This window comes from Cupriavidus sp. (assembly GCF_057315035.1).
Genome location: NZ_DBHKYV010000047.1, coordinates 10,468 through 60,005, shown reverse-complemented (window position 1 = coordinate 60,005; position 49,538 = coordinate 10,468). Strand labels below are relative to the sequence as shown.

Annotated in this window: 39 protein-coding genes, 1 other RNA gene and 1 pseudogene; 29 read left to right on the top strand and 12 right to left on the bottom strand. The window is 64.6% G+C overall.

What is annotated here, in order from left to right:
* Positions 1 to 537: 537 nt before the first annotated feature.
* The 6 genes from ACO550_RS34490 to trxA form a co-directional block, all read right to left on the bottom strand.
* Positions 538 to 1,899 carry an MATE family efflux transporter gene (locus ACO550_RS34490; protein WP_315596657.1) on the bottom strand — a complete coding sequence of 454 codons (1,362 nt, stop codon included), beginning with the start codon at positions 1,897 to 1,899 and terminating at the stop codon, positions 538 to 540.
* Between the two features lie 91 nt (positions 1,900 to 1,990).
* A complete protein-coding gene (locus tag ACO550_RS34485; RefSeq protein WP_315596654.1) occupies positions 1,991 to 3,772 on the bottom strand; it encodes a glycosyltransferase family 39 protein in 1,782 nt (593 codons plus the stop codon).
* 155 nt (positions 3,773 to 3,927) lie between these two features.
* Complete coding sequence (locus tag ACO550_RS34480) at positions 3,928 to 4,185, bottom strand: type B 50S ribosomal protein L31 (RefSeq protein WP_315596653.1); 258 nt, start codon at positions 4,183 to 4,185, stop codon at positions 3,928 to 3,930.
* A 160-nt stretch (positions 4,186 to 4,345) separates the two neighbouring features.
* Positions 4,346 to 5,215 carry a zinc-dependent peptidase gene (locus tag ACO550_RS34475; protein ID WP_315596652.1) on the bottom strand — a complete coding sequence of 290 codons (870 nt, stop codon included), beginning with the start codon at positions 5,213 to 5,215 and terminating at the stop codon, positions 4,346 to 4,348.
* A gap of 75 nt (positions 5,216 to 5,290) precedes the next feature.
* Complete coding sequence (rho, locus tag ACO550_RS34470; protein WP_315596651.1) at positions 5,291 to 6,553, bottom strand: transcription termination factor Rho; 1,263 nt, start codon at positions 6,551 to 6,553, stop codon at positions 5,291 to 5,293.
* 180 nt (positions 6,554 to 6,733) lie between these two features.
* On the bottom strand, positions 6,734 to 7,060 hold the full coding sequence (gene trxA / locus ACO550_RS34465; protein ID WP_315596650.1) for a thioredoxin TrxA: 327 nt from the start codon (positions 7,058 to 7,060) through the stop codon (positions 6,734 to 6,736).
* Between the two features lie 493 nt (positions 7,061 to 7,553).
* On the opposite strand from trxA, the gene ACO550_RS34460 reads away from it, so the two are divergent.
* From ACO550_RS34460 to ACO550_RS34450, 3 genes are all read left to right on the top strand, one after another.
* On the top strand, positions 7,554 to 7,844 hold the full coding sequence (locus ACO550_RS34460) for a hypothetical protein (protein ID WP_315596649.1): 291 nt from the start codon (positions 7,554 to 7,556) through the stop codon (positions 7,842 to 7,844).
* Positions 7,845 to 7,908: 64 nt separating this feature from the next.
* Positions 7,909 to 10,860 (top strand): PD-(D/E)XK nuclease family protein, encoded by a 2,952-nt coding sequence (locus ACO550_RS34455; protein ID WP_315596648.1) that lies wholly within the window; start codon positions 7,909 to 7,911, stop codon positions 10,858 to 10,860.
* A 7-nt stretch (positions 10,861 to 10,867) separates the two neighbouring features.
* Complete coding sequence (locus ACO550_RS34450; RefSeq protein ID WP_315596647.1) at positions 10,868 to 14,458, top strand: UvrD-helicase domain-containing protein; 3,591 nt, start codon at positions 10,868 to 10,870, stop codon at positions 14,456 to 14,458.
* Between the two features lie 295 nt (positions 14,459 to 14,753).
* On the opposite strand, the gene ffs is transcribed toward ACO550_RS34450, so the two are convergent.
* An RNA gene (ffs, locus tag ACO550_RS34445) (signal recognition particle sRNA small type) lies at positions 14,754 to 14,852 on the bottom strand.
* Positions 14,853 to 15,017: 165 nt separating this feature from the next.
* Here ffs and ACO550_RS34440 point away from each other — a divergent pair.
* The 6 genes from ACO550_RS34440 to ACO550_RS34415 all read left to right on the top strand — a co-directional run bounded on the left by ACO550_RS34440 (position 15,018) and on the right by ACO550_RS34415 (position 24,078).
* A complete protein-coding gene (locus tag ACO550_RS34440; RefSeq protein ID WP_315596646.1) occupies positions 15,018 to 17,519 on the top strand; it encodes an adenosylcobalamin-dependent ribonucleoside-diphosphate reductase in 2,502 nt (833 codons plus the stop codon).
* A gap of 395 nt (positions 17,520 to 17,914) precedes the next feature.
* Entirely contained in the window at positions 17,915 to 19,591 is a 1,677-nt protein-coding gene (locus ACO550_RS34435) for a lactate permease LctP family transporter (RefSeq protein WP_315596645.1), read from the top strand.
* Between the two features lie 120 nt (positions 19,592 to 19,711).
* Positions 19,712 to 22,102, top strand: a complete 2,391-nt coding sequence (locus ACO550_RS34430) for a DNA polymerase III subunit gamma/tau (protein ID WP_315596644.1) — start codon at positions 19,712 to 19,714, stop codon at positions 22,100 to 22,102.
* A 67-nt stretch (positions 22,103 to 22,169) separates the two neighbouring features.
* Positions 22,170 to 22,496: a YbaB/EbfC family nucleoid-associated protein gene (locus ACO550_RS34425; protein ID WP_092594129.1), complete on the top strand. Its 327-nt coding sequence runs from the start codon at positions 22,170 to 22,172 to the stop codon at positions 22,494 to 22,496.
* Positions 22,497 to 22,548: 52 nt separating this feature from the next.
* Complete coding sequence (gene recR, locus ACO550_RS34420; RefSeq protein ID WP_315596643.1) at positions 22,549 to 23,163, top strand: recombination mediator RecR; 615 nt, start codon at positions 22,549 to 22,551, stop codon at positions 23,161 to 23,163.
* A gap of 9 nt (positions 23,164 to 23,172) precedes the next feature.
* On the top strand, positions 23,173 to 24,078 hold the full coding sequence (locus ACO550_RS34415; RefSeq protein ID WP_315596642.1) for a LysR family transcriptional regulator: 906 nt from the start codon (positions 23,173 to 23,175) through the stop codon (positions 24,076 to 24,078).
* Positions 24,079 to 24,098: 20 nt separating this feature from the next.
* On the opposite strand, the gene ACO550_RS34410 is transcribed toward ACO550_RS34415, so the two are convergent.
* On the bottom strand, positions 24,099 to 25,433 hold the full coding sequence (locus tag ACO550_RS34410) for a diguanylate cyclase (RefSeq protein WP_315596641.1): 1,335 nt from the start codon (positions 25,431 to 25,433) through the stop codon (positions 24,099 to 24,101).
* A 33-nt stretch (positions 25,434 to 25,466) separates the two neighbouring features.
* Positions 25,467 to 26,219: a transporter substrate-binding domain-containing protein gene (locus ACO550_RS34405; protein ID WP_315596640.1), complete on the bottom strand. Its 753-nt coding sequence runs from the start codon at positions 26,217 to 26,219 to the stop codon at positions 25,467 to 25,469.
* A gap of 287 nt (positions 26,220 to 26,506) precedes the next feature.
* Here ACO550_RS34405 and ACO550_RS34400 point away from each other — a divergent pair, with 287 nt between their 5' ends.
* The 6 genes from ACO550_RS34400 (at position 26,507) to ACO550_RS34375 (ending at position 32,699) form a co-directional block, all read left to right on the top strand.
* The gene (locus tag ACO550_RS34400; protein ID WP_315596639.1) at positions 26,507 to 27,703 is read left to right on the top strand and encodes a CaiB/BaiF CoA-transferase family protein; all 1,197 of its coding nucleotides are present in this window, start codon (positions 26,507 to 26,509) and stop codon (positions 27,701 to 27,703) included.
* Complete coding sequence (locus tag ACO550_RS34395) at positions 27,700 to 28,668, top strand: hydroxymethylglutaryl-CoA lyase (RefSeq protein ID WP_315596638.1); 969 nt, start codon at positions 27,700 to 27,702, stop codon at positions 28,666 to 28,668. The genes ACO550_RS34400 and ACO550_RS34395 overlap by 4 nt, the downstream gene beginning before the upstream one ends.
* A gap of 109 nt (positions 28,669 to 28,777) precedes the next feature.
* Positions 28,778 to 29,749: a Bug family tripartite tricarboxylate transporter substrate binding protein gene (locus tag ACO550_RS34390; RefSeq protein WP_485995102.1), complete on the top strand. Its 972-nt coding sequence runs from the start codon at positions 28,778 to 28,780 to the stop codon at positions 29,747 to 29,749.
* A 193-nt stretch (positions 29,750 to 29,942) separates the two neighbouring features.
* Complete coding sequence (locus ACO550_RS34385) at positions 29,943 to 30,986, top strand: ABC transporter substrate-binding protein (protein WP_315596637.1); 1,044 nt, start codon at positions 29,943 to 29,945, stop codon at positions 30,984 to 30,986.
* 82 nt (positions 30,987 to 31,068) lie between these two features.
* Positions 31,069 to 31,881, top strand: a complete 813-nt coding sequence (locus ACO550_RS34380; protein ID WP_315596636.1) for an ATP-binding cassette domain-containing protein — start codon at positions 31,069 to 31,071, stop codon at positions 31,879 to 31,881.
* A gap of 26 nt (positions 31,882 to 31,907) precedes the next feature.
* On the top strand, positions 31,908 to 32,699 hold the full coding sequence (locus ACO550_RS34375; protein ID WP_315596635.1) for an ABC transporter permease subunit: 792 nt from the start codon (positions 31,908 to 31,910) through the stop codon (positions 32,697 to 32,699).
* 151 nt (positions 32,700 to 32,850) lie between these two features.
* Here the strand turns inward: ACO550_RS34375 and ACO550_RS34370 are convergent, their stop codons facing one another.
* Positions 32,851 to 33,825, bottom strand: a complete 975-nt coding sequence (locus ACO550_RS34370; RefSeq protein WP_315596634.1) for a zinc-binding dehydrogenase — start codon at positions 33,823 to 33,825, stop codon at positions 32,851 to 32,853.
* Positions 33,826 to 34,023: 198 nt separating this feature from the next.
* Here ACO550_RS34370 and surE point away from each other — a divergent pair, with 198 nt between their 5' ends.
* The 5 genes from surE (at position 34,024) to ACO550_RS34345 (ending at position 38,696) form a co-directional block, all read left to right on the top strand.
* Positions 34,024 to 34,776 carry a 5'/3'-nucleotidase SurE gene (surE, locus tag ACO550_RS34365; RefSeq protein WP_315596633.1) on the top strand — a complete coding sequence of 251 codons (753 nt, stop codon included), beginning with the start codon at positions 34,024 to 34,026 and terminating at the stop codon, positions 34,774 to 34,776.
* Between the two features lie 121 nt (positions 34,777 to 34,897).
* A complete protein-coding gene (locus ACO550_RS34360; RefSeq protein WP_315596632.1) occupies positions 34,898 to 35,800 on the top strand; it encodes a protein-L-isoaspartate(D-aspartate) O-methyltransferase in 903 nt (300 codons plus the stop codon).
* Between the two features lie 8 nt (positions 35,801 to 35,808).
* A complete protein-coding gene (locus tag ACO550_RS34355; RefSeq protein WP_315596631.1) occupies positions 35,809 to 36,690 on the top strand; it encodes a peptidoglycan DD-metalloendopeptidase family protein in 882 nt (293 codons plus the stop codon).
* 6 nt (positions 36,691 to 36,696) lie between these two features.
* The gene (rpoS, locus tag ACO550_RS34350) at positions 36,697 to 37,863 is read left to right on the top strand and encodes an RNA polymerase sigma factor RpoS (RefSeq protein ID WP_315596630.1); all 1,167 of its coding nucleotides are present in this window, start codon (positions 36,697 to 36,699) and stop codon (positions 37,861 to 37,863) included.
* Positions 37,860 to 38,696 (top strand): ribonuclease H-like domain-containing protein, encoded by an 837-nt coding sequence (locus ACO550_RS34345; RefSeq protein WP_315596629.1) that lies wholly within the window; start codon positions 37,860 to 37,862, stop codon positions 38,694 to 38,696. The genes rpoS and ACO550_RS34345 overlap by 4 nt, the downstream gene beginning before the upstream one ends.
* Before the next feature lie 34 nt (positions 38,697 to 38,730).
* Here the strand turns inward: ACO550_RS34345 and ACO550_RS34340 are convergent, their stop codons facing one another.
* Complete coding sequence (locus ACO550_RS34340) at positions 38,731 to 39,585, bottom strand: endonuclease/exonuclease/phosphatase family protein (RefSeq protein ID WP_315596628.1); 855 nt, start codon at positions 39,583 to 39,585, stop codon at positions 38,731 to 38,733.
* Positions 39,586 to 39,684: 99 nt separating this feature from the next.
* On the opposite strand from ACO550_RS34340, the gene rlmD reads away from it, so the two are divergent.
* Entirely contained in the window at positions 39,685 to 41,112 is a 1,428-nt protein-coding gene (gene rlmD / locus ACO550_RS34335) for a 23S rRNA (uracil(1939)-C(5))-methyltransferase RlmD (RefSeq protein ID WP_485995101.1), read from the top strand.
* Positions 41,113 to 41,218: 106 nt separating this feature from the next.
* Here the strand turns inward: rlmD and ACO550_RS34330 are convergent, their stop codons facing one another.
* Entirely contained in the window at positions 41,219 to 41,923 is a 705-nt protein-coding gene (locus ACO550_RS34330) for a Bax inhibitor-1/YccA family protein (protein WP_315596626.1), read from the bottom strand.
* A gap of 338 nt (positions 41,924 to 42,261) precedes the next feature.
* On the opposite strand from ACO550_RS34330, the gene ndk reads away from it, so the two are divergent.
* From ndk to ACO550_RS34290, 8 genes and pseudogenes are all read left to right on the top strand, one after another.
* Positions 42,262 to 42,687: a nucleoside-diphosphate kinase gene (ndk, locus tag ACO550_RS34325; RefSeq protein ID WP_238263868.1), complete on the top strand. Its 426-nt coding sequence runs from the start codon at positions 42,262 to 42,264 to the stop codon at positions 42,685 to 42,687.
* A 52-nt stretch (positions 42,688 to 42,739) separates the two neighbouring features.
* Positions 42,740 to 43,891 (top strand): dual-specificity RNA methyltransferase RlmN, encoded by a 1,152-nt coding sequence (gene rlmN / locus ACO550_RS34320; RefSeq protein ID WP_315596625.1) that lies wholly within the window; start codon positions 42,740 to 42,742, stop codon positions 43,889 to 43,891.
* Positions 43,888 to 44,667: a type IV pilus biogenesis/stability protein PilW gene (pilW, locus tag ACO550_RS34315; RefSeq protein ID WP_315596624.1), complete on the top strand. Its 780-nt coding sequence runs from the start codon at positions 43,888 to 43,890 to the stop codon at positions 44,665 to 44,667. Before rlmN ends, pilW begins: the two co-directional genes overlap by 4 nt.
* Positions 44,660 to 45,730 carry a RodZ domain-containing protein gene (locus ACO550_RS34310; protein WP_315596623.1) on the top strand — a complete coding sequence of 357 codons (1,071 nt, stop codon included), beginning with the start codon at positions 44,660 to 44,662 and terminating at the stop codon, positions 45,728 to 45,730. The genes pilW and ACO550_RS34310 overlap by 8 nt, the downstream gene beginning before the upstream one ends.
* 49 nt (positions 45,731 to 45,779) lie before the next feature.
* Positions 45,780 to 47,078 carry a flavodoxin-dependent (E)-4-hydroxy-3-methylbut-2-enyl-diphosphate synthase gene (gene ispG, locus ACO550_RS34305; protein ID WP_315596622.1) on the top strand — a complete coding sequence of 433 codons (1,299 nt, stop codon included), beginning with the start codon at positions 45,780 to 45,782 and terminating at the stop codon, positions 47,076 to 47,078.
* Between the two features lie 53 nt (positions 47,079 to 47,131).
* Entirely contained in the window at positions 47,132 to 48,487 is a 1,356-nt protein-coding gene (gene hisS, locus ACO550_RS34300; protein WP_315596621.1) for a histidine--tRNA ligase, read from the top strand.
* Positions 48,488 to 48,574: 87 nt separating this feature from the next.
* The gene (locus tag ACO550_RS34295) at positions 48,575 to 49,204 is read left to right on the top strand and encodes a tetratricopeptide repeat protein (RefSeq protein WP_315596655.1); all 630 of its coding nucleotides are present in this window, start codon (positions 48,575 to 48,577) and stop codon (positions 49,202 to 49,204) included.
* Between the two features lie 41 nt (positions 49,205 to 49,245).
* Positions 49,246 to 49,538, top strand: a pseudogene (locus ACO550_RS34290) (outer membrane protein assembly factor BamB); the annotation flags it as partial.

Below are 49,538 nucleotides of genomic sequence, written 5' to 3'. Positions count from 1 at the left end.
GAATACCGGCCTGTCACGCCGGGGGTCGCGGGTTCGAGCCCCGTCCGCTCCGCCAACTTTTAAAAAAGCCTGCAACGCAGGCTTTTTTTTCGTCTGTACGGAGCGGAGGGAGCTGCCTGCGCAGCTCCCGGCGGGGCGAGAAGGGATTTGCTTACAAGCAAATCCGCGGCCTGCGGAATGTAGGCGAGCCCCGTCCGCTCCGCCAACCTTTAAAAAAGCCTGCATCGCAGGCTTTTTTTTCGTCTGTACGGAGCGGATTTTCTTGCTCCCCTCTCCCGCGCTGCGGGAGAGGGGTTGGGGGAGAGGGCATGAGGTTCAAAATGCGACCTGTCTCAGCTTGAGCCGCCAATCCTCTCCCCCGGCCCCTCTCCCGCCATGCGGGAGAGGGGAGACCACCAAGGGGTTGGGTGAGGGCGTCGCGGCTCAAATTGCGACTTATCTCAGCTTGAGCCGCCAACCCTCTCCCCCGGCCCCTCTCCCGCCATGCGGGAGAGGGGAGACCACCAAGGGCGTGGCATGCGTTCCTTGCGACTTGCCTCAATTCGTACCGCTTGGAACCCTGCTCACCCGCCTGAAATACCGCACCAGCAAGGTCCCGGCAATCGCCAGGCTGACGCTGTTGGCCAACCAGAAGCCAGCCGCGCCGCGCGTAAAGGCCGGCAGCGATTCGATCAGGCCGAAGCCCATCACATACCCGCCGCCAAGTCCCACGCCCCACAGCGAACCCGCGTAGATCAGCGTGGGAATCAGTGCAATCTTGTAGGCGCGCAGGATAAACGCGCTCATGACCTGCACGGAGTCGAATGCCTGGTAAAACGCCACGAATAGCATCAGCGGCAGTGCCTTGGCCACGACGCCGGGATCCTTGGCATAGGCATGGAGCAGGGGTTCGCGCAGCAACCAGAGCAGTGCGCCCGTGATCAAGGCCAGCCCTGCGCCAAAACGGATGCCCCGCCAGCCAATGCGTCGCGCACCGGCCATGTCGCGCGCGCCAATCGACTGCGCCACCAGCGTCGAGGTGGCGATCGACAGCGATAGCGGCACCATGTATGCCACGGCACTGAGGTTGGCAATGATCTGGTGTCCCGCCAGCGTCTCGGTACCGAGTCGCGTAATGAAGATCGACATCAGCGTGAACGACGTGATCTCGATCAGGTAGGTCAGGCCCATCGGCACGCCTAACCGCAGCAGGGGGCGAATTCGGTCCCAGCGCGGCCATTCCCAGCGAGTGAAGATCGCCAGCGGCTGGTAGGCCGCGCCCAGGCGCAGGATGCCCAGTCCGGCAAGGCACCAGGTCCAGCTGATGATCGTCGAGGCCAGCGCGCAGCCCGGTCCGCCCATTGGCGCAATGCCATAGCCACCATGGATGAACCACGCATTGAGCGGTACCTTCAGCGCCAAGCCGGCAATCTGCAGCACCGTGACCATGATCGGTCGCGACAGCGCATTGTTGAGTGCCATGTAGATGCGGAAGGCCAGCGCTGCGGGCAAGCCAAACGCCACGATATGAAGGTAGCGCGACGCCTTTTCCACCAGTTCGGGCGGTGCCTTGGCAAACATCAGCAGCGGCGAAGGAAACAGCAACAGCAACATGCCGGGGATGGCCAGTGCCACGCCAAGCCAGGCGGCCTGCCGCACTTCGATGCCGATTTCCGAGGTGCGTCCTGCCCCATAGAGCTGGCCGGCGACCGGCGCGAGTGCCTGCAACACCCCCATCAGGCTGATATAGACCGTGATGTAGATCGAGCCGCCGAGGCCCACGGCTGCCAGGTCGGTGGCCGAGGCGCGGCCGGCCATGATGGTGTCGATGACACCGAAGGCGATCACGGCCAGTTGTCCCACCAGCACTGGCGCGGCCAGTTGAACGATGCGACGGATATCCTGCAGCGCGCTGCTCATCTTGATATGGGTAGGGGGCACGCCCCGCTTGTGGCGGCGGGGCTGGCTCGGGCCGACGGATTGGACTGATCGCGGCCCGCGGAAGGGGAGGCTACTGCCGCGGCAGCCGGCGCTGTTGCGCAGGTCGTGCCGGTACCGGATGCGAGGTATCGACCAGCCGGTACATGCGGAATCGTTCGTCACGATCCGCCGGACGGCGGCCTTCCCAGATCAGGCGCCATTCGAAATGGGAAATACTGCCCGGCGCACCATAGTCGACCGCATCGTGCCGCAACAGCACATCGCAGCCATCGTCCGGGCCGCCAAAGCGGATATGGCCAAAGTAGGCGAACGAGGCCAGTTGCGCATCGCCCATGCGGATCGGCTGCACGCACTGGTATGTCGAAGGCAATGCCAGCGAAGCGGCCATGGCCACATCGCGATAGGTCTTGCCGTAATTGATCGAAGGCAACCACAAGGTCATCGCGATCACCCACATCAGCGTCGTGCCGGCCGCTGAAATCACCACCGGCCGCCAGATCTGCTTGGGCGCGCGCGAGAGGCGCCAGCGCACGACCAGCACCCAGGCCACCGTCACGGCCAGCGCAATCAACACGGCGCTGATCGTGAAGGTGTGTTCGAAGCCGGGGATCTGCCGGAACACGTTGTTGGCAATCTTCGGCGGCCAGCCGGTGGTCTTGGCCAGCCACATGAACCAGACGAAGCCGCCAAAGATCGTGAAGAACAGCAGTGCGAACCAGTCGATCGCGTTGATCGCTGCGCGCGGCAGCGTGGGCAAGGCAAATGCCGCCAGGATTGCCATGGGCGGCAGCAGCAGAATGAACTGGACGTCGCCGGGGCTGCGCTGCAGCAACAGCAGCAGGAACAGCATGGCCAGGATCGCCAGCGGCAAGGTCACATGGGCCGCGCGCCGCATGCCGCGCCACGACAGCCAGGCAAACGCCGCGATGGGCCACACCGGCCAGGTGAACAGCAGGAAGTTGCGCGCGATAAAGCCGCCGGTAAGCAGCGATGGCGGGCCATACGAGCGGCGATCGTAGCGCGCCCAGTCGCGGATATACGCTACGGCGTCGTCAGTCAGCGTTGCGCCAAAGTACACAGTTGCCATCCATACGGCGATGATCGCCAGCGCGATCGGCAGGCCAACCGCCAGCAGCCGCTTCGAGGGCACCGGCTTGCATACTGCGCCGGCAATCACGGCCGCGCCAAGCAGGGCCGCCGCCAGGATCGGCCCGCTGGCCAGGCAGAGCGCCGCCAGTCCCACGCCAAACCAGAGGCTGCCCTGGATCGGCTTGTCCAGGCTACGCACCATGCCATACAGCATGAAGGCGACCAGGCAGACCTGGCCCACCTGGGCCGTGGTTTCGTGCCCGCGCACGGCCAGGCCCACGCAGGCCAGGAAGATCAGCAGTGCGCCATCGGCCAGCGCGCGGCCATAGGAGCGGGCATCGGGTTGCCCGCCAAACGCAAAGGCAAACGGCTGGACTTCGTCGCGGCGGCCCAGCAGGTAGGTCGAGTACCAGATGAATGCGCAGGTGGCGAAGTAGAACAGCGCCGTGGCCAGGCGTGACGCGTCGGGGGCGCCAAGCCAGCCGCCGAACAGCCGGATCATGAGCCCGCCCACCCAGTACACCAGCGGGCCATCCTCGCTGAACGGGCGACCCACGATATTGGGCATCAGCCAGTCCTGCAGGTTGCCCGTGCCCAGTTGCCACATCACGCCAAAGCCGGCGGCATCCTCGTTCTTCCACGGATCGCGGCCAAACAGACCGGTGAGGCCGTAGATGATGCAGATTGCCAGCAGCAGATAGCGCGGCAGCGCACCGGTGGCGGCGGCGGTCAGGTGAACGGGAGAGGTCTTGGCTTGGGACATCGGCAGAGGTGTCGGGCGGCACCCGCAAGCGTAAGTAATCCGCTATTGTGGGCCACAAATGCAAAGAGGCAGCCGATGCTGCCTCTTTGTCAGGTTGCGCGCTGCAGGAGCATCGTCCCGTTGCGCGCCGCAGTTGCTCGCTGGAGCGCTGGCGATTACTTCTTGGCGGCCAGCTTGCTGCCGAACTTCTGGCGGAACTTCTCGACGCGGCCGGCCGTGTCCATGATCTTCTGCGTACCAGTGTAGAACGGGTGCGATTCCGACGACACTTCGATCTTGGCCAGCGGGTAGGTCTTGCCTTCGTGTTCGATCGTGTCCTTGGTCTGGATCGTCGAGCGGGTCACGAACTTGAAGTCGTTCGACACGTCGTGGAACAGGACTTCGCGATAATTCGGGTGAATGCCTTCTTTCATGGTGCTTCCTTTCAGGTTGGGTAGCCAGTCCGCTCCGTGGTGTCGCAGGATCCTTGCGACGAGCGAACCACTTGCCGATAACGGGCAAACCGGGATTATGGCAGAAAAACAAGTGCTTGGGCAATACACATGGCGATTTTGCGAATCCGCCGCAGCCCGATCATGGTGTGCTCAATGCGTCATCTTTTACGGGGTCCTGCCGATAGAACTGCGCCAGTATCTGATACAGCACCGGCCAATGGTCTTGCAGGGCGACTGGCTCCACGAAAAACGTCTCGGACGCCACCGCAAAGAATTCGCTCGGTGCTTCGCTGCCGTATGGATCGATCACACGCAACCTTGGCGGCAAGCGTTCGGGATGGTCCCAGGCCGAGTCGGGCAGCGCTTCGCATGCGCCGGCGAATGCGTCGTATTCGGTAAGCAAGGTTTCCGCCCATTGCTCCGCGTCAATGCCCGGGTGCAGCACGCGCGAAAACGGCGGTACACCATCGGGCTCGCCGTCGAGCATGTCGAGCTTGTGGGCGAACTCGTGGATCACCACGTTGTAGGTGTCCAGCGGCAATGCATGGTCGCTGTCGAGTCCGGCGCCCGGCATGTTGACGTCCTGCCAGGACAGGATCACCGGCCCATTCTCCCAGGCTTCGCCGCTGGCTTCTTCCTCGACGCCGTGCACCAGTCCGATATCGTCCTCCACGGTCTTGCGGATCAGGAACTCGCCCGGGTACAGCACGATGCCATGCCAGCCGCGATACCACTCGATGCCAAGCCTGAGGATCGGCACGCAGGCCTGTACCGCTACGCTGACCACCATCTCGTCGGTCAACTCCAGTTCATGCGCGGTGGAGTATTCCTTGTTGGCAATAAACAGCGTGGCCAGTTCGCGCAAAGTGGCCAGGTCCCGGGTGCCATAGCGCTGCACGAACGGCAGGGCGGCGACGGTGCGCGTCCACAGCTCATCGGGAATCGCGTAGTGGGCGAGCTTGCGTTCCCTCGAACGCGCGCGCAGGAAGCTGGACAGTTTGCCGAACATGGGTCGCGGAGTCGGAAATGAAAAAGGCGCACCCGCAGGGTACGCCTTTTCTTGCGCGATACAACCAGAGGATGGTCAGCCGCCGCGACGCATCATGTCGAAGAACTCAGCATTGTTCTTCGTCGGCTTCATCTTGTCGAGGATGAACTCCATTGCCTGGACTTCGTCCATGTCCGAGATGAACTTGCGCAGGATCCAGATCTTCTGGAGGATCTCGGGCTTGATCAGCAGTTCCTCGCGGCGCGTGCCGGACTTGTTCAGGTTGATGGCCGGATAGACGCGCTTTTCCGCAAGGCGGCGTTCCAGGTGCACTTCCATGTTGCCGGTGCCCTTGAACTCTTCGTAGATCACGTCGTCCATGCGGCTGCCGGTTTCGATCAGCGCCGTGGCGATGATGGTCAGCGAACCGCCTTCTTCCAGGTTACGCGCGGCACCGAAGAATCGCTTCGGGCGCTGCAGCGCGTTGGCATCCACACCACCGGTCAGCACCTTGCCCGAGGCCGGCACGACGGTGTTGTAGGCGCGCGCCAGACGCGTGATCGAGTCCAGCAGGATCACCACGTCGCGCTTCAGTTCAACCAGGCGCTTGGCCTTCTCGATGACCATTTCGGCCACCTGCACGTGGCGGATCGCGGGTTCGTCGAACGTCGACGCCACCACTTCGCCGCGCACGGAGCGCTGCATCTCGGTCACTTCTTCCGGACGTTCGTCGATCAGCAGCACGAACAGGTCGGCTTCCGGATGGTTGTTGGCAATCGCGTGGGCGATGTGCTGCAGCATCACGGTCTTGCCGGACTTCGGCGATGCCACCAGCAGCGCGCGCTGGCCGCGGCCGATCGGCGCGATCATGTCGACGATACGGCCGGTGATGTTTTCCTCGGCGCGGATATCGCGTTCGAGCACGAGCGGCCGGTTCGGATGCAGCGGCGTCAGGTTCTCGAACATGATGCGGTTCTTGACCGCTTCGGGCGGCTGCCCGTTGACCTTGTCGACCTTCACCAGCGCAAAGTAACGCTCGCCGTCCTTCGGCGTACGCACTTCGCCTTCGATGGAGTCACCGGTGTGCAGGTTGAAACGGCGGATCTGCGAGGGGCTGATGTAGATGTCGTCCGTGCTGGCCAGGTACGACGTTTCCGGCGAGCGCAGGAAGCCGAAGCCATCGGGCAGAACTTCCAGTGTGCCGTCTCCGTAGATGGTTTCGCCCATCTTGGCGCGCTTCTTCAGGATCGCAAACATCAGTTCCTGTTTGCGCATCCGTTGTGCGTTGTCGATCTCGAGCGTTGCCGCCATTTCGAGAAGCGCAGACACGTGAAGCGATTTGAGTTCTGTCAGGTGCATAGACAAGGGGTACAGAAGGGCCCGGACGGGCAAGACCTAGGAGAAGGGGGAAGGAATGAGCGAACGCTCGGGGATTTGTTGGGTGGCATATTAGCACAATCCGGTCGGCGCGCCAGAACTGGCGCACGCGAGACCGGATCGTGCGTGCCGCGGCCGAACACCGCGGCCGGAACGGCTGGCTTAGACCTGCGCGTCCAGGAACGCCGTCAGCTGCGACTTCGACAGCGCGCCAACCTTCTGGGCGACCACTTCGCCGTTCTTGAACAGGATCAGCGTCGGGATGCCGCGGATGCCGAACTTGGCCGGCACCTGCTGGTTTTCGTCGACGTTGATCTTGGCGATCTGCACCTTGTCGCCGTAGTCCTTGGCAACTTCGTCCAGGATCGGGGCAATCATCTTGCAGGGGCCGCACCATTCCGCCCAGAAGTCGAGCAGGACGGGCTTGTCGGACTGGAGGACATCGGTGTCGAACGATGCGTCGCTCACATATTTGATTTGATCGCTCATGGCGGAAAACCTCTGGTTTCGCTCAGTTTATGTTGAAGGCGGAAATCTGCCGTGGGGCTGAACCGCTACCTTACACGAGATCGTGCAGGACCGCCGGACGGCAACGCTTGAAGCCACGCGCCGCCATTGACGCCGATATGTTACCAGCTTGCCGGATTTCAAGCCCCTCGGCCCACCGCATGCCGGATATCGCCTGCCTGGTTGGTGCATGGCGAAATGAACGGCGCATTCACGGTGGTCTTGGGTGCCATTCTGCCGCGTTGTTGCTCCTGCTGCCGATGATAGTTTCAATCGCGCCAAGAGGCTGGCTCAATCGGTATCACTCATCAGAGGTATTGTGTGTTGCGGGGCAGCAGGGCGGGCAGGGATTTCCCGTACGGGATCGGGCCGGGCATGATCTAGAATGCACTTGGAAGAGCAGCCTCCGCGCACGCGTAGAATGGCAGGCGCGGGCGTGCCAACTCCGCATCTTTTCGACAAAGGCCAACCGATCATGACGTCCGATCCCCGCAAGCCCGAAACCGATATCCCTGCCACCGACGCGCAGCAGACGCCGGACCCGGACCATCTCAGCGATGCGCTGGCGCACCTGAGCAGCGCGGTTGAAACCGACAGTATCGCCACCGGTGCCGCCAAGGGACTGGTCTACAGCGTGATGGAAACGCTGGGCGCGCTGATCGGCGACCCCGACCTGCCCGAACACGCCCGCTCCGGCTACGAAGGCCTGCTGGAGACCGCGCGCGAATTGCGCGCGCGCCTGGAACGCGGCGGCGGGAACCACTGATTGCGCGCTGCGCGCATCGGGGGCCCCGGGTTGCCCCCGGGATACGTTTCGGTACCTTGCATACATGACCCGGCTTTCATTTCCTCCCGGCCCCTCGTTCCTTGAGCAGGCCGCCACGGCGACGTGGTATTTCCTCGATCATTGCGGCCCCGCCGCGGCGGCTGCGCAAGTGGTCGTGCCCACGGCCGCGCAGATTCCCGGCGTGCGCCAGGCGCTCGATGCGGCCGCGCGCGCGGCTGGGCAGCCGCGCCTGTTGCCTCGCGTGCTGACGCTGGGCCACTGGTTGCTGGACCTGCCTCCCGATCTTGCGGCCGATCCCGCGCCGGTGCGCAGCCATGCGGCACGGCTGCTGGCGGTGCAACAGGCGATCCGTGCGCAGGACTGGCTGCGCCGCGCGTTTGGCGCGCAGACCGAGGGCGCGGCCTGGGGGCTGGCGCAGACGCTGCTCTCCATCAGCGACGAACTGAGCGCGCGCTGGCTCGAAGATGCCGCGGTTCGCGAGGACGACGATGTCGATGGCGACGATCGTGCCGCGCTGCTGCAGGGCGCGTTGCAACGTACCTATGCGCACCTGTCGGAGCGTTTTCTCGGGCAGGAAGCCCAGATCGTGCTGGCGTTCTGGCAGATGCTGTCGGGTCCCGATGATCCATTGCCGGCACGCCGGCGCGCCCTGCAGCGGCTGGCGCAACTGGTGGCGGGGCCGGTGGTCTGGATCGGACCGACACCGCCTGAACCGATCGAGGACGCGTTCCTGCAGCAGGCTGCCGAACTGGTGCCGACGCTGGTGGTCGGCTACGACTGGACCGGTGCCACGACCGGCACTGACGATGAAGATCCGGACTGGTATCGCACGCTGCTGGCGTTGTGGCCCGAGGCGCGGCGTGGCGACGGAATCGGCGACGCGATCGAAGACGGAAATGACGGCGGGAATGAAGGCGGGATCGACGACCGGATCGACGACGGGCTGCCGGCGTTGCCGCACACCATGCCCGCAGAGCGGGCGCGTGTGCGGGTCGTCGGCAGCGCCCGCTTCGAGGACGAAGCCACGGCGGCTGCCGACCAACTCGTGCAATGGCTCAACGAAGGCCGCAAGCATGTGGCGCTGGTTGCGCACGACCGCGTGGTGGCGCGGCGCACGCGTGCATTGCTGACGCGCGCCGGTGCGCCGGTGCGCGATGAAACCGGCTGGAAACTTTCCACCACGCGTGCCGCGGCGGCGCTGATGCGCTGGTTCGATGTGCTGGTGCGCGACGGCGATACCGCTGCCTTGCTCGACCTGCTCAAGAGCCCGTTCTGCCTGCCAGGCTCGCCGCATCGTGGCGCGGCCATCGCGCTGATGGAGCGCCAGATCCGGCGCGATGCAATCACCGGTGGCTGGGCCCGCCTGCGTCACCTGTTTGCGGAGCGCGAGCGCACCACGGTGGTCGATGCCGAGACCATGGAGGCCAGCGATGCCATGCTCGAAGTCCGCGCCGCGGCCCGTGCGTTGATTGCACGGCTGGCCGACGAAGCCGGCCAATGGCCGCGCGGTCTGGCCCAGCAGCCATTGTCGGTCTGGCTGACCCGGCTCGATGCCACGCTCGACACGCTGGACATGCGGACCGCGTTGGCCGCCGATGACGCAGGCCAGCAAATGCTCGATGCGCTGGCGCGCCTGGCCGACCTGACCGACGATGAAGCCGGCAGCCATGCCACGCTGAACCAGCAGGAATTTCGCGCGATGTTGTCGGCGCTGCTGGAATCGGTGGCCTACAAGGAACCCTCGGCGCCGAGCCAGTCGCGCATCACGATCCTGCCGCTCAATGGCGCACGTATGCGCCGCTTCGATGGGGTGGTGGTGGTTGGTTGCGACGATGCGCAACTGCCTTCGCGGGCGGCAGAGCTGATGTTCTTCTCGAACCAGATGCGCCGCGAACTCGGGCTCGAAGACCGCGAGGCACGCTTTGCCCAGCAGGCGCGCGATCTGGCCGAGGTATTGTTGAACAACGATGACGTGGTGCTCACGTGGCAACGCTATGGCAGCCGTGGCGAGCCGCATCACGTGTCGGGCTGGATCGAACGGCTGTCGGCATGCTGTGCACGCGCCGGTGTGCCGATCGAAGCCAACGCGGCGCCGCAACTGCTCGACACCTTCGCGCAACCGGGCTACATGCCGGCGCCGATCGCACCCGAGCGCGTGCCGGCCCGCTGGAGCGCTGCTGCCTACAACATGCTGCGCCGCTGTCCGTACCAGTTCTTCGCGGGCCGCATGCTGGGACTGGCCGGACTGGAAACGCTCAACGACGACCTTGAGAAGCGCGATATCGGCAACCTGCTGCACCGCGTGCTGCTGCAATACCACGAGGAGATCCACGCCAGCGGCGAGCGCGACGATGCGCGGCGGCTCGAGCGGCTGCGGCAGATCTCGGACACCGTGTTCGGCAAGCAGATCGCCGAGGATGGCAACGCCATCAGCTACTACCGGCGCTGGTGCGAGGTGCTGCCGTCCTATGTGGCCTGGCAGGCCGCGCGCGAGGAAATGGGGTGGGGCTGGCGTAGCGGTGAGCTCGATGCCGGGGTCGACATGGCGATGCCCGATGGCATGCCGCTGCGGCTGTCCGGACGCATCGACCGGCTCGACAAGGGGCCCGATGGCGCGCACGCGGTGCTCGACTACAAGACGCAGCCGGCCAGCCGCCTGCGTCGCAAGGCCGGCGATGCCGAGGAAGATTGCCAGCTTGCGTTCTATGGGCTGCTGCGTGCCGATGCCGTGGCCGGCAGCTGGGTGGCGCTGGAAGGCGTGAAGCAGGGCGGTCGCGATAGCGCACCGGGCGCGCAGCGTGAAGTCGACCTGCCCGAATTCCAGGCTGCCGTTACCTGGCTGGAGCGGCAGTTGCGGCAGGACGTCGGCCGCCTGCGCCAGGGCGCCAGGTTGCCCGCGTTTGGCGATGCCGCCGCCTGTACCTACTGCGAAGCCCGCGGCCTGTGCCGCAAGGGTTTCTGGGAATCCACCGCCTTGCCCGACCTCAACGCATGACTCTCGCATGACTGTTATCCAGGATATCCACGCCTATCTGCGCGACGGCGAGCCCAGTGCCGAGGCCGATTTCACACGCGCCGCCTGCGAGCCCACACGTTCGGTGGTGGTCGAGGCCTGCGCCGGCAGCGGCAAGACCTGGCTGCTGGTGGCACGACTGGTGCGCCTGCTGCTGGCTGGCGCCGCCCCGCATGAAATCCTGGCCATTACGTTCACGCGCAAGGCCGCCGAGGAAATGCGCGAGCGTTTGCTGGAAGTGCTGTCGCAACTGGCCAGCGGCAGCGACGAGGCCGTGCTGGCCCAGCTGGAAATGCGCGGGCTGTCTGCCGATGCCGCACGTGCCGCGTTGCCGCGCGCACGGCTGTTGCATGCGCAGGTGCTGGCATCGCCGGGGCGCATGGCGATCGACACGTTCCACGGCTGGTTCGGCACGCTGCTGCGCGGCGCGCCGCTGTCGTCGGGCATCGTGCCGGGTGCTTCGCTGCGCGAGGATGCGCTGCGCATGAAGCGCGAGGCATGGGCGCCGTTCTGGCGTGCGCTGGCCCAGCCACAGTATGCGGAGCTACGCGAAACCTACGAGCAACTGGTGGATGCGATCGGCGACTTCCAGGCACGCAGCCTGCTCGACCGGATGTTCCATGCGCGCAATGAATGGCAGGCATTTCGTGAAGCCGGCGACCCGGCAACGCTGCTGGCCGCCGATCTTGGCGAAGACGCCACCGAGGACGTACTGGTCGAGGCGCTGGCCGATGACGACTGGCTCGAAGACTGCGCGCAACTGGCGCTGACACTGGGGCGCGGCGGCAAGACCGAGCAGACGCATGCGTCGCGCCTGGTCGACGGCTTGCGCGCGGTCCGCGCGTGGCGCGATGCCGGCGCGGCACCCGGCGATGCGGCAACCCAGGCGTTCAACCTGCTGCGCAGTGCGTTCTTCACCGATGCCGGCAAGCCGCGCTCGATGAAGCGCACCACGGCGCTGGTCAAGGTCTGCGGCACCGAAGGGGCTGCCGATGAACTGGTCGCGCGCATGTCCGATCATTGCGGCCGCCTCGACGAGATTGCCGCTCGCCGCTGCGAAGCCGCGGTACTCGCCATCAACCTGGCGCTGTATCGGCTGGGCGATGCCTTGCTGGAGCGCTACCAGCGCTACAAGGGCGAGCAGCGCGCGATGGATTTCGCCGATCTCGAATCGCTGGCCGCGAAGCTGATGGCCGACGAGGAGACCGCCACCTATCTGCAGGTGCGGCTCGACGCGCGCTATCGTCATCTGCTGCTCGATGAATTCCAGGATACCAACCCATTGCAGTGGCGCATCCTGCAGGGCTGGCTGGCCGGTTACCAGGGCCTGGGCGACAAGCCGACCGTGTTCCTGGTGGGCGATCCGAAGCAGTCGATCTACCGTTTTCGCCGTGCCGATGCGCGCCTGTTCGACGCCGCGCGCGACATGTTGCAGGCCGAGTTTCGCGCCACCGTGCTGCGCACCAACCGTACGCGTCGCAACCGTCCCGAGGTGCTTGACTGGGTCAACGCCGTGTTCGACCACGCCCGCGCCGAAGGACGCTACCCGCTCTATGAAACACAGACGACGGCACTGGGTGGCCCGGGCGGGCCGGTCTGGCTGCTGCCGCTCGTGGAGCCCGATGATGCGGCCGATGAAGGTGACGTAGCCAATAAAACGGATTCCCCGGGCGACGGACATCGCGATACGCTGACCCAGCCACGCGTGCAGCAGGGCGACTCGCTACGCTTCGAAGAGGGTCGCCGTGTGGCCGCATGGCTGCACTATCTGCGCGACCACGTGCCGGTGCGCGAGGGTGAGCAGTCGCGTCCGGCCACCTGGCGCGACATGCACCTGCTGGTGCGCCGCAAGACCTATCTTGCCGACTATGAACGCGCCTTGCGCGAGGCCGGCATTCCATGCCTGAGCCCGCGTCGCGGCGGCCTGCTGACCACGCTCGAGGCGCTCGATATCTCGGCGTTGCTGGCTTTCCTGATGACGCCGGAATCGGATCTCGATCTGGCGCACGTGCTCAAGAGCCCGCTGGTTGGCGCGACTGACGACGACCTGCTGCTGCTCGCGGCGATGGAAGGCGAGGGCGGCTGGTGGATGCGCATGGGTGCGGCGGGGCTTCCGGAACATGTGTCCGAGGCATTGCGCAGCGGTGTGGCGCGGCTGCAGTCATGGCTCGCACTGGCACCGCACCGTCCCGTTCATGACTTGATCGACCATATCTACCATCGCGGCGAAGTGCGCCGACGCTATGCGGAAGCCGCGCCGTCGGCGATTCGCGAGCAGGTGCTGGCCAATCTCGATGCGTTCCTGAAACTGTCGCTCGACCTCGACGGCGGCCGGTACCCGAGCCTGCCGAAGTTCATCGACGAACTGCAGGAAATCCGGCGCGGCGACGAGGATGAAAGTCCCGACGAAGGTGGCATGGGCGAGGGCGTGGAGGACACCGAGGCCGAGCCCGACGATGCGGACGACGGTCATCTCGACGCCGTGCATATCCTGACCGTGCATGCGGCCAAGGGCCTTGAAGCGCCGTTCGTGGTGCTGCTCGATGCCAACCACAGCGCGCCGGCAGCAGACCGCGGCGGCATCCTGGTCGACTGGCCGCCTGCGTCGCCGGTGCCGCGGCATTTCTCGGCATACGGCAAACGCAGCGAACGCGGCCTGGCGCGCGCGCAGATGTTCGAGGCCGAAGCCGCGCTGGCCGAGCGTGAGAACTGGAACCTGCTCTATGTGGCGATGACACGCGCGCAGCAGGGTTTGCTGGTCAGCGGCGTCAAGGGGCGTAGCAGCAAGGCGGAGAGCGACGATGCACCGGGTGCCGAGATTGCCGGTAGCTGGTACGTACGTTTGGCGGCGGCGGGCGTGGGCGACGAAGTGACTGCCTACCCCGAAGCCGAGACCGTTGCTGCCGATACCGTGGCGCCAGCCAGCGAACGTGTGCGCTACGCCGATTTCCGCCTGCGTTTCCGCGACGCGGTCGAGCTTGCGCAAGAAGATGATGCGTTCGAGGACGATGCGGAATCGATGGTCTTCGATGCTGCTGCCGCCGCGCATGGTGAACTCGTGCACGCGTTGCTGGAGCGGATCACGCGCTATCCCGATACCTATGCGGGTGCGCCGGACATTGCCACGGTAATGCGCTGGTTCCCGCTCGCGGGCGCCGGTGCCCCCCAGGCACATGAGCGCTGGCAGCAACAGGCCGAGGCCGCCGTGGCGGATCTGCAAACGATGCTGGCGGCGCCGGCATTGCGGCCATTGCTGTTCCCGCACGCCGCGGTGGCGGCACGCAACGAAGTGGAGCTGTACGATGGCCGAGGCCGACTGCTGCGGATCGACCGGCTGGTGGAATTCGAAGACCGCGTGGTCATCATCGACTACAAGCTGCGCCTGCTGCCGCAGGAACACGCGTCCTATGGCGCGCAGCTGGCCCGCTATGTGGCGGCGGTCAAGCCAATGTTTCCAGGCAAGCCAATCGAGGCCGGCGTGGCCACGGCGGCAGGAGAGTGGATCGATGCGGAGTTGCTGCGCGCCGCGCCCCGACCGGTCGAACCAATCGCCACGACGCAACAAGGGTCGTTGTTCTGATCGAACAACCGGCGCAGAATAGGTTGGGTGTCGGTTTGCCATACCCCTGGTTTTCGCTCCCCTCTCCCGCATGCGGGAGAGGGGTTGGGGGAGAGGGCCAGCGTCTCAAGACGCGATATCGGCAGTTTGAACCGCCATGCCCTCTCCCCCGGCCCCTCTCCCATTGCATGGGCGAGGGGAGTGAACCAGCGGGGATCGATAAACGCAAGACGCAAGTCAACGTCCTGGCGTTACGCAGGAAAGCATTGAACTTGTAGGGAATACTGCGGAGAAGACCGCAAGAAAAAAGCAGAAGGGGGACGAGCCTGACCCTCGGCACTGGTAGAAAACGGCTGTGGCTGCTTCGTTCCCGACCTGACCAGGTTGACCGCGCCACCATGCGAGGAGGCCCGTCCGACCGGCATTGTAACCCAACCTGGAAAGCCAGGCAGAATTTAGTTGTTGTACTAGGGTTGTTCGACGGGCATTTGATCTGACACCGGGGTGGTGCGCGGCCATGCTGGCAGCATGGCGGACGGCAGATTTCAGCCGATACGTTCTCATCTAGACAGGTTGGGGCATGAACGCAAACGACCAGATTCTCCGCGGCGCACTCGTGCCGCAAGACATATCCATCGAAGTCCTTCAGGAAAAATACGCCAAGGGCGAGGAGCGCAGCATCGACGATGTGCGCCGTCGCGTGGCGCATGCGCTCGCGGAGGTCGAGCCCGCCGGTCAGCGCGAAGCCTGGGCAGCGCGGTTTCTCTGGGCACTCGACAACGGCTTCGTGCCGGCCGGGCGCATCAATTCGGCTGCCGGCACCGGCATCCAGGCCACGCTGATCAACTGCTTCGTGCAGCCCGTCGGCGATTCGGTCTCCGAGGTCAAGGACGGCAAGCCCAGTATCTATACGGCGGTTGCCCAGGCTGCCGAGACCATGCGGCGCGGCGGCGGGGTTGGCTATGACTTTTCGTCAATCCGCCCCGGCGGTGCGCTGGTCCGTGCCACGCATTCGCGGGCCTCGGGGCCGGTGTCGTTCATGAAGGTATTCGATGCATCGTGTGCCACGGTGGAATCGGCCGGCGCGCGACGCGGCGCACAGATGGGGGTGCTGCGCTGCGACCATCCCGACATCGAGAGCTTTATCCACGCCAAGGATCGCGGCGAACTGACCAACTTCAATATCTCGATCGGGGTCACCGACGCATTCATGCGCGCAGTGGAAGCCGATCAAGAGATCGAACTGATCCACGAGGCCCAGCCGGGCATGGACGTGATCGAGGCCGGTGCCTACCGGCGTGACGATGGCCAGTGGGTCTACCGGCGCGTGCCGGCACGGCGGCTGTGGGACCAGGTCATGCAGGCCACCTACGATCACGCGGAACCCGGCATCCTGTTCCTGTCGCGTATCAACGCGGACAACAATCTTTACTACTGCGAAACGATCGAGGCAACCAATCCGTGCGCCGAGCAACCGTTGCCATCGTACGGCTGCTGTTGCCTGGGATCGATCAACCTGACGCGCTTCGTGCGCCAGGCATTCACCGAACAGGCCGGTTTCGATTTCGCGGCGTTTGCCGAAGTGGTGCGGGTGTCGACGCGCATGCTCGACAATGTGCTCGACGTCACGTTCTGGCCGCTGCCCGAGCAGCAGGCCGAAGCGCAGGCCAAGCGCCGTATCGGCCTGGGGTTCCTGGGGCTGGGCAGTGCGCTGGTGATGCTGGGCCTGCGCTACGACACCGACGCCGCGCGCGAGCTGGCCGGCCGCATTTCGGAAACGATGCGCGACCATGCCTACCTGGCATCGGTGGAACTGGCTGACGAGAAGGGCCGCTTTCCGCTGTTCGATGCCGACGCCTACCTGCGGGGCGGCTTTGTGGCGCGCCTGCCCGAAGCGGTGCGCGACGCGATTCGCGAACATGGCCTGCGCAATTCGCACCTGCTGTCGATTGCGCCCACGGGCACCATCACGCTGGCATTTGCCGACAATGCGTCGAACGGCATCGAACCGGCTTTCTCGTGGACCTATAACCGGCGCAAGCGCATGCCGGACGACACCTATCGCACGTTCGAGGTGGCCGACCATGCATGGCGCCTGTATCGGCATCTTGGCGGCGATATGGAGCAGTTGCCCGACAGCTTCGTCACGGCGCTGCAGATGTCCGCGCTCGACCATATGCGCATGCTCGAAGCCGTGCAGCCGTATATCGACACCAGTATCAGCAAGACCGTGAACGTGCCGGAAGACTATCCGTACGAAGCGTTCCGCAATCTGTACCTGGAGGCGTGGAAGGCCGGGCTCAAGGGGCTGGCGACCTATCGGCCCAACCAGGTGCTCGGCGCGGTGTTGTCGGTCACGCCGGCGCCGGTGTCCGGGGCGCCCGAGGCTCCCGCGGCGGCCGCATCCGATGACGATCCGCTGGTGCGTCCGTTCGGCAGTCGCCCGCTTGGCGACCTCGAAGGCGTGACCTCGAAAGTCGAGTACCTGACCTATGAAGGCCACAAGACGGTCTACCTGACCGTGAACTTCATGCGCGTAGCGGGCACCATCGACGGCCAGCCGGTAGCCATCGAACGGCCGATCGAGTTCTTCATGCCGGCCGGCCAGCGTTCCGAAGGGCAGCAGTGGATCACGTCGACCATGCGGCTGCTGTCGATGGTGGCGCGCTCGGGCGGCCCGATTGCCAAGGCATTGGCCGATATGCGCAATGTGGTCTGGGACAAGGGCACGGTCCGCTACGGTTCGCTGGTGCGCCAGGACGGCACCGAGGTGCCACGCTTCCACGATTCGGAAGTGGCGGCGTTGAGCTATGCCATCCAGCGCATCCTGATCAAGCGCGGCTTCCTCGACGATGAGGGTGGACAGTTGCCGGTGGTGGCCCTGTCCGCGCGCCTGGCCCGGCGCGAAGGCGGCGAGGCCGCGGTGGCGCTGGCCGCCCAGGCGGACCCGGCGCCCTCGGGCAAGGCCTTGGCCGGCATCGGCACCGGCAAGCCGTGTCCCGAGTGCGGCGCCCATGCGTTGCACAAGGTCGATGGCTGCGCCAAGTGTGCGAATTGCGGCTACGTGGGGGAATGCGGTTAGGCGCTACGAAAACCTGGCGGCTTGTGCGGTACTTGTGCGGTACTTGTGCGGTACTTGTGCGGTACTTATGCGGTACTTATGCGGCACGTATGAGGTACTTATGCACCAGCGAAGGTCGCGCCCCCATCACATGACCTATTTCTAACGATCGTTTTAAGGAGTACGCTGCGCGCGAGGGTGAGGTGCGCCAGTCTGCCCCCGAACAAACCCTGATCCGTGAATCCGGTTCATCACATCGATGACCGGATTTTGGGTCGCGAGCCGGGAACCCATCCTTACAATCCCCTTTCTGTCAGGCGCGCGCGGCGTTTGCTGCGCTTGTCCTGACATATGCAGTCCGGTTGCCCAGGCCCGTCAGAGGAAGGCAGCCGTATCAACCAGAGGAGGATTCAATCGTGTGGAGTCAAGTCTATGACCCGCTCGGCAGCATGGCGCTATCCACCATTGCCGCAGGGGTTCCGGTTGTCGTGCTGCTTGCAGCACTGGCGTTCTTTCACATGCAGGCCCACCTGGCGGCCGGACTGGCGCTGATAGTCGGTATCTCCGTCGCGTCGTTCGTGTTCGGCATGCCGGCGGCCATGGCTGGCAAGGCGGCAGGGCTGGGCATCGTGTCGGGCCTGTTCCCGATCGGCTGGATCGTCCTCAACATCATCTTCCTGCACCGGCTGACTACCTTGAACGGGTCATTCAAGGTGTTGCAGAACTCGATCTCGGGCGTAACCGAGGATCGGCGCCTGCAACTGCTGCTGGTGGCCTTCAGCTTCGGTGCATTCTTCGAAGGCGCGGCCGGCTTCGGCACGCCGGTGGCCGTTACGGGCGCCATCCTGATCGGGCTGGGCTTCTCGCCGCTGGCCGCGTCGGGCCTGGCGCTGATTGCCAACACCGCGCCGGTGGCGTTTGGTGCACTTGGTGCGCCGATCATCGGCCTGTCGTCGGTGACTGGTATTGACCAGGTGCAACTGTCCGCGATGATCGGCCGCCAACTGCCGTTCTTCTCGGTATTGGTGCCGTTCTGGCTGATCTGGGCATTCGCGGGCTTCCGCGGCATGTTGGCGATCTGGCCGGCCATCCTGGTGGCGGGTGTCAGCTTCGCGGTGCCGCAGTTCCTGGTCTCGAACTTCCACGGCCCGTGGCTCGTGGACGTGATCTCGGCGCTGATCTCGATGGGCTGCCTGACGATGTTCCTGAAAGTCTGGCGTCCGAAGGAAATCTGGACCTCGACCCGTATCCTGGGCCGCCACGACGATTCGAAGGTCGACCACCCCGAGGCGCTCGAAGCCGACGCCAAGGCGTCCGCCGCTTCGGTCGGCATCTCGGTGGTCAAGGCCTGGATGCCGTGGGTGATCCTGACCGTGTTCGTGTTTGTCTGGGGCATCCCCGAATTCAAGAAGTTCATGGATGGCATCTGGCTGTGGAAATATCCGATCCCGGGCCTGGACAAGCTGGTCATCAAGGGTCCGCCCGTGGTGCCGAAGGAAATTGCCGAAGGCGCCGTGTTCAATTTCAACGTGCTGTCGATGGCGGGCACCGGCATCCTGGTATCGGCACTCGTCGGCGGCCTGCTGATGGGCTACTCGATTCCGCGCCTGTTCAAGGAATACTGGGAAACCATCAAGCTCGTGCGCTACTCGCTGCTGACCATCTGCGCGATGTTCGGCATTGGCTACCTGACCCGCTACTCGGGCCTCGATGCCACGCTGGGCCTGGCGTTTGCGCAGACCGGCGTGTTCTACCCGTTGTTCGGCACCATGCTGGGCTGGCTCGGGGTGGCGCTGACCGGTTCGGATACCGCGTCGAACGTGCTGTTCGGTGGCCTGCAGAAGACCACGGCCGAACAACTGGGCCTGTCGCCTACGCTGATGGCCGCGGCCAACAGTTCGGGCGGCGTGATGGGCAAGATGATCGACGCGCAGTCCATCGTGGTGGCATCCACGGCCACCAAGTGGTACGGCCACGAGGGCGAGATCCTGCGCTACGTGTTCTTCCACTCGATCGTGCTGGCCATCCTGGTCGGCCTGTTCGTGACGCTGCAGGCGTACGTGCACCCGTTCACGCTAATGGTGATTCACTGATCTTGTGACGGTTTGCTCCGGAACAGGCAGTATTTACAAAGCCCCGCCCCATTGCGGGGCTTTTCCATTGGCGCCCATGTCAGCGATGGTTGGTGGCCGCCTTTTGCTACAATCGCCGCCATGAGTTATCAAGTTCTAGCGCGCAAATGGCGCCCACGGGATTTCACCACGCTGGTCGGCCAGGAGCACGTGGTCCGCGCGCTCACGCACGCGCTGGAACAGCAGCGGCTGCATCACGCCTACCTGTTCACCGGCACGCGTGGCGTGGGCAAGACCACGTTGTCCCGGATCCTGGCCAAGGCCCTCAACTGCACCGGCGCTGACGGCAACGGCGGCATCACGGCCCAGCCGTGCGGCCAGTGCAAGGCCTGCCAGGAAATCGACAGCGGGCGCTTCGTCGACTATATCGAGATGGACGCGGCGTCGAACCGCGGTGTCGACGAAATGGCGCAGTTGCTGGACAAGGCGGTCTATGCACCGACGATCGGCCGCTTCAAGGTCTACATGATCGACGAAGTGCACATGCTGACCAACCACGCCTTCAACGCGATGCTGAAGACGCTGGAGGAGCCGCCCGGTCACGTCAAGTTCATCCTGGCCACGACCGATCCGCAGAAAATCCCCGTCACCGTTCTGTCACGCTGCCTGCAGTTCAACCTGAAGCAGATGCCGCCGGGGCATATCGTCTCGCACCTCGACCATATCCTGGCCCAGGAAGGCATTGGCCACGACGGCAGCGCGCTGCGCCTGCTGGCGCAGGCCGCCCATGGTTCGATGCGCGATGCGCTCTCGCTGACCGACCAGGCCATTGCCTACAGCGCCGGCCAGGTATCCGAGGAAGCGGTGCGCGGCATGCTTGGCGCGATCGACCAGAGCTATCTCGTGCAACTGCTCGATGCGCTGGCCGCCGAGGATGGCGCCACGATGCTCGGTATTGCCGACTCGATGGCCGACCGCAGCCTGTCGTTCGCGGGTGCGCTGCAGGACCTGGGTTCGCTGCTGCACAAGATTGCGCTGGCGCAAGCCGTGCCGGCATCGGTGCAGGACGAATGGCCCGAGGCGGAGGAGGTGCGCCGCCTGGCCGGGTCGTTCGATGCCCAGGAAATCCAGCTGTTCTACCAGATTGCCAACCTTGGCCGCAGCGAGCTTGCGCTGGCGCCCGACGAGTACGCCGGGTTCACGATGACGCTGCTGCGCATGCTGGCCTTCCGGCCGTCCGCGACACCGGCCGCGCCGGTGGGCGGGCAGGGTGGTGGCCAGCAGGCTGCACGGCCGCGTCCGGCGAGCACGCCGACCGCTCCGGCGCCGCGTGCGATGGCAGCGGCTCCCGCGGCTGTCGCGCCGGCACCGGTCGCCGCACCAGCCTTGGTCAGGCCTGAGCCAGTCGCCGCGCCGAAGGCCGAGCCCAAAGTCGAGCCCAAGGTAGAACCCAAAGTCGCGCCCAGGGTTGATCCGGTTGCCGAAGTCGAGGCACCGGCGATTGCCAATGAAGCGCCCGCGCCAGCCGCGAGCCGCGCCGCGATGTCTCCGGCACGCGCGGCGCTGGAGGCGGCACGCCAGGCTTCGGCTGGCAAGGCGGGTGGTACGCGCCCCGCAAGTGCCGGTGCGCCGCCGATGGCCGGTGCCACGGCTGCTGCCGCGGCCAGCCAGCGTCCGGCGGCCCAGCCGCTGCGTCCGCCATCGGCAACGCGTCCGGCAACGGCCACGCTTGCCGCACCAGCCCAGCCAGTCCAGCCAGTCCAGCCGGCCCAGCCAGTCCAGAAGGCACCGCCCGCGGCGGAAGCGGTGCGCGAGCGTTCGACCCCGGCAGCCCGGCCGCCCGCCGAGGTGCCTCCCTGGGAGGCCGCTGGCGGTGGCGATGTGCCGCCGTGGGAGGCCTTGCCGGCCGACATGCCCGTGATTGGCCCCTACGATAGCGATCCCGGGTTTGACCCGGGCTTCGGCGGTTTTGACAACGGTTTCGAATCGGACAGTTTCGAGCGCGCGCCGCGTGATGCGCGCCGTGCCGCGCCGGCGCCCGCGCAGGCGTCCGCACAGGCGCGCAAGCCAGAACCCGAGCCGGAACCGGCCGTGCCGCTGGCACCTGCCGTTCCGCCCGTGGCACCGAGCGCGGCCGACGACGGTACGCCAGCGGTATTCACCGAAGACTGGCCCACGCTGGCTGCGGCCCTGCCGTTGAAGGGGCTGGCGCAGCAACTGGCGCTGGAAAGCGAACTGCATCGCGTGGTCGGCCGTACGTTGCATTTGCGCGTGCCGATGGCCGCGATTGCCGAGACCAAGGTCGTCGAGCGGTTGCAGGTCGTGCTTGCTGAAAAATTTGGCGTCGAAGTCCGCTTGCAATGCGAGATCGGCGCCGTGACCCACACGGCGGCGGCTGTCGATGCCGCGGCGCGCGCCGAGCGTCAGCGCGAGGCCGAGGCCGAGATTGACCGCGACCCGTTTGTACAGGGTCTGCTGCGCGAGTTTGGCGGGCAGATCGTCCCGGGCTCGGTCCAGCCGCGCGCCGCCTGAATTCCAGAGGCGGCCACCCTCAGGAAAGCGCCGCCCATCCACCTACACGTATCCAAGGAGTGATTCCATGATGAAAGGTCAACTGGCCGGGCTGATGAAGCAAGCCCAACAGATGCAGGACAACATGAAGAAGATGCAGGAGCAACTGGCACAGATCGAGGTCGAGGGCCAGTCCGGCGCCGGTCTCGTGAAGGTGCTGATGACCTGCAAGAACGACGTGAAGCGCGTAACCATCGATCCGAGCCTGCTGGCCGACGACAAGGACCTGCTGGAAGACCTGGTCGCCGCCGCGTTCAACGATGCCGTGCGCAAGGCCGAGGCCACCACGCAGGAAAAGATGGGCTCGATGACTTCGGGCCTGCCGCTGCCCCCGGGCTTCAAGCTGCCGTTCTGATTGCTGCCTTGATTGGTGCTCCGATGCTTCAGGCAATGAAAGCGGTGCCACGATGAGGGCGGCACCGCCTACCTCGCTGCAGGCGCTGATCGAGGCGCTCAAGGTGCTGCCCGGCGTGGGGCCCAAGTCGGCCCAGCGCATGGCCTACCACCTGCTGCAGCACGACCGCGACGGCGCGCGCAAGCTGGGCGACGCGCTGCGCGGAGCCGCCGATGGCATCCGCCATTGCGTGCGCTGCAATACGTTCACCGAGCAGGAGATCTGCGAGACCTGCCGCGACACCGCGCGCGACGCCTCGCTGCTCTGCGTGGTGGAAACCCCGGCCGATCAGGTCATGATCGAGCAGACGCTGACCTATCGCGGCCAGTATTTCGTGCTGATGGGGCGCCTGTCGCCGCTCGATGGCATCGGCCCGAAGGAAATTCATCTCGACCGCCTGCTGGCGCGTGCTACCGACCCCGAGTACGGCGGTCCGGCCACCGAGGTGATCGTCGCCACCAATTTCACGAGCGAAGGCGAGGCCACCGCGCACTATATCGGCGAGATGCTGAAGGCGCGCGGACTCAAGGTGTCGCGCCTGGCGCGTGGCGTGCCGGTGGGTGGCGAACTCGAGTACGTCGACGCGGGCACCATCGCCCGCGCCGTGATGGACCGGCGCACGCTGTAGCGGACCACCATGAACCTGGCGCGTTTCGACCTCGTCACGCTGGGCCTGTTCGTGGCCGTGGCCCGGCAGGGCAGCATCTCTGCCGGTGCACGCCAGTCGCACCTGGCCGTGGCCGCAGCCAGCAAGCGGATTTCCGACCTGGAGACCGCGGTCGGCGCGCCGCTGTTTTTCCGGCATGCGGCCGGTGTCCAGCTGACCGAGGCCGGACAGGCGTGCTTTCATCATGCGCTGACCATCCTGCAGGACGTGGAGCGCATGGCCGGCGTGATGTCCGACTATGCGTCGGGCGTGCGCGGGCAGGTTCGCGTCTGTGCGAACACCTCCGCCATCACGCAGTTCCTGCCCGATGATCTGGCGCAGTTCATGCGTCAGCATCCAACGATCCGCATCGAACTCGAGGAACACAACAGCAGCGATATCGTTGCCGCGTTGATGGAAAACCGGGCCGACGTGGGCATCTTTGCCGATCGCACGCCGTGCGCGGGGCTGGTTACGGTGGAGTACCGGCAGGACGAGCTCGTCATCATCACGCCACCCAACCATCCGCTTGCGCAACGTGGCGAAGTGCACTATGCCGACGCGCTGGAGTTCGACTTTGTCAGCCTGCCGCAAGTCACGTCGCTGGCCGCCCGCCTGCTCGAGGAAAGTAGCCGGCTGGAACGCCAGTTCCGCCTGCGCATCCAGGTACGCAGCTTCGATGCGATGTGCCGCATGGTGATGGCAGGCATGGGCGTGGGCGTGCTACCGCGCATTGCGGCCGAGCCGCACGTGAAGTCGATGGGGTTGTCGCTGGTATCGCTCAAGGATGCCTGGGCGCGCCGCTCACTGCTGATCGGCATGCGCGATCCGGCTGGCCTGACCGTTTCGGCACGCCTGCTGATCACGCACCTGTGCGGCGAGCGGGCGCCGTTCTGACCCGCGCCACGGACATACAGTCACGCCGTCAGCGGAGCGTCATCGGCATACTCGACGCGGTCGCGGCCGTTCCTCTTGCTGCGATACAGCGCCTGGTCGGCGCGCGAGATCATGCCGTGAATCGTATCGCCGTCCTGCACGCAGGCCACGCCAAGGCTCGCGGTCATCGGTTCCTGCACCGAGAATTCCCGTTCCGACACGGCCTGGCGCAGTAGCTGGGCAAACTGCACGGCCTCCTGCAGGCTGGTATCGGGGCAGATCAGCAGGAATTCCTCGCCACCCCAGCGGCCAACGGTGTCGGCCGGGCGCTTGGCGTCCAGGATGCATTGCGCCATTTCCACCAGTACACGGTCGCCAATCTGGTGCCCGTGGTTGTCATTGACCGACTTGAAGCGGTCTACATCCATCAGGATGATCGAGAAGCGGCTGCCGTCGTCGCGGCTGCGCTCCAGCGCGCTGGTCAGCACGAGGTCGAGCCGGCGCCGGTTGTACACGCCGGTGAGCTGGTCGGTCATCGACAGCGTTTCGAGCAGGCGGTTTTTCTCGACCAGCTCGGCCTGGGTAGCCTGGATTTGCGCGAAGGCATTGTTGCTGCGCTGGATGGCCGCGCGCACCGTCATTTCGGCCTCGGTACGCTGCGCGATGATCTGCTTGAGCCGGCGCAGTACCTGGTTGAAGCCGTCGATCACGCTGTCGAACTCCGTGCGACCCAGCCGTGACAGTTCGTCGAGTTCGTCGCCATGGCTCGAGGCCAGCTGGAACAGCGCCCGCTGCAGGTTTTGCAGCGGCTGGAATACCATGCGCAGGCCAAACGTCAGCAGCAGCACCAGCACCACGTCGATGGCGGCTACCTCGGTCACATTCTGGATCATCGCCGCGCGCAAGGTCTTGCGCATCGGGTCGCGGCTGAAGCGGACCACGGCCTTGCCGATGGCCTGCTGCCGGCGTGCCTCGTCGATGCCGGCCGGGGGATGGATCGAGACCTCGCCCAATGCGTCATGCGGATTGGCCACGGTACAGGGTGACATGCCGGCTGCGGTGGGCCGGCCGCCGGTTGCGTAGGTTTCCTGTCCATCGGGCGAGAACACGCAGGCCTCGCTCACTTCGGGATGAATCAGCGTGGCCTCCAGGCGGGTGCGCAGGATGCCCACATTCAGTGCCCAGGTTGGCTCGGCCAGATTCGTCGCAAGACTTTCCAGCACCTCGGCGCGGGTGCGCTCGAACCGCTGCTCCAGATCCTGCCGCAGCTGCCATTGCCGGTGCGTGGCGAAGGCACCCAACGTTGTCGTGGTGACAACGATGAACAGCACGATCATCCTGTTCCGGATCGAGTGAACCGGTGGCGGCAGTGGCATGAAGGGCGCGATCCTGGGGAATCAGGGGGCATTCTATTCATCCACCGCCTTGTTGAATAGCTGGCGGAACCTCGCTAGCTCAGGATGCAACACCTCGTACGGCTTGCTGAAGCCGATATGGACGGTCTCGGTCTTGACGGTCAGCACGCGTCTGGACTTGTAGCGCATGCGTTCGGGCAGGCCCTGGGCTTCCAGCGCGACCAGCGCCTCGTTGAGGACCACGCTGGGATTCACCACGCAATCGATCTCGCCCACCAGCATCTTCTTGACCAGGTCCTGGAACTCGTGTCCCTCGATGATCTCGATCTTGCCGGCCCTGGCGAGCTCGAAAAAGCGCGGGCCCGGGGCCAGGTAGCCGCGCTGGTTGCCGAACTTCAGTCCGATGAAATCGTCGGGATAGGTCTTGAAGGTACGGCCCTGGATCGAGTCGCGATTGCAGTGCACCGCGACCTCCTCGGCATAGAACGCCTTGGAATGATTCAGGAACGGCCGGTCGCCGGGACGGTAATACACCCCCAGGATGCCGGCACTATTGCCGTTCCTGGCCTCCTCGACCACGCGCGCCCACGATGCGAAGCGGATTTCCACCTTGTAGCCGGGAATCCGTTTCACCACGCGCATCAGGCTTTCGATGTACGCGCCCTTGGGTACGCCGTTTTCTTCGTAGGACTGTGGCCGCTGGCCGGCCTCCGAGTACAGCACGATGGTGGTCTGCGCCTGCGCGAGCGGGGCCGCCGCGAGCAGGCAGGCGGCGCAGAGGATCCGGCAAAGGCGTTGGAATGGCATGGTTGTCGGGGGCCTCTGGAGAGGCGGTGATGCCGGGGCTGCCTGGCAGCGGAACATACCGTGGGCTCGCGCGGCATGAGCCTGTGCCGCGAATAACGGCGGCTTTTGCCCTGAGGTTGACCCTGCGGGAGGGTGGGATCAGGGTAAGCCCCGATCCTTCGCATTCCGAGATAGCCCGCTTTCCGGAATGCCGATTCCGCATCACCCGCCGCTGGGGCACACTCCGTCGAAACAAAGCAACAAAGCCAATCCCGCGACGGGTCAGATTTACGGAGACGCTCCCCAACATGGCGCAACAGATTCTTAATGGCATCAAGGTCCTGGAACTCGGACAACTGATTGCCGGCCCCTTCGCCGCCAAGACCCTTGCCGACTTCGGCGCGCACGTGGTCAAGGTGGAACCGCCCGGGCAGGGCGATCCGCTGCGCAAATGGCGCATGCTGCACGACGATACTTCGGTCTGGTGGGAGGCGCAATCGCGCAACAAGCAGTCGATTGCCATCGACCTGCGCCAGCCCGAAGGCCAGGCGCTGGTACGCCAACTGGCCGCCGAAGCCGATGTGCTGATTGAAAACTTCCGCCCCGGCACCATGGAGAAATGGGGCATGGGTTGGGATGCGCTGCACGCCGCCAACCCGAAGCTGATCATGGTGCGGGTATCGGGCTATGGCCAGACCGGCCCCAAGAAAGACGAGCCGGGCTTTGCCGCGGTGGCCGAAGCCATGAGCGGCCTGCGCTACCTGACCGGTGAGCCGGGCCGTCCGCCGGTGCGCGCGGGCCTGTCGCTGGGCGACACCATTGCGGGCCTGCACGGCGCGCTGGGTGTGCTGCTGGCACTGTACGAACGCGACGCACGCGGCGGCAAGGGCCAGGTCATCGACGTGGCGCTCTACGAATCGCTGTTCAACCTCAGTGAAAGCCTGTTGCCCGAGTACTCGGCGTTCGGGGCGGTGCGCCAGCCGGCTGGCGGGGCGCTGCCGGGCATCGCGCCGTCGAACGCCTATCCGTGTGGCTGCGGCGAGTATGTGCTGATTGCCGCCAACGGCGATGCGATCTTCCGTCGCCTGATGGCGGCGATGGATCGCAATGACCTCGGCGAAGACCCGGAACTGGCGCGCAACGACGGTCGCGTAAAGCGTGTCGACGAGATCGACGCTGCGATTGCCGCGTGGACCAGGACCCAGACGGTAGCCTCGGCGCTCGAGGTGCTGCGCGGTGCCGACGTGCCGTCGGGCCGCATCTATTCGGTAAAGGACATCGCCGAAGACCCGCACTACCGCGCACGCGGCGTGATCGAAACCGTGACATCGGCCAAGGGCCTGGAAGTGGAAGTGCCGGGCATCATCCCGAAGCTGTCCGGCAACCCCGGCGCCATCCATGACCGCGCGCCCACGCTGGGCGAGCATACCGATACCGTGCTGGCGCAAGCCGGCCTCGATGGCGCAGCCATCGCCGATCTGCGTGCCCGTGGAGTGATCGCATGAGTGCCCAAACCTATCCGCTGGCCGGCCCGGCCAGGATCGAGATCAATGAAGTGGCGCCGCGCGATGGCCTGCAGATCGAGTCGCATATCGTGCCAACCGAAGGCAAGGTGGCCTTTGTCAATGCGCTGGCCCATTGCGGCTTCGCACGTATCGAAGCCACGTCGTTCACATCGGCTCGCGCCATTCCCGCACTGGCCGATGCCGAAGCCGTGATGCACCAGGTGGAGCGTGTGCCGGGCGTGCGCTACACGGTGCTGGTGCCGAACCTGCGGGGGCTTGAGCGCGCGCTGTCGTGCCATCCCGACGAGGTCAACCTGGTGATGTCGTCCAGCGAGACGCACAACCGCGCCAACCTGCGCATGACGCGCGAACAGTCGAAGGCCCAGTTGCTGGCCATGATTGCCGAGGCGGGCAAGGCAGGAGTGCCCGTGAACATCTCGCTGTCGACGGTGTTCGGCTGCCCGTTCGAGGGCGAAGTCAGCGAGGCTGACGTGATGGCCCTGGCGCATGCGTTTGCCGATGCCGGCGCGGCCGGTATCACGCTGTGCGATACCACGGGCATGGCCTATCCGAACCAGGTGGCCGCGCTGTGCGAAGCATTCCAGCGTGCGCTGCCGCAAGTGGGTCTGACGATCCATCTGCACAACACGCGCGGCATGGGCCTGGCCAATGCCATGGCCGCATGGCAGACCGGCGTGACGCGTTTCGATGCCGCGGCCGGTGGTCTTGGTGGTTGTCCCTATGCGCCCGGCGCCAGCGGCAATGTCAGCACCGAGGAGCTGGTGCATATGTTCGTGTCGATGGGTGTCGATACAGGGGTCGACCTGAACGCGCTGTTGGGTGTGGTCGGTGGCGTATCGGAACTGGTGCAACGCGAGGTGCCGAGCCAGTTGCTGCGCGCCGGCGCGCGCCTGCGTACCCATCAGCCGCCGGCCTGGATGGCGGAGTTCTTCGCCAACGCCTGAATATCGCCTGACTTATCAACTGACTTAACAACTGACTTAACAACTGACTTAACAACTGACAGTTACCCAGTTACTTCAGTCCCCCAAATAAAACATACGGAGACAAACCATGAAACGCACACTGATCGCCAGCGCCATGCTGGCAGGGCTGACCTGCGCCGCCACCGTGCAGGCGCAGGACGGCGGCTATCCCAACCGTCCGGTCATGCTCGTGGTCTCGGCCGCCGCCGGCGGCACCACGGACCTGGCCGCACGACTGATCTCGGAGCCGCTGTCGAAGGCGCTGGGCCAGTCCGTGGTGGTCGACAACAAGCCGGGCGGTAACGGCACCATTGCCGCACAGAACGTGCAGCGCGCCAAGCCCGATGGCTACACGCTGCTGGTGCAGTACTCCGGCTATCACGTGATCACGCCGCTGCTGACCAAGACATCGTGGGATCCGGTCAAGGATTTCGCGCCGGTGGCCAACCTGCTGTCGGCACCCCAGGTGCTGGTGGTGCGGCCGAACCTGCCCGTGAAGTCGCTCAAGGAACTGGTGGCCTACGCCAAGGCCAATCCGAACAAGCTCAACTACGCGTCGTCGGGTAACGGATCGCTGCAGCACGTGTCGACCGAACTGCTGAACCAGATGGCCGGCATCCAGATCACGCACGTGCCATACAAGGGCACCGGTCCGGCGATGACGGACCTGCTCGGTGGCAACGTCGACATGACCATCACCACGCCGCCGCCGCTGATGGGCCATATCGCCGCGGGCAAGCTGCGTCCGCTGGTGGTGACCAGCAAGAATCGGATCGAAAGCCTGAAGGACGTGCCATCGGCACCGGAGGCAGGCTACCCCGACCTGGACGTGTCATCGTGGTTCGCGATGTACGCGCCGGCCGGTACGCCCAAGGCGGTGATCGACCGCCTGACTACCGAGATCGAGAAGATCATGAAGACCGAGGCATTCCGCAAGAAGGCCGAGGAACTCGGCGCCGAGGCGCGCTACATGAACCCGCAGCAGCTCGACCAGTACCAGAAGGCCGAACTGCAGCGCTGGGCCAAGGTGATCAAGTCCGCCAACATCCACGCGGAATGACATGGCGCGGCAAGCTGTTTGAAAGGGCAGCGGCGTAGCATGATCGCCGCCGCGCTTGTGCCGACATTAGGTGTAGATCCCGATGCGGATCGATGCCGTGTCCGGTAGCATCGCCGGGAGCCGCATTGCGGCATCCCGGCTTTCGCGCGTCGCGCCCTCATTCAAATCAGAAGTAAAAAGGCAGGAGAGCAACATGTTCAACAAACCTTTCTGGAAGCAGCTGCTGATCGCCCTGGCGCTGTTCCTGGCAGGCTGGTTCACGTTCGGCAGCGCGTTTGCGCAAGGCAAGCCCGAGAAAACGAAGGTCACCATCGCAGTGGGTGGCAAGAACCTGTTCTACTACCTGCCGCTGACGATTGCCGAGCGCCTGGGCTACTTCAAGGAAGAGGGTCTCGAGGTCGAGATCGTCGACTTTGCCGGCGGCGCCAAGGCGTTGCAGGCCGTGGTGGGTGGCAGCGCCGACGTGGTGTCGGGCGCCTACGAGCACACCATCAACCTGCAGGCAAAGGGCCAGCAGTACCGTGAATTCGTGCTGCAGGGCCGCGCGCCGCAGATCGTGCTGGTGGTATCGAACAAGACCATGCCCAACTTCAAGTCGATTGCCGACCTGAAGGGCAAGAAGATCGGCGTGACCGCGCCGGGCTCGTCGACCAACATGATGGCCAACTTCGTGCTGGCCAAGGCTGGCCTGAAGCCGTCCGATGTGTCGTTCATTGGCGTCGGTGCCAGCGCCGGTGCCGTGGCGGCGATGCGCTCGGGCCAGATCGACGCCATGGCCAACCTCGACCCGGTGATCTCGATGCTGACGCAGAAGAACGAAGTCAGCATTGCCTCGGACACGCGTACGCTCAAGGAAACCCAGTCGGTGTTCGGCGGCAACATGCCGTCGGGTTGCCTGTATGCGTCGACCAAGTTTATCGAGCAGAACCCGAATACCACGCAGGCCATGACCAATGCCATGGTGCGCGCACTGAAGTGGCTGCAGAAGGCTGGCCCGTCGGACATCGTCAAGACCGTGCCGGAAAGCTACCTGCTGGGCGACCGCGCGCTGTACCTGTCCGCCTGGGACAAGGTCAAGGAAGCCATCTCGCCGGACGGCACGATGCCGGCCGATGGTCCGAAGACCGCGTTGAACACGCTGCAGCAGTTCGACCCGGAGCTCAAGGGCAAGTCGATCAAGCTGGAAAACACCTTCACGAACACGTTCGTGCAGAAGGCCAACGCCAAGTACAAGTAAGCCGTTCGTCCCACGGGACGCCCCTGTCGCCCGCCGCGCATGACCCGCCCGGCGGGCGAATGTTTCTCAGAGCCATGCCGTCATGAGCACGCCTGCACTTTCCCTAGAAAACGTGACCTGTACCTTCGTCTCGCGCGAAGACCGCGCACAGCGCTATACCGCTGTGCGTGATGTCACGATGTCCATCCAGCCCGGCGAATTCCTTTCCGTGGTCGGTCCCACCGGTTGTGGCAAGTCCACGCTGCTGAACGTGGCGGCCGGCCTGCTGGAGCCCTCCACCGGCGAGGTGCGCGTGTTCGGCGAACCGCTCAAGGGCATCAACGCGCGGGCCGGCTACATGTTCCAGGCCGAGGCACTGATGCCGTGGCGCAGCGCGCTGGACAACGTGATTGCCGGCCTGGAATTCCGTGGCGTGCCACGCGCCGAGGCCGTGGAGCAGGGCGAGGAGTGGCTGCGCCGCGTGGGCCTGGGCGGGTTTGGCGACCGCTATCCGCATCAGTTGTCGGGCGGCATGCGCAAACGCGTCAGCCTGGCACAGACGCTGGTGATGGATCCGGACATCATCCTGATGGACGAACCGTTCTCGGCGCTCGATATCCAGACGCGCCAGCTGATGGAAAACGAGGTGCTCGACCTGTGGGCCGCCAAGCGCAAGGCCGTGCTGTTCATCACGCACGACCTCGACGAGGCCATCGCGATGAGCGATCGCGTGATGGTGCTGTCGGCAGGACCGGGCACGCATCCGATCGGCGAATTCGTGATCGACCTGCCGCGTCCGCGCGACGTGGCCGAAATCCGTAACCATCCGCGCTTCGTGGAGCTGCATGCCGCCATCTGGGACGTGCTGCGCGAAGAAGTGCTCAAGGGCTATGCGCAACAGCGCAAGGTGGCCTGATTACCCGACTGGATAACAACAAGATCATGGCTTTCCGTGCTGACTCAAAAGGCATGCTGCGCGTCTGGCAGCTGCTGCTTCTGGTCGTAATCCTGCTTGTGTGGCACATGGCCACGCGCTCCGAGCAGGTGGCGTTCTTCTTCGGCGAACCGCTGATGGTGGCGCAGCGGATCTGGAACTGGTTCATCGTTGAGCGCGATATCTATATCCACCTGGGCGTGACGCTGCTGGAAACGGTGCTGGCATTCGGCATCGGCACCGTGGCCGGACTCGGCGTGGGCCTGTGGCTGGCGCTGAGCCCGTTCACGTCGGCCGTGCTCGATCCGTATGTCAAGGCCGCCAATTCGATGCCGCGCGTGATCCTGGCCCCGATCTTCGCGGTCTGGTTCGGCCTGGGCATCTGGTCGAAGGTGGCGCTGGCCGTCACGCTGGTGTTCTTCATCGTGTTCTTCAACGTGTACCAGGGCGTGAAGGAAGTGAGCCCGGTGGTACTGGCCAATGCGCGCATGCTGGGCGCCAACAAGCAACAACTGCTGCGCCATGTGTACCTGCCGAGCGCCACGAGCTGGGTGTTCTCGTCGCTGCATACCTCGGTGGGCTTGGCCTTCGTGGGCGCGGTGGTGGGCGAGTACCTCGGCTCGGCACGCGGCGTGGGTTACCTGATCCTGCAGGCCGAAGGCACGTTCGATATCAACACCGTGTTTGCCGGCATCGTCGTGCTGACTGCATTTGCGCTGGTGCTCGACTGGATGGTGACGGTGGGCGAGAAGCGCCTGATGAAGTGGCAGCCCAAGCTGGGGGAAACCGAGAAGCTGTAAAAGTTCGTTCGGTTTTCTCCCCTCTCCCGCTTGCGGGAGAGGGGCGGGGGAGAGGGCCAGCAGTTCAAAATGCGAGGTCGGCAAGCAGAACCTCAGGCCCTCTCCCCCAACCCCTCTCCCGCGCAGCGGGAGAGGGGAGTGGACACCCAGCTTACGGCGTGATCACGATCTTGCCGGTGACCTTGCGGGCTTCCATGTCCTTGAGCGCTTGCGGAGCCTGCTCCAGCGGATAGCGCGCCGAGATATGCGGGCGGATCTTGCCTTCCTTCATCCAGCCGAGCATCTGCGCCATATTGGCCTGGTTGGCCTTCGGCTCGCGTCGGGCGAAGTCGCCCCAGAACACGCCCACCAGCGACGCACCCTTCAGCAGCGCCAGGTTCAGCGGGATCTTCGGAATCTCGCCGTTGGCAAATCCCACCACCAGATAGCGGCCGCGCCAGGCAATTGAACGGAAGGCCGGCTCGGCATAGACGCCACCCACCGGATCGTAGATGACGTCCGGGCCCTTGCCGTCGGTCAGGGCCTTGATGCGCTCGCGCAGATCCTCGGTGCTGTAGTTGATCACGGCATCGGCGCCATGCTCCTTGCAGACCGCGAGCTTTTCATCGGTCGATGCGGCTGCGATCACGCGCGCACCGATCGCCTTGCCAATCTCGATAGCGGCCAGACCGACGCCACCGGCAGCGCCCAGCACCAGCATGGTCTCGCCAGCCTTGAGCTCGCCGCGATCGACCACCGCATGATGCGAGGTGCCATACGTCAGCGTAAAGGCCGCGGCCACGTCGAAGTCGATGCCGGGCGGCATCGGCACCACGGCCTTGGCGGGAGCCTTGGCCTGCGTGGCAAACGCGCCGTTGCCGAGGTAGGCAATCACCTTGTCGCCGGGCTTTACGTGCGTGACACCCGCGCCCACGGCGTTGACCACGCCAGCCAGTTCCGAACCCGGCGAAAACGGCAGTTCGGGCTTGGCCTGGTATTTGTTCTGGATGATAAGCACATCGGGAAAGTTCACGCCGGCGGCCTTGACGTCGATGACGACTTCGCCATCGCCGGGCACCAGGTCGGGCAGCGTTTCCAGCGACAGGGAATCGGGCGGGCCCCAGGCTTTGCACAGTACGGCTTTCATCGTGTCTCCATTCGTGGTCGGGTCATGCGGGCATCCTGCCTGCTGCGGGCAAGTGTAGCGCAAGAAAAGCACGGTCGTTCTGCTGAAAAAAATCACTGCATGACGCCCATTCGGGCGCCGCATGTCCATGCCAAGGATCCCGCTTCCGGTGCATGCGCGGTGCCGCCAGCGACGCCTTGCTCAGGTACAATCGCGGCCATGCATATCCTTCTTGCCAACGATGACGGTTACCTTGCGCCAGGACTCGCGGTCCTGCATGCCGCGCTTGCGCCTTTGGCGCGCGTGACCGTGATTGCCCCGGAGCAAAATCATAGCGGTGCGTCGAATTCGCTGACATTGCAGCGTCCGCTTTCGGTCTATGAAGCGCGCGAGGGCGTGCAGAAGGGTTTCCGTTTCATCAATGGCACGCCGACCGACTGCGTGCACGTGGCGCTGACCGGACTGCTCGAGGATCGCCCCGACCTGGTGGTATCGGGCATCAACCAGGGCCAGAACATGGGCGAGGACGTGCTGTATTCCGGCACGGTTGCCGCCGCCATCGAAGGTTATCTGTTCGGTATTCCGTCGCTTGCGTTTTCGCAGGTGCATCACGGCTGGGAGCATCTCGACGCGGCCGCGCGCGTGGCGCGTGAAATCGTCGAGCGCGTGATTGCGCAACCGCCGCGCGAGCCGTTCCTGCTCAACGTGAATATCCCGAACCTGCCGTACGAACACATTCGCGGGCAGCGTGCCACGCGGCTCGGCAAGCGCCATCCGTCGCAACCGGTGATTGCGCAGGTCAATCCGCGCGGTGACCCGATCTACTGGATCGGACCGGCCGGCGATGCGCGCGATGCGAGCGAGGGCACTGATTTCCACGCCACTGCCAACGGTTATGTCTCGCTGACCCCGCTGCAGCTCGACCTGACGCATCGCGGCCAGCTCGCACAGATCGAACAGTGGCTGGGCTGAGCGTGTCATCGCCACGTAACCTTCAATCGTTCATGGTCGATTGCCGCGCGCATGCTGTGCAAGTTGCGCGTGATGTCGTCGCCGTTGTTGTCCTGCCTACCGTTCCTGCGCCGTACCCGAGATGAGTTCCACGCCGCGCCGCCCCCGCTTTCCGCTGCCGCTCGATGCGGTGGTCGAGCGCAAGCCCGCCCCCGCGCGCACTGCCGGCATGCCGGCGGTGGGCAAGCGCGCGGCCGCGCCGGCGCCGGCCACCGTCAAGCCGCGCAAGCCTGCCGCGCCGCCTGCGCCACCGCCCCCGCCGGGCAGTGCCGTCGAGGCACGCGCTTCCGCCGCCACGGCGGGCGGCGGCGGCATGGCATCGGAGCGGGCCCGTGGGGCACTGGCGGCGCGTTTGCGCGCCGGCGGGATTCGCGACGAACGCGTGCTGAGCGCCATTGCCACGGTGCCGCGCCATCTGTTCATGGAACCGGGGCTGGCATCGCAGGCCTATGAAGATGCCGCGCTGCCCATCGGGCATCAGCAAACCATCTCCAAGCCGTCGGTAGTGGCGCGCATGATCGAACTGTTGCGCGAGGGCATGACGCCCGACCAGCCGCTGGCACGCGTGCTGGAAATCGGCACCGGTTGTGGTTATCAGGCCGCGGTGCTGAGCCTGGTCGCGCAGGAAGTGTTCTCCATAGAGCGAATCCGTCCGCTACACGAACAGGCCAAGGCCAACCTGCGCCCGCTGCGCGTGCCGAACATCCGCCTGCACTACGGCGACGGCATGCTTGGCCTGCCGCAGGCCGCGCCGTTTTCATCCATCATCCTCGCGGCCGCAGGCATGGAAGTGCCTCAGGCCCTGCTGGAACAACTGGCCATCGGCGGTCGTCTGATCGCGCCGGTGGTGGCATCTGGCAGCGGAGCCCCGGGGCAAACGGTGACACAGCAACTATTGCTGATCGAGCGTCTCAATCGACATCGTTTTCACCGAACCGCGCTTGAAGCCGTTTTCTTTGTGCCTTTAAAATCGGGCACCATCTGAGTCGAACTATGCACAACATCGTGAATCAGAAGAATTTCGCACGAGTCGGACAACGCCTGAGCGTCGTGGCCTGCGCGGCAGTACTGGCCGCCTGCGCCAATTCCCCAATGCCGGCACCCGTGGTGGACCGTACCACGGGCGGCACCGGCCAGGTGGCCGCCGCGTCGGTCGAGCCGGCACCGGCTGGATACTATCGGGTCAAGCGTGGCGATACCCTTTACCGTATCGCATTGGAAAACGGGCAGTCATACCGTGATGTGGCCGCCTGGAACAACATGGCGAACGTCAACCAGATCGAGGTAGGACAACTGCTTCGCGTGGTGCCACCGAGCGCCGATGTGAATGCAGCGCCGGGCGTGGCCACGGTGCCCGTGGCCCCGGGTACGGTGCAGTCGCAGCCGATCGATGCGGCACGGCCCGTGGGTACGCCGATGAGTGCATCATCGACACCCGCGGCAGCAGCAGCCCCGGCGGTTGTGCCGCCCGCGGCCACGGCCGCATCGGGTGCCAGCGCGGCCCCGGCCGGCGACGTTCGCCTGGCCTGGCCGGCAAGCGGCCAACTGATCGGTAAATTTGACGACAAGGGCAACAAGGGTATCGATATCGCCGGCAAAAAAGGTGATCCGGTGCTGGCCGCGGACGAGGGTAGGGTGATTCACGTAGGCCCCTTGCGCGGCTACGGGAATCTTGTCATCATCAAACACAACGACACGTATCTCACCGCCTACGGTCATAACGACAAGGTGCTGGTGGCAGAGCAGTCAACGGTCCGCAAGGGCCAGAAGATTGCCGAAATGGGTAACAGTGATACTGACAGGGTCAAGCTGCATTTCGAGGTTCGCAAGAACGGAAAACCGGTCGATCCGATGCGGTATCTGCCGCCACAGTGAGGTTTCATGCCACGCCAGAAAACTGTCTCATCCGGAGTTGTCAGCAGGACCCGTCGTCCCAAGCAGCCGGAAGGAAAGGCTGGAGTGGCACGAGACCCTGATGGCGAGCTCGACACCGAGATCCTTGATGTCGATCCTGCCGCGGACATGGTGCCGGTGGCCGACGAGCCCATCGCACCGGTGAAGCGGGCTGGCCTGCGCAATGCGGAGGCCAGCGCCGACGACGGCGATCATGACGACGACGGCGACGAAGATTCGGAAGACGACGAGGAAGAGGGCGCCAGCGAATCCGCCGCGCCGGAGCCCGACGACTTCAAGACCGTGTTGCACACGGAACTGGCCGCCGATACGGTCCAGCACTATCTCAACCGCATCAGCATCAAGCCACTGCTGTCCGCACCGGAGGAACTGCATTTCTCCACGCTGGCCAAGGGTGGTGATTTCTCGGCACGGCAGGTGATGATCGAGCGCAATCTGCGGCTCGTGGTCAGCATTGCAAAGGGTTATCTGAACCGGGGTGTGCCACTGCTCGACCTGATCGAGGAAGGCAACCTTGGCCTGATGCATGCGATCGAGAAATTCGATCCTACGCGTGGCTTCCGTTTCTCGACGTATGCCACGTGGTGGATTCGCCAAAGCATTGAACGCGCAATCATGAACCAGGCTCGCACGGTGCGTTTGCCGGTGCACGTGATTCGCGAACTCAACCAGGTCCTGCGCGCCAAGCGTCATCTTGAAAAAGGTGGCACCGATGGCCGCGACGCCAGCCTAGAGGACATCGCCCACCTGCTCGGCAAGACGCCGGACGAGGTGCAGGACGTGCTGGCACTCAATGAACATACCACCTCGCTCGATACGCCGTTCGATCTCGACCCGGGCTCCAGCCTGCTCGATTTCCTGTCCGACGAGCATAACGCCGCTCCCGACCAGGAAGTGGCCCACCGCGAGCTGGAAACCCTGATGAAACTCTGGCTGGCACGCCTGTCGGAGAAGCATCGCTATGTGGTGGAGCGCCGCTTCGGGCTCAACCATATCGAGCCGGCCACGCTTGAAGAACTGGCCGAGGAAATGGGTCTTACGCGCGAACGCGTGCGTCAGATCCAGCAGGAAGCGCTGGTCAAGCTCAAGCGGCATTTCGCATCGCAAGGTGTACGCAAGGACGCCGTTTTATGACCCCTGTGCTGGTATTCGACATCGAGACGATTCCCGATGTCGACGGCCTGCGCCGTTTGCATGACCATCCCGCATCGATGAGCGACGCCGAAGTCGCCGAGCATGCGTTTGCCGCCCGCCGGGAGAAAACCGGCTCCGACTTCCTGCCGCATTATCTGCAGCGCGTGGCCGCCATTTCGTGCGTGCTGCGCCGGACCCAGCGTGATGGCTCGGCAGTGTTCCATGTCGGTTCGCTGGGCGCGCCAGAGGATGGTGAAGCCACGCTGATCCAGAAATTCTACGAGCTGATTGCACGCTACAGCCCGCAGCTGGTGTCGTGGAATGGCGGCGGCTTCGACCTGCCAGTGCTGCACTACCGTGGCCTGGTCCATGGTGTGGCTGCACCGCGTTACTGGGAGATGGGCGAGGGCCGCGACGATGACAGCCGCGACTTCAAGTGGAACAACTACATCAGCCGCTATCACATGCGGCACCTGGACCTGATGGACCTGCTGGCGATGTACCAGCCGCGGGCCAGCGCGCCACTCGATGACCTGGCCAAGCTGTGCGGCTTCCCGGGCAAGATGGGCATGGACGGCAGCATGGTCTGGAAAGCCTACCAGGAAGGCAAGCTTGGCGAGATTCGCGACTATTGCGAAACCGATGTCGTCAACACCTACCTGATGTACTGCCGCTTCCAGTTGATGCGCGGAGGCCTGACACCGCGCGAGTTCGACCTGGAAGTCACGCTGGTACAGGAGACGCTGGCCGAGCTGCCTGGCGAGCAATGGATGCAGTATCTGCGCGCGTTTCGCGTACAGCCGATGGCCCCCGAGGCCGAGGAAGACGACTGATCCGTCGATTAGTCGATCTGTCGATAGTCGGTGCTTACAGTCGCAAACGCAGGTGAATGGGCTGGTGGTCCGAAGCATCAGTCAGCCCGTTGACTTCGCAACGCTCCAGGTTACCTAGCAGATTCTCTGTCACGAAAACAAAATCGCAGGCGAACGGTGGCTCCGGCCACTGTTCCTTGTCGTAGAGCGCGCAGGTCGGCGCGTGCGGCTGGTCTGGGTGGAGATGGCACCACGCGTCGTGCCAGTCTGGCGTGCCGTCGGTATAGGGCTCAAGCATGCGCCGATAGGCCACGTCGTCGGGCTTGCTGTTGAAATCGCCACAAACGATGGCTTCCGCCGGGCGCGGTTCCGGCGTGAACGGTCCGGGTTTGCGCTCCGATCTGCCGGGATGCCGCGCATGGCTGCATGCCTCGGCATGCCACGTGCGCAGCGCATCGGCCTGCGCTGCGCGCTGCAGCTTCGAATAGAACTCCAGATGCGTGCACGCCACGCGCAATTGCCGGGTGCCGGCCTGGAGCGTGACTTCCAGTGCCACGCGCGGCATCGATGCCACATCGGGATCGGCCGGCCACGGCAGCGCATACCGAAAAACTTCGTTCACGGGCAAACGCGTGGCCACTACATTGCCGAACTGGCGAGGCGTGCCGTCGCCATGCCTGCGGTCCACGCCGGGCGCGAACAGCACGCGATAGCCGGGCAGTAGGGCGACCAGTTCCGCAACCTGGTCGCGCTGCGGTTGCCCGGCCATGTCGGAAAAGCCGCGCGTCACTTCCTGCAGGCAGATCACATCGGCATCGGCGATGCCTTGCAAGGTGGCCACGGTGCGCGCCAGATCGACCTTGCCGTCGGCGCCGCGGCCCCACTGGATATTCCACGAGATCAGTTCCATGGCATGCCCTGGCTGGTTTACATGCGTGACAGCGCGATGAGTGGACTACAATCGCGCTTTCGCAAAACAATACGTCAGGTCCCACTGGTGTCTCAAGCCGTGTCTTCCCAGCCCAATCCGGCGGGTCAGCCGGGTGCCGTGCCCGCCGCATCCGTCGCTCCAGCCATTCCCGCTGCTCCCGCCGTTCCCGTCGATCCTGTGGTTACGATCGAAAGCCTCGACATGGAGGCGCGTGGCGTCGGCCGTCTGGTAAATGAAGACGGTACGCCGGGCAAGGTCATCTTTGTCGAAGGTGCGCTGCCCGGCGAGACGGTCAGCTACAAGAGCTTCCGTCGCAAACCCAGTTATGAGCAGGCGCATCTGGTCGAGGTGAAGCAGGCGTCGGTGATGCGTGTGAAGCCCGGTTGCCAGCATTTTGGCGTGTGCGGCGGCTGCTCGATGCAGCACCTGGATTCGCGCGCGCAGCTGGCCATCAAGCAGCGCGTGCTGGAAGATAATCTTTGGCACCTGTCGAAGGTGAAGCCCGATGTGGTGTTCCGCCCGATCGCCGGGCCGGACTGGGGCTATCGCTATCGGGCGCGCCTGACGGTTCGCTACGTGGCCAAGAAGGGCGGTGTGCTGGTCGGGTTCCATGAGCGCAAGAGCAGCTACGTGGCCGACATGACGCGTTGCGAGATCCTGCCACCCAATATTTCGGCGATGCTGGTGCCGTTGCGCGAGCTCGTGAGCGGGCTTTCGATTCGGGACCGCATGCCGCAGATCGAGCTGGCCGTGGGTGCCGAAGTCACCGCGCTGGTGTTGCGGATCCTCGAGCCGCTCAATGATGCCGACAAGGATCTGCTGCGTGCCTTCGCCGACCAGCACCAGGTGCAATTCTGGCTGCAGCCGAAAGGTCCGGATACCGTTCATCCGTTCTATCCGGAAAATCAGGAACTGGCCTATACGTTGCCAGAGTTCGGCATTCGCATGCCGTTCAAGCCCACCGACTTCACGCAGGTCAATCATCAGATCAACCGCGTGCTGATCGGGCGCGCATTGCGCTTGCTCGATGCGAAACCCACCGACCGACTGCTCGACCTGTTCTGCGGTATCGGCAACTTCACGCTGCCGCTGGCCACGCAAGGTGCATCGGTGATGGGGATCGAAGGCAGCGAGGCACTGACCACGCGCGCGTTGGCCAATGCCGAATACAACGGGCTGGCCGGCAAGACATCGTTCGCATGCCGCAATCTGTTCGAAGTGACTGCTGACGACATTGCCGCGCTGGGCCAATTCGATCGCTGGCTGGTGGACCCGCCGCGCGAAGGCGCGCTGGCGGTCTGCAAGGCGCTGGGTGAACTGAACCAGGCCGGCAGCGACGTGCTGCCCAAGCGCATCGTCTACGTGTCGTGCAGCCCGGCCACGCTGGCGCGCGATGCGGGCCTGCTGGTGCATGAAGCCGGCTACCGCCTGGCTGGTGCCGGCGTGGTCAACATGTTCCCGCACACCTCGCACGTGGAATCGATCGCGGTCTTCGAGCGCGACTGATTGCCTGATGCCTGGTTGTCAGGCATGCACCAACGAAAAAGCCGCCCGAAGGCGGCTTTTTCAATGCTGCGTTGGTACGTCAGCGGCTTTCGTCGTGTCAGTGGCGTCAGTCGCGGTTGCCGCCAAAGATGCCAAGCAGCGACAGCAGGTTCACGAACACGTTGTAGACGTCCAGGTAGATCGCCAGCGTGGCCGTGATGTAGTTGGTCTCGCCGCCGTTCACCACGCGCTGTACGTCGATCAGGATGAACGCGGAGAAGATGCCGATCGCGATTACCGACACCGTGATCATCAGCGCCGGCAGCTGCAGCCAGATATTGGCCAGGCTGGCCAGGATCAGCAGGATCACGCCTACGAACAGGAACTTGGCCAGGCCCGAGAAATCGCGCTTGCTGACCGTGGCAAGCGTGGCCATCACGCCAAACACCGCGGCGGTGCCGCCGAACGCGTACATGATCAGCGCCGGGCCGTTCGAGAACGACAGCGTAAGGCTCAGGATGCGCGCCAGCATCAGGCCCATGAAGAACGTGAAGGCCAGCAACAGGACCACGCCCATGCTGCTGTTCTTGGTCTTCTCGATCGCAAACATGAAGCCGAAGGCCACCGCCAGGAACAGCAGGGCCGACATCATCGGGCTGCCGGTAATCAGGGCGGTGAAGCCGGTGACCACGCCGATCCAGGCGCCGAGCACGGTCGGCACCATCGAAATCGCCAGCAGCCAGTAGGTATTGCGTAGGACCCGGTTGCGGACCGCCACATCGGTGACGCCCGCGCTGTTGCCGAATCCATAGGTATTCAGCTTGTTGTTCATCGTGACTCCTGTCATCAGATATCGGTGAGGCGCCGGGGCAACCCGACGGCACAGCGCCAATGTGGCATCGCGCCTGCGGATTTGCAAGGGGCTTTGTCTTGACAATTTCCCTTGTTGCTAGTTGTTTTCCGAAAACGCAAACATTTGACGAGGCTATCGGGCGTCCGTTCCCGCATTTCACGATTGTAATGTGATTTATCGATAACTATAACTGCCCAAATGATGTGCCTGGCGCGTATCCTGCATGGCATCTGGCCGCGTGCTCGAATCCGCCATGCCATCGTGCTAGAATTGCACGTTTAACCCATTTGTAACCCCTTCATTTTTCGGAGTTTTTCATGGCGATCGAACGCACCCTGTCGATTATCAAGCCGGATGCCGTGGCCAAGAACGTTATCGGCCAGATCTATGCCCGTTTCGAGGCCGCTGGCCTGAAGATCGTTGCTGCCAAGCTGGTTCAACTGTCGCGCGGCGAAGCCGAGCAGTTCTACGCAGTGCACGCTGCCCGCCCGTTCTTCAAGGACCTGGTGGACTTCATGGTTTCGGGCCCGGTCATGATCCAGGCGCTGGAAGGCGAAAACGCCATTGCCAAGAACCGCGACCTGATGGGCGCCACCGACCCGAAGAAGGCTGAGAAGGGCACGATCCGCGCCGACTTCGCCGACAGCATCGACGCCAACGCCGTGCACGGTTCGGACGCTGCTGAAACGGCCGCGGTGGAAGTGGCTTTCTTCTTCCCGGGCATGAACGTTTACAGCCGTTGATTGTCTTCTGACACTCACGACTGAATTTGCTGTCAAGTTGGAAACTGCCGTCATGAATAATCTCGTCAACCTGCTCGACCTCGACGCGGACGCGCTCACCGCCTATTGCGGCGAGCTCGGCGAGAAGCCATTCCGTGCGCGGCAGTTGCAACGCTGGATCCACCAGTTCGGTGCCAGCCGCTTCGACGCCATGTCGGATCTCGCCAAGTCGCTACGCGAAAAGCTGGCGACGCGCGCCGAGATCCGCTCGCCCGCTGTCATCACCGACAACCTGTCGACCGATGGCACGCGCAAATGGCTGCTCGATGTTGGTGCCGGCAACGCGGTGGAGACGGTGTACATCCCCGAGGACACGCGCGGTACGCTGTGCGTGTCGTCGCAGGCCGGGTGTGCCGTCAATTGCCGTTTCTGTTCGACCGGCAAGCAGGGTTTTTCCCGCAACCTGTCGACCGGCGAAATCATCGGCCAGTTGTGGATGGCCGAGTTTGCCATGCGCGAACAACTGGGCCGTGGCCCCAAGGACGACCGCGTCATCTCCAACGTGGTGATGATGGGCATGGGCGAGCCGCTGCTCAACTACGACGCCGTGGTGCCCGCCATGCGGCTGATGCTCGACGATAACGCGTATGGCCTGTCGCGCCGCCGCGTGACGCTGTCCACGTCCGGCGTGGTGCCGATGATGGACCGTCTGTCGAAAGACCTGCCCGTGGCACTGGCGGTCTCGCTGCATGCGTCGAACGATGCGCTGCGCGACGTACTGGTACCGCTCAACCGCAAGTATCCGCTGGCCGAGTTGATGGCGGCATGTCGCCGTTACCTCGAATTCGCGCCGCGCGATTTCATTACCTTTGAATACTGCATGCTCGATGGTGTCAACGATACCGTCGAGCACGCGCGGGAACTGTTGAAGCTTGTGGCCGACGTGCCATGCAAGTTCAACCTGATCCCGTTCAACCCGTTCCCGGAATCGGGGCTGAAGCGCTCGAACAACGAGCAGATCCGCCGCTTCGCCCAGGTGCTGATGGATGCGGGGCTTGTCACTACGATCCGCAAGACCCGGGGCGACGACATTGACGCCGCCTGTGGCCAGCTGGCTGGCGAGGTCATGGATCGCACCCGTCTGGCCGAGCGCGGCAAGTTCGGCAAGATCACGCCACTGGTTCCGGTGGTTGCCGGCACCGCTCGGGAGGCCCGTCCTGCATGATCCGTCTGCTTGTCGCTGCCCTGTCAGGGTTGTTGATGCTGTCCGCCTGTACGTTGCCTCCCGCACCGACACAGGACATCAGGACTGCTTCCGACCAGACTTCCGCGAGCAAGCGCGCCGCCATCCGGCTGCGCCTTGCGACCCAGTATCTCGAAGCCCGTCAGTACCCGGTGGCGCTTGACGAGGTCAAGCAGGCGATCAGTATCGAGCCGTCGAACGTTGACGCCTATCACGTGCGTGCGCTGGTCTACATGGGCATGAACGAGAATGCGCTGGCCGAGGACAGTTTCCGCACGGCGCTGAACATGCGCGCGAACGACCCGGACGTGCTCAACAACTATGGCTGGTTCCTGTGCCGGACCAATCGCTACGCGGACGCCAGGGAGACACTGCAACGCGCGGTGCAGGCGCCGTCGGTCAATGGGCCGGTCAAGCCGCTGACCAACCTGGGTGCCTGCGAGATGCGCAATGGCGACCTGGTGGCGGCGGAAAAAAGTCTGCAGACGGCCTACGGATATGACCGCAATGATCCGTCAGTGATCATGAATCTCGCGCAACTGAATTACCAGCGCGGGGATATGGGTCAGGCCAGACAATACATTGGCCGTGTCAACAGCAGCCGTTTTGTCAGCGCGCAATCCCTGTGGCTGGGTGCGCGTATTGCCCACCGCCAGGGCGACACCCAGACGCAGGGCGCGATGGTCGCGGAACTGCGTAACCGTTTCCCCGATTCGCGCGAGCTGACCGCATACGAGAGAGGAGCTTGGGATGAGTGAACAAGAGCGCGCCGAGAGCCAGGCTTCGACCATGGCCTATGGTAGCGGCGCGACACAAGACTCCGACCGCGAGGCTGTGGCCCGCGAGATCGGGGCGCAACTGAAAGAGGGTCGCGAGGCGCAACGCCTGTCGCTGGAAGATGTCAGCGCACGCCTGAAGGTGGCGCCGAACAAGCTTTTGGCGATTGAAGCTGGCGATGTGTCGAGCCTGATGGATGTGACATTCGCCAAGGGCGTGATGCGTGCGTACGCACGTACGCTCCAGGTCAATATCGATGCCTTGCTGGGCCGCTATCATGCCCAGGCACAGGCCACGCCGGTAACCGGCATCACGCGTCGCCATGAAGGCGCGCTCAACCAGTCGTTCGACGATCGCAAGCGCTTCGGTACCAAGGGTACGGGCGGCGCGGGCGGCCGCTGGCTCTGGCTGGTTTGTGTCGTGGCACTGGTTGGCGCGGGTGGCTATTTTGGCTACGACCACGCCAAGGCCTGGTATGAGGCCCGCAGCAAGGCTGCGGCGGAAACCCCGGTGGCGGAAAAATCCGCCGAGGAATCCGGCACGCCGCAAAGCAATGGCGATGGCACCGTGACCGCGGCGTTGCCGCCGGTGATGGCCGGCAACGATTCGCCGGCGCCTTCCGAGGCTGCGGCGACCGAATCGGGTGCCAAGCCGGCACCGGCACCGGCAACGACGACGACCGAGATGCCGCTGGCGACCGGCGGCGCACTGCCTGCACCAGCTTCCGTGCCAGCGCCGGCCGCTGCGGCACCAGCGCCTGCACCGGTCCGGGCTGCGGCCGCCGCGCCGGCTGCGTCGGGCGACGGCGCCGTAAAGATCAGCTTCGCGGCCGATAGCTGGTACGAAGTGCGCGACCGCACCGGCAAGGTGATTCTCGGTGGCACGGCCAAGGCCGGCGACACCGTGGCCAGCAGTGGCGCGGGCGGTCCGTACAAGGTCATCCTCGGCAATGTGAAGGGCGTGGAGTCGCTGGCGCTTAATGGCACGCCAGTGGATTTCAAGTCCGCCAACCGGAACAACGTGGCGCGCCTGACGCTGCAGTAAAGCGAGCAGGGCCGCGCAATCAGCCATGCCAGATGAAGGTGGTAATGCAATGAACCAGAACGCTTCCCAGCCGGTAATTCCGGGCCCGCTGCCGCGCCGTCAGTCGCGCCAGGCCAGCGTCGTGTGGGGCGATAACATCGTGACGATCGGCGGCGGCGCACCGGTGCGCGTGCAGTCGATGACCAACACGGATACCGTTGACGCGATTGGTACGGCCATCCAGATCAAGGAACTGGCACGCGCCGGGTCCGAGATCGTGCGTATCACCGTGAATACGCCGGAGGCCGCGGCCGCGGTGCCGGCGATCCGCGAACAGCTCGACCGCATGGGCGTGAACGTGCCGCTGGTGGGAGACTTCCACTACAACGGCCACACGCTGCTGCACGACTATCCCGAGTGCGCGCAGGCGCTGTCGAAGTACCGTATCAACCCCGGTAACGTGGGCAAGGGCGCCAAGCGCGACAAGCAGTTCGCCGAGATGATCGAAATGGCGTGCCGCTACAACAAGCCGGTGCGCATTGGCGTGAACTGGGGCAGCCTGGACCAGGACCTGCTCGCGCGCATCATGGACGAAAACGCCAAGCGCGCGCAGCCGTGGCCCGCGCAGAGCGTGATGGTGGAAGCGCTGATCACGTCGGCGATCGAATCGGCGCAGAAGGCCGAGGAAATCGGCCTGCCGGGCAACCAGATCATCCTGTCGTGCAAGGTGTCGCAGGTGCAGGAACTGGTCGCGGTGTACCGCGATCTCTCGCGTCGTTGCGACTACGCGCTGCATCTGGGCCTGACCGAGGCCGGCATGGGCAGCAAGGGTATCGTGGCCTCGACGGCGGCGCTGTCGGTGCTGCTGCAGGAAGGCATTGGCGATACGATCCGCATCTCGCTGACGCCTGAGCCGGGCGCGCCGCGCGAGAAGGAAGTCTACGTCGGCCAGGAAATCCTGCAGACCATGGGCCTGCGCAATTTCACGCCGATGGTGATCGCATGCCCGGGCTGCGGCCGTACCACGAGCACGACGTTCCAGGAACTGGCCGCGAGCATCCAGTCGTACCTGCGCGAGCAGATGCCGGTCTGGAAGACTGAATATCCCGGCGTGGAAGAGATGGACGTGGCCGTGATGGGCTGCATCGTCAACGGTCCGGGCGAAAGCAAGCACGCCAATATCGGCATCTCGTTGCCGGGTTCGGGCGAATCGCCGGCCGCGCCGGTGTTTGTCGATGGCGTCAAGGTCAGGACCTTGCGCGGCGAGAACATTGCCCAGGAATTCCAGGCAATCGTCGACGAATACGTCCGTACGCACTATGGTCCGGGTGCGAAACAGGCTGCCGCGGTAGCCGAGGCAACACAGTAAGCAAGGGCGCGGGCGCAACGGCGCCCGGCGCATTCTGCAATCACGAAGAAGACATGAGCGAAGACAAGACGAAGGCCGCCAAGGCACTGCAGGGCGTGAAGGGCATGAACGACATGCTGCCCGCCGACGCCCCGCTGTGGGAGATGTTTGATAACGCCGCGCGCAGCATGCTGCGGGCCTATGGCTACCAGCAGATCCGCACGCCGATCGTCGAGCAAACGCAGCTGTTCGTGCGCGGTATCGGCGAGGTGACCGATATCGTCGAGAAGGAAATGTATTCCTTCACCGATTCGCTGAACGGCGAGAACCTGACGCTGCGTCCGGAAGGCACCGCAGCGGCCGTGCGTTCCACGATCGAGCACAACCTGCTGTACGACGGCCCGAAGCGCCTCTGGTACACCGGCCCGATGTTCCGTCACGAGCGTCCGCAACGCGGCCGCTATCGCCAGTTCCATCAGCTTGGTGCGGAGGCACTCGGTTTCGCGGGCCCCGACGTCGACGCGGAAATCATCCTGATGTGCCAGCGCCTGTGGGACGACCTGGGCCTGGTCAATGTGCGGCTGGAACTGAACTCGCTTGGCCAGGCGCATGAGCGCGCCGCCCACCGCGAGGAACTGATCAAGTACCTCGAAGGCTTCAAGGACATCCTCGACGAGGACGGCAAGCGTCGCCTGTACACCAATCCGCTGCGCGTGCTGGATACCAAGAATCCCGCGCTGCAGGAGATGGCCGCGAACGCGCCGAAGCTGATCGACTTCCTGGGCGAGGAATCGCTGGCCCACTTCGAAGGCGTGCAGCGGATCCTGAAGGCGAACAATATTCCGTTCAAGATCAATCCGCGCCTGGTGCGTGGCCTGGACTACTACAACCTGACCGTGTTCGAGTGGATCACCGACAAGCTCGGCGCCCAGGGCACGATCGCCGGCGGTGGCCGCTACGATCCGCTGATCCAGCAGATGGGCGGCAAGTCCGCGCCGGCCTGCGGCTGGGCCATGGGTATCGAGCGCATCATCGAGCTGCTGCGCGAGGAAAAGCTGGTGCCCGAGGCGCAGGGCTGCGACATCTACATGGTCCACCAGGGCGAGGCCGCCAGCCTGCAGGCGATGATCGCCGCGGAACGGCTGCGCGACGCGGGCCTGGACGTGGTGCTGCATGCCACGCCCGATGGCAAGAGCGGCAGCTTCAAGTCGCAGATGAAGCGCGCCGATGCGAGTGGCGCATCCTTTGCCGTTATCATTGGCGACGACGAAATTGCTGCCGGCACGGCGCAGGTCAAGCAGTTGCGCGGCGGTAATGCGGCCGAAGGCGGTCCGCAGACCAGCGTGCCGGCCGAGGAAGTCGTCGACTTCATCATCGATGCGATGGTGAATGAAATCGAAGCGGATGACGACGAGGACGACGAGCAGTAAGTCAGCCGTCAAATTCGTACTGCACGGCCGCGGTCCGGGCCGGATGCAGTCGTGTCAAATTCAATCAACGCGGGTAACTGCCTCGACATGGCTTACGATCTAGAAGAACAGGAACAGCTTGAGAGTCTCAAGGCCTGGTGGAAACAGTACGGCAATACCGTCACCTGGGCGCTGATTGTCGTCCTGCTGGCGTTTGCCGGCTGGTCCGGCTGGAACTACTGGCAACGCAGCCAGGCGCGTAATGCCGCACAGCTCTACGAGCAGGTGACCAAGGCCGCCGAGGCGCGCGACGCCGAGCGCGTCAAACGTGCCGCCACCGACCTGGAAGACAAGTTCGGCCGTACCGCCTATGGTCCGATGAGCGCGCTGACCGCGGCCAAGGTGCTCTACGATGCGGGCGATCTGGCCGGTGCCAAGACGCAACTGCAATGGGCCATCGATCATGGCGGCGATGACTACGCCCCGCTGGCACGTGTTCGGCTGGCTGGCGTGTTGCTCGACGAAAAGGCCTATGACCAGGGCCTGGCATTGCTGAAGGACGCGCCTGCCCAGTATGAGGCGCTGTTCGCCGATCGCCGCGGCGACCTGCTGGCGGCGCAGGACAAGCGCGACGAAGCTCGCACGGCGTACCGCCGTGCGCTGGAAAAGCTGGGTGCGGCCGAGGCCGGCATGCGCCAGATCATCCAGTTCAAGCTCGACGCGCTGGGTACCGCGTGAGCGGACCGCGGACCCTTTCATAAAATTCTGGATCGCATCCTATGACGTCATTGCTTCGCACAGCCGCAACCCGCACACTCGTGGCCGGCACCTGCCTGGGCCTGCTGGCGGGCTGCTCGCTGTTCAGCAAGGAAAACAAGCACCCGCCCACCGAACTGAAGCCGATCTCGGCGACCCTGTCGGTCAAGCAGGCCTGGAAGGCCGACGTCGGCAAGAGCGGCGAGTACGTGATGGCGCCGGTGGCTGCCGGCAATGCGGTGTTCGTGTCGGGCAAGAGCGGCGCGGTCATGGCGATCGACGCTACCAGTGGCCAGACGCTGTGGAAGGCCAAGAC

Excerpts from the sequence above, each read along its gene's own strand:
- ACO550_RS34490 (WP_315596657.1), bottom strand. The coding sequence starts at position 1,899 with ATGAGCAGCGCGCTGCAGGATATCCGTCGCATCGTTCAACTGGCCGCG.
- ACO550_RS34485 (WP_315596654.1), bottom strand. The coding sequence starts at position 3,772 with ATGTCCCAAGCCAAGACCTCTCCCGTTCACCTGACCGCCGCCGCCACC.
- ACO550_RS34480 (WP_315596653.1), bottom strand. The coding sequence starts at position 4,185 with ATGAAAGAAGGCATTCACCCGAATTATCGCGAAGTCCTGTTCCACGAC.
- ACO550_RS34475 (WP_315596652.1), bottom strand. The coding sequence starts at position 5,215 with ATGTTCGGCAAACTGTCCAGCTTCCTGCGCGCGCGTTCGAGGGAACGC.
- rho (WP_315596651.1), bottom strand. The coding sequence starts at position 6,553 with ATGCACCTGACAGAACTCAAATCGCTTCACGTGTCTGCGCTTCTCGAA.
- trxA (WP_315596650.1), bottom strand. The coding sequence starts at position 7,060 with ATGAGCGATCAAATCAAATATGTGAGCGACGCATCGTTCGACACCGAT.
- ACO550_RS34460 (WP_315596649.1), top strand. The coding sequence starts at position 7,554 with ATGACGTCCGATCCCCGCAAGCCCGAAACCGATATCCCTGCCACCGAC.
- ACO550_RS34455 (WP_315596648.1), top strand. The coding sequence starts at position 7,909 with ATGACCCGGCTTTCATTTCCTCCCGGCCCCTCGTTCCTTGAGCAGGCC.
- ACO550_RS34450 (WP_315596647.1), top strand. The coding sequence starts at position 10,868 with ATGACTGTTATCCAGGATATCCACGCCTATCTGCGCGACGGCGAGCCC.
- ACO550_RS34440 (WP_315596646.1), top strand. The coding sequence starts at position 15,018 with ATGAACGCAAACGACCAGATTCTCCGCGGCGCACTCGTGCCGCAAGAC.
- ACO550_RS34430 (WP_315596644.1), top strand. The coding sequence starts at position 19,712 with ATGAGTTATCAAGTTCTAGCGCGCAAATGGCGCCCACGGGATTTCACC.
- ACO550_RS34425 (WP_092594129.1), top strand. The coding sequence starts at position 22,170 with ATGATGAAAGGTCAACTGGCCGGGCTGATGAAGCAAGCCCAACAGATG.
- recR (WP_315596643.1), top strand. The coding sequence starts at position 22,549 with ATGAGGGCGGCACCGCCTACCTCGCTGCAGGCGCTGATCGAGGCGCTC.
- ACO550_RS34415 (WP_315596642.1), top strand. The coding sequence starts at position 23,173 with ATGAACCTGGCGCGTTTCGACCTCGTCACGCTGGGCCTGTTCGTGGCC.
- ACO550_RS34410 (WP_315596641.1), bottom strand. The coding sequence starts at position 25,433 with ATGCCACTGCCGCCACCGGTTCACTCGATCCGGAACAGGATGATCGTG.
- ACO550_RS34405 (WP_315596640.1), bottom strand. The coding sequence starts at position 26,219 with ATGCCATTCCAACGCCTTTGCCGGATCCTCTGCGCCGCCTGCCTGCTC.
- ACO550_RS34400 (WP_315596639.1), top strand. The coding sequence starts at position 26,507 with ATGGCGCAACAGATTCTTAATGGCATCAAGGTCCTGGAACTCGGACAA.
- ACO550_RS34395 (WP_315596638.1), top strand. The coding sequence starts at position 27,700 with ATGAGTGCCCAAACCTATCCGCTGGCCGGCCCGGCCAGGATCGAGATC.
- ACO550_RS34390 (WP_485995102.1), top strand. The coding sequence starts at position 28,778 with ATGAAACGCACACTGATCGCCAGCGCCATGCTGGCAGGGCTGACCTGC.
- ACO550_RS34385 (WP_315596637.1), top strand. The coding sequence starts at position 29,943 with ATGTTCAACAAACCTTTCTGGAAGCAGCTGCTGATCGCCCTGGCGCTG.
- ACO550_RS34380 (WP_315596636.1), top strand. The coding sequence starts at position 31,069 with ATGAGCACGCCTGCACTTTCCCTAGAAAACGTGACCTGTACCTTCGTC.
- ACO550_RS34375 (WP_315596635.1), top strand. The coding sequence starts at position 31,908 with ATGGCTTTCCGTGCTGACTCAAAAGGCATGCTGCGCGTCTGGCAGCTG.
- ACO550_RS34370 (WP_315596634.1), bottom strand. The coding sequence starts at position 33,825 with ATGAAAGCCGTACTGTGCAAAGCCTGGGGCCCGCCCGATTCCCTGTCG.
- surE (WP_315596633.1), top strand. The coding sequence starts at position 34,024 with ATGCATATCCTTCTTGCCAACGATGACGGTTACCTTGCGCCAGGACTC.
- ACO550_RS34360 (WP_315596632.1), top strand. The coding sequence starts at position 34,898 with ATGAGTTCCACGCCGCGCCGCCCCCGCTTTCCGCTGCCGCTCGATGCG.
- ACO550_RS34355 (WP_315596631.1), top strand. The coding sequence starts at position 35,809 with ATGCACAACATCGTGAATCAGAAGAATTTCGCACGAGTCGGACAACGC.
- rpoS (WP_315596630.1), top strand. The coding sequence starts at position 36,697 with ATGCCACGCCAGAAAACTGTCTCATCCGGAGTTGTCAGCAGGACCCGT.
- ACO550_RS34345 (WP_315596629.1), top strand. The coding sequence starts at position 37,860 with ATGACCCCTGTGCTGGTATTCGACATCGAGACGATTCCCGATGTCGAC.
- ACO550_RS34340 (WP_315596628.1), bottom strand. The coding sequence starts at position 39,585 with ATGGAACTGATCTCGTGGAATATCCAGTGGGGCCGCGGCGCCGACGGC.
- ACO550_RS34330 (WP_315596626.1), bottom strand. The coding sequence starts at position 41,923 with ATGAACAACAAGCTGAATACCTATGGATTCGGCAACAGCGCGGGCGTC.
- ndk (WP_238263868.1), top strand. The coding sequence starts at position 42,262 with ATGGCGATCGAACGCACCCTGTCGATTATCAAGCCGGATGCCGTGGCC.
- rlmN (WP_315596625.1), top strand. The coding sequence starts at position 42,740 with ATGAATAATCTCGTCAACCTGCTCGACCTCGACGCGGACGCGCTCACC.
- pilW (WP_315596624.1), top strand. The coding sequence starts at position 43,888 with ATGATCCGTCTGCTTGTCGCTGCCCTGTCAGGGTTGTTGATGCTGTCC.
- ACO550_RS34310 (WP_315596623.1), top strand. The coding sequence starts at position 44,660 with ATGAGTGAACAAGAGCGCGCCGAGAGCCAGGCTTCGACCATGGCCTAT.
- ispG (WP_315596622.1), top strand. The coding sequence starts at position 45,780 with ATGAACCAGAACGCTTCCCAGCCGGTAATTCCGGGCCCGCTGCCGCGC.
- hisS (WP_315596621.1), top strand. The coding sequence starts at position 47,132 with ATGAGCGAAGACAAGACGAAGGCCGCCAAGGCACTGCAGGGCGTGAAG.
- ACO550_RS34295 (WP_315596655.1), top strand. The coding sequence starts at position 48,575 with ATGGCTTACGATCTAGAAGAACAGGAACAGCTTGAGAGTCTCAAGGCC.